At 60.5% G+C, this 55,146-nt stretch carries 56 protein-coding genes and 1 pseudogene; 26 read left to right on the forward strand and 31 right to left on the reverse strand.

All coding sequences use genetic code 11. The features are described from left to right. The first annotated feature begins 294 nt into the window (after nt 1–294). Nucleotides 295–2,154 (forward strand): ABC transporter ATP-binding protein, encoded by a 1,860-nt coding sequence (locus F475_RS06255; protein WP_111453448.1) that lies wholly within the window; start codon nt 295–297, stop codon nt 2,152–2,154. Nucleotides 2,155–2,277: 123 nt separating this feature from the next. Here F475_RS06255 and F475_RS06260 read toward each other — a convergent pair whose 3' ends face one another. From F475_RS06260 to F475_RS06270, 3 genes are all read right to left on the reverse strand, one after another. Next, nucleotides 2,278–2,796, reverse strand: a complete 519-nt coding sequence (locus tag F475_RS06260; RefSeq protein WP_111453449.1) for a cysteine hydrolase family protein — start codon at nt 2,794–2,796, stop codon at nt 2,278–2,280. Between the two features lie 308 nt (nt 2,797–3,104). Then, nucleotides 3,105–3,530, reverse strand: a complete 426-nt coding sequence (locus F475_RS06265; RefSeq protein WP_111453450.1) for an N-acetyltransferase — start codon at nt 3,528–3,530, stop codon at nt 3,105–3,107. Nucleotides 3,531–3,577: 47 nt separating this feature from the next. Then, the gene (locus tag F475_RS06270) at nt 3,578–4,432 is read right to left on the reverse strand and encodes a LysR substrate-binding domain-containing protein (RefSeq protein ID WP_111453451.1); all 855 of its coding nucleotides are present in this window, start codon (nt 4,430–4,432) and stop codon (nt 3,578–3,580) included. 104 nt (nt 4,433–4,536) lie between these two features. Here F475_RS06270 and F475_RS06275 point away from each other — a divergent pair, with 104 nt between their 5' ends. The 3 genes from F475_RS06275 to F475_RS06280 all read left to right on the forward strand — a co-directional run bounded on the left by F475_RS06275 (nt 4,537) and on the right by F475_RS06280 (nt 6,228). Then, entirely contained in the window at nt 4,537–5,178 is a 642-nt protein-coding gene (locus tag F475_RS06275) for an FMN-dependent NADH-azoreductase (RefSeq protein ID WP_111453452.1), read from the forward strand. A 404-nt stretch (nt 5,179–5,582) separates the two neighbouring features. Then, on the forward strand, nt 5,583–5,858 hold the full coding sequence (locus tag F475_RS30215; RefSeq protein ID WP_138867785.1) for a hypothetical protein: 276 nt from the start codon (nt 5,583–5,585) through the stop codon (nt 5,856–5,858). An 82-nt stretch (nt 5,859–5,940) separates the two neighbouring features. Further along, nucleotides 5,941–6,228, forward strand: a complete 288-nt coding sequence (locus tag F475_RS06280) for a hypothetical protein (RefSeq protein WP_086946202.1) — start codon at nt 5,941–5,943, stop codon at nt 6,226–6,228. 66 nt (nt 6,229–6,294) lie between these two features. Here F475_RS06280 and F475_RS30650 read toward each other — a convergent pair whose 3' ends face one another. From F475_RS30650 to F475_RS06290, 3 genes and pseudogenes are all read right to left on the reverse strand, one after another. After that, complete coding sequence (locus tag F475_RS30650) at nt 6,295–6,531, reverse strand: Lrp/AsnC ligand binding domain-containing protein (protein ID WP_370741166.1); 237 nt, start codon at nt 6,529–6,531, stop codon at nt 6,295–6,297. Then, nucleotides 6,505–6,657 (reverse strand): annotated as a pseudogene (locus F475_RS30975) (helix-turn-helix domain-containing protein); the annotation flags it as partial. The pseudogene F475_RS30975 and the gene F475_RS30650, both read right to left, overlap by 27 nt. A gap of 21 nt (nt 6,658–6,678) precedes the next feature. Then, nucleotides 6,679–7,539 carry a LysR substrate-binding domain-containing protein gene (locus tag F475_RS06290; protein WP_111453453.1) on the reverse strand — a complete coding sequence of 287 codons (861 nt, stop codon included), beginning with the start codon at nt 7,537–7,539 and terminating at the stop codon, nt 6,679–6,681. Nucleotides 7,540–7,779: 240 nt separating this feature from the next. Here F475_RS06290 and F475_RS06295 point away from each other — a divergent pair, with 240 nt between their 5' ends. The 9 genes from F475_RS06295 to metC all read left to right on the forward strand — a co-directional run bounded on the left by F475_RS06295 (nt 7,780) and on the right by metC (nt 17,870). After that, nucleotides 7,780–8,622 carry a transporter substrate-binding domain-containing protein gene (locus F475_RS06295; protein ID WP_111453454.1) on the forward strand — a complete coding sequence of 281 codons (843 nt, stop codon included), beginning with the start codon at nt 7,780–7,782 and terminating at the stop codon, nt 8,620–8,622. A 65-nt stretch (nt 8,623–8,687) separates the two neighbouring features. Continuing rightward, nucleotides 8,688–9,539, forward strand: coding sequence for a transporter substrate-binding domain-containing protein (locus tag F475_RS06300; protein ID WP_028940217.1), 852 nt, complete (start codon nt 8,688–8,690; stop codon nt 9,537–9,539). Beyond that, nucleotides 9,536–10,960 carry an FAD-binding oxidoreductase gene (locus F475_RS06305; RefSeq protein ID WP_111453455.1) on the forward strand — a complete coding sequence of 475 codons (1,425 nt, stop codon included), beginning with the start codon at nt 9,536–9,538 and terminating at the stop codon, nt 10,958–10,960. The genes F475_RS06300 and F475_RS06305 overlap by 4 nt, the downstream gene beginning before the upstream one ends. Beyond that, the gene (locus F475_RS06310) at nt 10,957–12,168 is read left to right on the forward strand and encodes an aminotransferase class I/II-fold pyridoxal phosphate-dependent enzyme (protein ID WP_018929772.1); all 1,212 of its coding nucleotides are present in this window, start codon (nt 10,957–10,959) and stop codon (nt 12,166–12,168) included. The genes F475_RS06305 and F475_RS06310 overlap by 4 nt, the downstream gene beginning before the upstream one ends. Continuing rightward, on the forward strand, nt 12,165–12,899 hold the full coding sequence (locus F475_RS06315) for an amino acid ABC transporter permease (RefSeq protein WP_111453456.1): 735 nt from the start codon (nt 12,165–12,167) through the stop codon (nt 12,897–12,899). The genes F475_RS06310 and F475_RS06315 overlap by 4 nt, the downstream gene beginning before the upstream one ends. Further along, complete coding sequence (locus tag F475_RS06320) at nt 12,889–13,677, forward strand: amino acid ABC transporter permease (protein ID WP_111453457.1); 789 nt, start codon at nt 12,889–12,891, stop codon at nt 13,675–13,677. Before F475_RS06315 ends, F475_RS06320 begins: the two co-directional genes overlap by 11 nt. Then, nucleotides 13,664–14,500 (forward strand): amino acid ABC transporter ATP-binding protein, encoded by an 837-nt coding sequence (locus tag F475_RS06325; RefSeq protein WP_111453458.1) that lies wholly within the window; start codon nt 13,664–13,666, stop codon nt 14,498–14,500. The genes F475_RS06320 and F475_RS06325 overlap by 14 nt, the downstream gene beginning before the upstream one ends. 17 nt (nt 14,501–14,517) lie before the next feature. Then, nucleotides 14,518–15,114: a cysteine dioxygenase gene (locus F475_RS06330; RefSeq protein ID WP_111453459.1), complete on the forward strand. Its 597-nt coding sequence runs from the start codon at nt 14,518–14,520 to the stop codon at nt 15,112–15,114. Continuing rightward, on the forward strand, nt 15,111–17,870 hold the full coding sequence (metC, locus tag F475_RS06335) for a cystathionine beta-lyase (RefSeq protein WP_111453460.1): 2,760 nt from the start codon (nt 15,111–15,113) through the stop codon (nt 17,868–17,870). The genes F475_RS06330 and metC overlap by 4 nt, the downstream gene beginning before the upstream one ends. Here metC and F475_RS06340 read toward each other — a convergent pair. The 4 genes from F475_RS06340 to F475_RS06355 form a co-directional block, all read right to left on the reverse strand. Further along, nucleotides 17,867–19,054 (reverse strand): MFS transporter, encoded by a 1,188-nt coding sequence (locus F475_RS06340; RefSeq protein WP_111453461.1) that lies wholly within the window; start codon nt 19,052–19,054, stop codon nt 17,867–17,869. The two genes, metC and F475_RS06340, sit on opposite strands and share 4 nt — an antisense overlap. A 53-nt stretch (nt 19,055–19,107) precedes the next feature. Further along, nucleotides 19,108–19,806 (reverse strand): dienelactone hydrolase family protein, encoded by a 699-nt coding sequence (locus F475_RS06345; protein WP_018929765.1) that lies wholly within the window; start codon nt 19,804–19,806, stop codon nt 19,108–19,110. A 47-nt stretch (nt 19,807–19,853) separates the two neighbouring features. Continuing rightward, nucleotides 19,854–20,369, reverse strand: a complete 516-nt coding sequence (locus F475_RS06350) for a DoxX family protein (protein WP_018929764.1) — start codon at nt 20,367–20,369, stop codon at nt 19,854–19,856. Nucleotides 20,370–20,583: 214 nt separating this feature from the next. Continuing rightward, entirely contained in the window at nt 20,584–21,225 is a 642-nt protein-coding gene (locus F475_RS06355) for a ferric reductase-like transmembrane domain-containing protein (RefSeq protein ID WP_111453462.1), read from the reverse strand. A 228-nt stretch (nt 21,226–21,453) separates the two neighbouring features. On the opposite strand from F475_RS06355, the gene glsB reads away from it, so the two are divergent. The 4 genes from glsB (at nt 21,454) to F475_RS06375 (ending at nt 25,655) form a co-directional block, all read left to right on the forward strand. Further along, nucleotides 21,454–22,362, forward strand: a complete 909-nt coding sequence (gene glsB, locus F475_RS06360; RefSeq protein WP_018929762.1) for a glutaminase B — start codon at nt 21,454–21,456, stop codon at nt 22,360–22,362. 89 nt (nt 22,363–22,451) lie between these two features. Beyond that, nucleotides 22,452–23,570: a DUF3616 domain-containing protein gene (locus F475_RS06365; protein WP_111453463.1), complete on the forward strand. Its 1,119-nt coding sequence runs from the start codon at nt 22,452–22,454 to the stop codon at nt 23,568–23,570. Nucleotides 23,571–23,653: 83 nt separating this feature from the next. After that, nucleotides 23,654–25,156, forward strand: a complete 1,503-nt coding sequence (locus tag F475_RS06370; protein WP_111453464.1) for an aldehyde dehydrogenase family protein — start codon at nt 23,654–23,656, stop codon at nt 25,154–25,156. Nucleotides 25,157–25,304: 148 nt separating this feature from the next. Continuing rightward, entirely contained in the window at nt 25,305–25,655 is a 351-nt protein-coding gene (locus tag F475_RS06375; protein ID WP_081625598.1) for a BON domain-containing protein, read from the forward strand. A 118-nt stretch (nt 25,656–25,773) separates the two neighbouring features. Here F475_RS06375 and F475_RS06380 read toward each other — a convergent pair whose 3' ends face one another. Further along, nucleotides 25,774–26,433, reverse strand: coding sequence for a carbonic anhydrase (locus F475_RS06380; RefSeq protein ID WP_111453465.1), 660 nt, complete (start codon nt 26,431–26,433; stop codon nt 25,774–25,776). A gap of 92 nt (nt 26,434–26,525) precedes the next feature. Beyond that, complete coding sequence (gene cynS / locus F475_RS06385; RefSeq protein ID WP_018929757.1) at nt 26,526–26,993, reverse strand: cyanase; 468 nt, start codon at nt 26,991–26,993, stop codon at nt 26,526–26,528. Nucleotides 26,994–27,111: 118 nt separating this feature from the next. On the opposite strand from cynS, the gene cynR reads away from it, so the two are divergent. Next, on the forward strand, nt 27,112–27,996 hold the full coding sequence (gene cynR / locus F475_RS06390) for a transcriptional regulator CynR (RefSeq protein WP_111453466.1): 885 nt from the start codon (nt 27,112–27,114) through the stop codon (nt 27,994–27,996). Between the two features lies 1 nt (nt 27,997). Here the strand turns inward: cynR and F475_RS06395 are convergent, their stop codons facing one another. The 4 genes from F475_RS06395 to F475_RS06415 all read right to left on the reverse strand — a co-directional run bounded on the left by F475_RS06395 (nt 27,998) and on the right by F475_RS06415 (nt 31,871). Next, a complete protein-coding gene (locus F475_RS06395) occupies nt 27,998–28,300 on the reverse strand; it encodes a hypothetical protein (RefSeq protein ID WP_018929755.1) in 303 nt (100 codons plus the stop codon). Nucleotides 28,301–28,452: 152 nt separating this feature from the next. After that, complete coding sequence (locus F475_RS06400) at nt 28,453–28,782, reverse strand: hypothetical protein (RefSeq protein ID WP_018929754.1); 330 nt, start codon at nt 28,780–28,782, stop codon at nt 28,453–28,455. A gap of 537 nt (nt 28,783–29,319) precedes the next feature. Continuing rightward, nucleotides 29,320–29,859: a GNAT family N-acetyltransferase gene (locus tag F475_RS06410; RefSeq protein WP_111453468.1), complete on the reverse strand. Its 540-nt coding sequence runs from the start codon at nt 29,857–29,859 to the stop codon at nt 29,320–29,322. A 62-nt stretch (nt 29,860–29,921) separates the two neighbouring features. After that, the gene (locus F475_RS06415) at nt 29,922–31,871 is read right to left on the reverse strand and encodes a DNA topoisomerase III (protein WP_111453469.1); all 1,950 of its coding nucleotides are present in this window, start codon (nt 31,869–31,871) and stop codon (nt 29,922–29,924) included. Between the two features lie 222 nt (nt 31,872–32,093). On the opposite strand from F475_RS06415, the gene F475_RS06420 reads away from it, so the two are divergent. Next, nucleotides 32,094–32,456, forward strand: coding sequence for a DUF427 domain-containing protein (locus F475_RS06420; RefSeq protein WP_111453470.1), 363 nt, complete (start codon nt 32,094–32,096; stop codon nt 32,454–32,456). A gap of 66 nt (nt 32,457–32,522) precedes the next feature. Here F475_RS06420 and F475_RS06425 read toward each other — a convergent pair whose 3' ends face one another. Continuing rightward, a complete protein-coding gene (locus F475_RS06425) occupies nt 32,523–34,145 on the reverse strand; it encodes an MFS transporter (RefSeq protein ID WP_018929750.1) in 1,623 nt (540 codons plus the stop codon). Nucleotides 34,146–34,225: 80 nt separating this feature from the next. After that, nucleotides 34,226–35,875, reverse strand: a complete 1,650-nt coding sequence (locus F475_RS06430) for a GMC family oxidoreductase (RefSeq protein WP_064618346.1) — start codon at nt 35,873–35,875, stop codon at nt 34,226–34,228. Nucleotides 35,876–36,008: 133 nt separating this feature from the next. Here F475_RS06430 and F475_RS06440 point away from each other — a divergent pair, with 133 nt between their 5' ends. Next, complete coding sequence (locus tag F475_RS06440) at nt 36,009–36,905, forward strand: LysR family transcriptional regulator (protein WP_018929748.1); 897 nt, start codon at nt 36,009–36,011, stop codon at nt 36,903–36,905. A 235-nt stretch (nt 36,906–37,140) separates the two neighbouring features. On the opposite strand, the gene F475_RS06450 is transcribed toward F475_RS06440, so the two are convergent. Genes F475_RS06450 through F475_RS06480 form a run of 7 tightly spaced genes read right to left on the reverse strand, consistent with a single transcriptional unit; the run spans nt 37,141 to nt 43,447 of the window. Beyond that, nucleotides 37,141–38,517 carry an ATP-binding protein gene (locus F475_RS06450; protein ID WP_111453472.1) on the reverse strand — a complete coding sequence of 459 codons (1,377 nt, stop codon included), beginning with the start codon at nt 38,515–38,517 and terminating at the stop codon, nt 37,141–37,143. Then, nucleotides 38,514–39,176: a response regulator gene (locus F475_RS06455; RefSeq protein ID WP_018929746.1), complete on the reverse strand. Its 663-nt coding sequence runs from the start codon at nt 39,174–39,176 to the stop codon at nt 38,514–38,516. The genes F475_RS06450 and F475_RS06455 overlap by 4 nt, the downstream gene beginning before the upstream one ends. A gap of 11 nt (nt 39,177–39,187) precedes the next feature. Further along, complete coding sequence (locus F475_RS06460) at nt 39,188–39,832, reverse strand: tetratricopeptide repeat protein (protein WP_111453473.1); 645 nt, start codon at nt 39,830–39,832, stop codon at nt 39,188–39,190. Next, the gene (locus tag F475_RS06465) at nt 39,829–40,638 is read right to left on the reverse strand and encodes an SDR family oxidoreductase (RefSeq protein WP_105345620.1); all 810 of its coding nucleotides are present in this window, start codon (nt 40,636–40,638) and stop codon (nt 39,829–39,831) included. Before F475_RS06465 ends, F475_RS06460 begins: the two co-directional genes overlap by 4 nt. Further along, entirely contained in the window at nt 40,625–41,299 is a 675-nt protein-coding gene (locus tag F475_RS06470) for a TenA family transcriptional regulator (RefSeq protein ID WP_111453474.1), read from the reverse strand. The genes F475_RS06465 and F475_RS06470 overlap by 14 nt, the downstream gene beginning before the upstream one ends. After that, a complete protein-coding gene (locus tag F475_RS06475) occupies nt 41,296–42,780 on the reverse strand; it encodes an AMP-binding protein (protein ID WP_111453475.1) in 1,485 nt (494 codons plus the stop codon). The genes F475_RS06470 and F475_RS06475 overlap by 4 nt, the downstream gene beginning before the upstream one ends. Further along, nucleotides 42,770–43,447 (reverse strand): thermostable hemolysin, encoded by a 678-nt coding sequence (locus F475_RS06480; RefSeq protein ID WP_111453476.1) that lies wholly within the window; start codon nt 43,445–43,447, stop codon nt 42,770–42,772. Before F475_RS06480 ends, F475_RS06475 begins: the two co-directional genes overlap by 11 nt. A 186-nt stretch (nt 43,448–43,633) precedes the next feature. Here F475_RS06480 and F475_RS06485 point away from each other — a divergent pair, with 186 nt between their 5' ends. Then, nucleotides 43,634–44,206 (forward strand): cytochrome b, encoded by a 573-nt coding sequence (locus tag F475_RS06485; RefSeq protein WP_026286689.1) that lies wholly within the window; start codon nt 43,634–43,636, stop codon nt 44,204–44,206. A gap of 83 nt (nt 44,207–44,289) precedes the next feature. Here the strand turns inward: F475_RS06485 and F475_RS06490 are convergent, their stop codons facing one another. Next, nucleotides 44,290–46,098: a monovalent cation:proton antiporter-2 (CPA2) family protein gene (locus F475_RS06490; protein WP_111453477.1), complete on the reverse strand. Its 1,809-nt coding sequence runs from the start codon at nt 46,096–46,098 to the stop codon at nt 44,290–44,292. Between the two features lie 193 nt (nt 46,099–46,291). Here F475_RS06490 and F475_RS06495 point away from each other — a divergent pair, with 193 nt between their 5' ends. After that, complete coding sequence (locus tag F475_RS06495; protein ID WP_111453478.1) at nt 46,292–47,206, forward strand: LysR family transcriptional regulator; 915 nt, start codon at nt 46,292–46,294, stop codon at nt 47,204–47,206. Here the strand turns inward: F475_RS06495 and F475_RS06500 are convergent. From F475_RS06500 to F475_RS06510, 3 genes are all read right to left on the reverse strand, one after another. After that, on the reverse strand, nt 47,196–47,972 hold the full coding sequence (locus tag F475_RS06500) for a substrate-binding domain-containing protein (RefSeq protein ID WP_019579429.1): 777 nt from the start codon (nt 47,970–47,972) through the stop codon (nt 47,196–47,198). The two genes, F475_RS06495 and F475_RS06500, sit on opposite strands and share 11 nt — an antisense overlap. Before the next feature lie 32 nt (nt 47,973–48,004). Continuing rightward, complete coding sequence (locus F475_RS06505) at nt 48,005–49,297, reverse strand: MFS transporter (RefSeq protein WP_018929736.1); 1,293 nt, start codon at nt 49,295–49,297, stop codon at nt 48,005–48,007. A 171-nt stretch (nt 49,298–49,468) separates the two neighbouring features. Then, complete coding sequence (locus F475_RS06510) at nt 49,469–50,542, reverse strand: sensor domain-containing diguanylate cyclase (RefSeq protein WP_018929735.1); 1,074 nt, start codon at nt 50,540–50,542, stop codon at nt 49,469–49,471. A 165-nt stretch (nt 50,543–50,707) separates the two neighbouring features. Here F475_RS06510 and F475_RS06515 point away from each other — a divergent pair, with 165 nt between their 5' ends. The 3 genes from F475_RS06515 (at nt 50,708) to dmeF (ending at nt 52,575) form a co-directional block, all read left to right on the forward strand. Then, nucleotides 50,708–51,046, forward strand: coding sequence for an FKBP-type peptidyl-prolyl cis-trans isomerase (locus F475_RS06515; protein WP_018929733.1), 339 nt, complete (start codon nt 50,708–50,710; stop codon nt 51,044–51,046). A gap of 315 nt (nt 51,047–51,361) precedes the next feature. Then, complete coding sequence (locus F475_RS06520) at nt 51,362–51,637, forward strand: metal/formaldehyde-sensitive transcriptional repressor (protein WP_019648873.1); 276 nt, start codon at nt 51,362–51,364, stop codon at nt 51,635–51,637. 11 nt (nt 51,638–51,648) lie between these two features. Further along, entirely contained in the window at nt 51,649–52,575 is a 927-nt protein-coding gene (dmeF, locus tag F475_RS06525; RefSeq protein ID WP_064618335.1) for a CDF family Co(II)/Ni(II) efflux transporter DmeF, read from the forward strand. An 8-nt stretch (nt 52,576–52,583) separates the two neighbouring features. Here dmeF and F475_RS06530 read toward each other — a convergent pair whose 3' ends face one another. Continuing rightward, nucleotides 52,584–53,687 (reverse strand): cytochrome P450, encoded by a 1,104-nt coding sequence (locus F475_RS06530; protein WP_111453479.1) that lies wholly within the window; start codon nt 53,685–53,687, stop codon nt 52,584–52,586. Between the two features lie 81 nt (nt 53,688–53,768). On the opposite strand from F475_RS06530, the gene F475_RS06535 reads away from it, so the two are divergent. Further along, nucleotides 53,769–54,533, forward strand: a complete 765-nt coding sequence (locus F475_RS06535; RefSeq protein ID WP_111453480.1) for a helix-turn-helix transcriptional regulator — start codon at nt 53,769–53,771, stop codon at nt 54,531–54,533. Here F475_RS06535 and F475_RS06540 read toward each other — a convergent pair. Continuing rightward, nucleotides 54,530–55,138: a LysE family translocator gene (locus tag F475_RS06540; RefSeq protein WP_111453481.1), complete on the reverse strand. Its 609-nt coding sequence runs from the start codon at nt 55,136–55,138 to the stop codon at nt 54,530–54,532. The two genes, F475_RS06535 and F475_RS06540, sit on opposite strands and share 4 nt — an antisense overlap. Between the last annotated feature and the right edge of the window lie 8 nt (nt 55,139–55,146).

Genomic DNA, 55,146 nt, shown 5'->3' on the forward strand with positions numbered 1-55,146 from the left:
TTGCGTAGGAACGCGCTTTTCGTTCTGGTTCTGACTGTCAAACCTGCTCTAAACCGTTTTTACACAGCCTCGGCCGAAAGCGGTCCTTGGATGAACGTCCGGTCTTGGCCAGCCCCCTTCGATACCGGCACATTTATCGCTGCCGACCGGGTTTCTGGCAGCGTATAAGAGGCCGCCCCCGGCAGCCCAATCCTCAGAGCGACCTGCCTAAGCGCCATACCTCTACTTCGCAACCCCCTCAAAGCAATCGTTCAATGGCAGAATCTCCTCAACTTGATCGTTTTGGAGAACACCATGCTTCGTGCGTTTGAACGAAGGCTCGACCCCTTTCCTCCTGACGAGGTGCCACCGCCACCCGACGGCCTGGCTCGCTTCCTGTGGGCCTGTACGCGGGGAGCTCGCGGTTACATTCTGGTGTTTGCGCTGCTCAGTGCCGGTGTGTCGATTTACGAAGCCTGGCTATTTTCCTTCCTCGGGCAGGTCGTGGACCTGCTCTCGACCTGGCAGGCAGGCGGTGAAGCGGCTGCGCAGGAAAGTCGCGTGTTGTGGGGCATGGGCATCATCATGGTGGCCAGTGTCGGGCTGGTGGCGTTGCGCACCATGGTGCAGCATCAGATATTGGCGATTAACTTGCCGTTGCGGCTGCGCTGGGACTTCCATCGCTTGATGCTGCGGCAAAGCCTTTCGTTTTTTTCCGATGAGTTTTCCGGCCGGGTCACGACCAAGGTGATGCAGACGGCGCTAGCGGTGCGCGACATGCTATTCACCCTTATCGAGATCGCCCCCGGGATCGGGGTGTATTTCATCGCGATCATCGCACTGGCCGGCGGCTTCGCCCTGAAACTGATGCTGCCTTTCATTGCCTGGGTCGTGTTGTTCGGGCTGGCCATGTGGTACTTCGTGCCCCACCTGGGGAAAGTCGGGCAGGAACAGGCCAATGCGCGGTCGATGATGACCGGGCGTATCTCAGACGCCTACACGAACATCACGACGGTGAAGCTGTTCTCCCACTCCAATCGTGAAGCGCATTTCGCGCGTGCAGCGATGGAGGATTTCAAACAAACCGGCTTTCGTCAGATGCGCCTGGTAAGCCAGTTCGAGATCGTCAACCAGGCATTGGTGGTGGCGTTGATCATGGCAGCAGGGGGGTATGCCCTGTGGCTATGGCACCAGGGTGAGGTCGGCGCAGGAGCCGTGGCGGCAATCACCGCCATGGCGTTGCGTATCAATGGCATGTCGCACTGGATCATGTGGCAAATGACCTCGCTGTTCGAGAGCATCGGCACCGTGCAGGATGGCATGGCAACCTTTACCCGGGGCCCAAAGGTGCAGGATGCGCCGGACGCGGGCGTGCTCGTGACCTCCGGCGGCGCGGTCACCTTCGATAAGGTGAGCTTCAACTACAATGGCGAACGTCAGGTGCTCGATGGCCTGAGCCTGCACATCCGTCCGGGCGAAAAGATCGGTCTGGTTGGCCGCTCTGGCGCCGGCAAATCCACGCTTATCAACTTGCTGCTGCGCTTTTATGACGTCGACAGCGGGGAGATTCGCATCGACGGCCAGAACATCGCAAAAGTGACGCAAGACAGCCTGCGCGGCGCCATCGGTATGGTCACGCAGGATACCTCCCTGCTGCACCGTTCCATTCGTGACAACATCGCCTACGGCCGCCCCGATGCGACCGACGCGCAAATCCGCAGCGCCGCGGCCAATGCCCAGGCCGATGAGTTCATCAGCCAACTGAGCGACCGGCAAGGCCATACCGGTTACGACACCCTTGTGGGTGAGCGCGGCATCAAGCTGTCGGGCGGCCAGCGCCAACGCGTCGCGATTGCCCGGGTGATGCTCAAGAATGCCCCGATCCTGCTTCTTGACGAGGCCACCAGCGCGCTGGACTCGGAAGTCGAAGTGGCCATACAGGAAAGCCTCGATGAAATGATGCAGGGCAAGACGGTGATCGCCATCGCCCATCGACTGTCCACCATTGCGGCCATGGACCGGCTCATCGTCATGGACAACGGACGCATCATCGAGCAGGGCACCCACACCGAATTGCTCGGGAAGAACGGGATTTATGCGCGGCTGTGGCAGCATCAAAGCGGCGGGTTTCTGGGTGAGGATCAGGGAGTGGTCGAGGCTATGGATCAGGTGTGAGCGTGAAGAGGGCGCAGCAGGCGGACGATAGGGGCGGGCCACTACCGTTGCCACTCGGCGACGACTGCTGTCGGCCCAAAGTGGGCAGATCGGTCCTGACTCGGACCGGTCTGTCGATGGCGGTTAGAAACACCAGTCCTCAGCATATACGACGCGACAGAATGGTCCCGCCAGAGTCGCATTGTGATGAGCGACAATCTCTTCAGCCTTCAGCGCAGGGGGGCTGTTGCAGGTGTGGCCATCGGCGATCAGCACTGCATCGAATCCAAAATCCCGTGCAGCGCGGCAGGTGCTATCGACACAGTATTGGGTCTTCATTCCGGTAATGACCACGCCCTGAGCGCCACAAGCTCGTAGCTGATCGGCCAGAGCAGTCTTGGTGAAGGCGTTGGGTCGGCTTTTCTCGAAGATCACTTCGTCACCCTGTAGCTCCAGTTCCTGCACCAGTTGCGTCAACGGACTTCCAGACTCGATAGGCGAACCAGGTGGACCGACGTGACGAGCAAGGAAAATTGGCGCACCTGCACGTCGGGCTTTACTCAACAGGTTATTCAATGTGTCTAGCAGCGCTTCGCCAGCCCACGGTTTATCCGGGCCATGAAACAACCCAACCTGCATATCGAGAATCAACAGTGCATACATAGTGCTTTTCCTTGCGTTTGGACCAGCGACACAAGGGCAAAAGAAAAGGCCCTATCCATCACTGGCGGGCCTTTGAAGTTCGTGTGTTATTGGCCTCACGACACCTCTCACGACCCGCCTCTGGCGGTCGTGGTAGTCGTGGTCAAGGCAATTCGTGGCTGATTCATAAAGCTGACAATAGCTGCACGGCACCGGGTTGGCAAATGAGCGCATGAAGGTGAAGACTGATTCACGATCGTTAAGGTTCGCTTTTGGCCGATAGCCGTCCGCTGTAAAGCGCAACTAACGGCCCTGGATCTAAAACGCGGTCAGCACAACAACTTCTGGTAATAGAGCCGGGTATGTCCTGGTGGATAGTCTGCCAGGCGTCCGAATTCGGAGTAACCCAGTTTTCGATAAAAACCGGGAGCCTGAAAACTGAAGGTCTCCAGCCAGATACCAATGCAGTGTTTTTTCTGCGCGACTTCTTCAGCCATGCGCATTAGCCGTTCTCCGATACCCTGACCGCGCATTGACTCGGGAACGCTGACAAGATCGATGAGCAGCCATCGATAAGAGATCTTGCCGTACAGCCCACCCATAACTTCGTTACTGTCAGCGTCTCGTAGCAACAGAGCAAAAGTTTCATAGGCGTCGTCGCCACCGTTGGCCAGGTTATGGGCCAGCAATGGGGTCAAAATGCCTAGTCGCTCTGCTTCGGTCGCATTTTCCGAAAGCTGGATTTCTACAGACATGGCGCTCTCCCTGAGCAGTGAGTAACGGGGTCAACAAGGTATGATTCTTAAGTCCTGCGCGTAGAGCAATACTCCACAATGAGTTGAGTGACCGCTGCCACAATCGCCTGATCCGCTTCAGGAGCGCTGAACAACCGATACTGCGCATCCGGCAAATCCGGCAATCCTTGTTCCGCACCAAGAACCGCCAGTCCTTGCCCCAACTGGCTGACTGGCATGGGCGCTACCGCGAAGCCAGCAAGCGCCGCGGCTCGCAATCCGGCCGTGCTGCTGCACAACATCGCCGTTCGTTGGGCGATCCCCGCCCGAGCCAGTTGTGTCAGGGCCACCTCGCGATAAGGGCACGGCTCGGGGAACAGGGCCAGCGGCAACGGCGTCGGTAACTCGGTGACGGGCTGCGCCGACCAGGCCCACACCAGCGGTTCTTGCCATAGCAGCAGCCCCGTGTCGCTGGTTTCGCACAGAGAGCCGATGACCAGTTCCAGATGCCCTTGTTTCATCGAGGCCAGCAACGTGCCCGGAATGCCCACCTGCACGTCGATCTCCATCCCCGGGTACTGCGCCGCGAAATCCTGAAAAGTCCGCATTAATCGCGATTCGACAAAATCTTCGGATACCCCGATCCGCAGTCGCCCGTGAAACGGCGTGCGTGTCAGTTCTGCCCAGGCATCACGGTTCAGCGCGAGGATCGTGCGTGCATAAGCCACCAGGCGTTCGCCATCGGGCGTCAGTTGCTGGGAACGGGTGGTACGCCTCAACAGGGGTTTACCAATCTGTTCTTCCAGTCGCCGCACGTGCCCACTGACCGCGGACTGGGTCAGGTGCAGCTTCTCGGCTGCACGGCTGAAGCCTTCTTCATCGACGACTGTGACAAAAGTCTTGAGTAGCAGAGCATCGAACATAGTTTGATACGTGATTAATAGCTTATTTATTTACGATTTATATTCCAAATAAAACTATGTTGCAATGTTTGCCGCCCCCCATCTCCCATTACCCGAGGCGTGCCATGACTACTCTTCTGCATATCGAATGTTCCCCGCGCAAACAGCGCTCGGCCTCCCTTGAAGTCGCCCGCAGCTTCATTGCGCGCTATCAGGAAAACATCCCGGACACCGAAATCATCACCCTAGACCTTTGGAACATGGCGTTGCCGGAGTTCAATGATCAGGCCATGGAGGCCAAATACGCCGGACTCAGTGGCACGCCCTTGACCCCGGTACAACAAGACGCCTGGAACACCTTGAAAGATCTGGCCGCGCACCTGCACGGCGCGGATGTGCTGGTGATGTCCGTGCCACTGTGGAATTTCAGCATCCCGTACAAACTCAAGCACTTCATCGACCTGGTGTCGCAGAAAGACATCCTGTTCAGCTTCGACCCGGAGCGCGGTCTGGAAGGCATGCTGCACAACAAGACCGCTGTGGTGATGTATGCCCGCGGCCTGGATTTTTCGGCGCAGTCGATCACCCCGGCAGAGCGCTTCGACTTCCAGAAGCCTTACGTTGAAGCCTGGCTGAAATTTATCGGCGTGACGGATGTGCACTCGGTGACTGTAGAGAAAACCATCCTGGGGGAAGACGTTGACCTCAGCGCGCGTGAGGTCGCGACTCAGCAGGCCAGGAGATTGGCGGATAGTCTTGGTCGCTGAGGTTACAGAATCTTTCGCACGAAGAGGCCTGTTGGTCCCCCCAGTCACGGGGGCCAAGAGCAGTCATTGGACAGAGTGATGGCCCTGTACTAGCATCACCCAGAATGATGCCTATTTGAATTGAGTTGCCACGAACGCCTTTAGATGGATCGTTAGAAGTAGTAGGAGTAGTCCATGGACGAAAGAACTTTCTACGATAGTGGTAAATTAAAAGTCACTGGCGTGAGATCTGTCGTCAATGATCATATCTATACTTTATCGCCTGTGAACTCAACCTGATTGACCCCAGTAGCCATTGGCGCTTATTTGCTTGTCTACTCAAAAGCGGGGGGGTGGCGGTTCCCTCCTGCTCATCTCAGTCTCAGTAGTTCACTTAATGATTGCTTTAATCAGGATGGGGTCACATGATGCTACTCATAATTACCTGCTCAATTGTTATTTCAATGATGTTTGGGGCGCTATTTTACATCGTAAGGCAACCATTAAACCCAAGAAAAACTTTGCAAAATAGTATTTATAGTGGTGTCGCATTTACTGCGCTGGTAAGGCTTGTTGCAACAACTAATAAAGTTAACTCATCTATTCTCGTGCTTGTTGCGGCGGCGATAGGGGTTGTTGTCTGTTTTTTTCTTGGTTGGTCTTTGATTGGTATAATAAAAGAGAAAAAAGAAAGCGCTTGAGAAAAGCAGGAAAGGATTTATTTGGTGAGACTGGTGAGGAGGTTTTTGCTGGACAAACGAGCGCTGTTTCTGGATCGGCTGGATGTCCGTGGTGATGAGCATGAAAATGGTTTTTTTGGTTTCTAAATTTTTAGCTGGGACTTCTGGTGTCTTACTGTTTTTTTATCGAAATAGCTTGTTTGTTCAATATGCGGGGGAGGGCACGAAAAATCCAGACGCGACACATCAAGTCCTGATCAATAATCACGGGGCTTATTCATATATAACCTCGACGCAATCTGACCATCTTCGTATGTTGATTTTGGCAGCGGCTGCTTTATTTGCAGTAGCGATCGCCATCGATCTTTTACAAAAGAAATACCGTCGTTAAATTACAGAGGAAATGGGGCGCAGCCCCCCCCCCCCAGCGCTATAGTTGCGCATCCTGCACCGTAGGCTATTCAACGCCCAACGGGATATTCAAACCCAGCTTCACGGTGCTCATCGAAACAAGGGTTTTGAAGCGTTTGACGTTATTGTTCTCAAAGAGCAACTCGCGGGTCAGGTCGGTGTACTGCTGCATGCTCCTGACCGCGAGGATCAGCACGAAGTCCCACTCGCCCGCGACGTAGTAACACTGCTGCACTTGCGGACACGCGGCAAAGCTTTTGCACAGTACTTTGATCGACGGCACGCTGCGTCCGGATTCGATCTGCGCCAGCATCGCCCGACTCACGCCGCATTGCCGGGCCAGAGCGTCGAGGGACAAATGGCGCTTGCCCCGCAGCCGTTGCAGGTTCTGCGCGACCCGCTCGCAGATCGGGTCTTCTGAATGGCCGCGTCAAAGCCCTCGACTGCTCCTGATCAACTCATAGGCCCGACGCACCAGCGGGTTCACGGTGTTGGGCCGAATCCACAAGTGGTAGGTCACGTCCGGCAGCCGTGGCAGGCCATCGTTTTCGCCGAGCACGCGCATATCGGGGCCGAGCATTTCCATGCTTCTGGGCGTGACGCCCAGCCCGGCACGCGTTGCGGCCTTGATGCCGATCAGGTTCGACGCCAGGTACGCCTGGCGCCATGGAATGTTGGCGCGCTCCAGCGCCTCCAGGGCGTAGCGACGATAGATGCTCGGCTCATCCACCAGAATCAGCGGCAAAGGCTCACCGGGCGTATGGATGTACTGCGCCGAGCAAATCCACCACACCGGCGAGGTGCGCAAGGCGAAGCCTTCGAGCGTCGGGTCTTCACGGGTGGAGATCACCATGTCGACCTTGCCCCGGTGCAGGTCATCCATCAGAAACGGGCTGCGGCCGACATCGATCTCCAGGCGCAAGCGCGGGGCCGAGCGGGCGATGTGGCTGAGGATCGGCGGCAGGATGGTGTCGGCGATGTCATGGGGTGAGCCGATCCGCAGCACACCGCTCAAGTTGCTTTCGCGCAGGGAGTTCAGCGCATCGTCGTTGAGCGAAAGCATCTGCCGCGCATGACGCAACAACTGCAAGCCGGCTTCGGTCAGTTGCTTCTGACGCCCGCGCTTCTCGAACAGACTCACCCCCACTTGTTGTTCCAGGCGTTGCATGTGCTGGGTGACCGACGATTGCGTGCGGGCCAGTTGCGCGCCGGCCTCGGCAAAACTGTGGTGATCGACCACGGCAATGAAGGTGCGCAGCAATTCGAGATCGAGGGTAGGTGAGGTCGGCATGGCCATTTCCGGGCTGTTTTTATATCAGGGCTGCAAACATAAACATTACATTTGTTTATGTATTTTTGGCGATATTTTAGTGCTAATGCGGTAACTACGGGCGCTGTGAGGATTTTCGCTTAGCAGCAATACGGCAAGTTATAACGATATTAGATATTTGAATTTCCGTTACTTCAGGACTGTACCTAGGATGCCGCCTCATCAGGTCGGGGAACGCCGATCATCCATGAGGGGAAATCCATGTTGCTTGAGCGCTCACCTGTAAAACGATGGTTGCCTGTGATGCTGGGCGCCTTGATCTCATTGGCTACCAGTGCCGGGGCTCAGGCTGATGCCACGCTGGACAAGATCCAGCAACGGCATGTGCTGACGGTGGGGGTCGTACTGTCCGGCGGCCCCTTCGGCAGTATCGATCCGGGCACTCAGAAACCTCGGGGCTTGAACGTCGACCTCGCTCAGGAACTGGGTCGGCAGTTGGGCGCCGAGGTGCAATTGGTGCCGGTATTGCCCGCCAACCGCGTGCAGTTTTTGCAGCAGGGCAAAGTGGATTTGTTGATCGCCAACATGGAATGGACCGCCGAGCGCGGTGAGATCCTCGGTTTTGTGCCAACGCCTTTCTACCGTGTCGGCGGTACCGCGGCGCTGCTCAAGTACAGCAAGATCAGCCGTTGGGAAGACCTCAAGGGCCAGCCCGTCTGCACCTCCCAGGGCAGCAGCTACATCAAGCCGCTCACTGATCTGGGCGTGGAGATCAAGGCGTTCAAGAGCTCGTCGGAATCCTTGCTCGCGCTGCGTGGCAACAACTGCGTCGCGGCAGTGCATGACGCCACGCTGATCAACCCGTTGATCGCTGACAATGCCGAATGGCAGGGCTATCGGGCGCTGAGTCCGGAGCTCAACCCGGCCCCTTCGGTGATCTGGACCCGACCTGGCGAACGCGATACCCAGGCCCGGCTCGACCCCATCGTCAAGGAACTGCACCGCAGCGGCTGGCTGATCGACGCCCAGACCCGCAACCGCATAACGCCCGCGTCACCGGCCTTGGTGGAGTTGCAGAAACAGTTCCAGGCCAACGGCGCCTGAGCGGTTCACCTCATTGTTTTCAATAGACCGCCGACGGATTCGGCGGTCGTTCAAGGTAGTCGTGCATGAACCGATATTTTTCCGCTAGAAGCCTGGCCATGCTGTGCCTGGCAGGATGCGCCGTGCTGGGCGCCAGCCTCGCTCAGGCCGATGCCACGCTGGACAAGATCGAACAACGCCACGCGATCAGCGTCGGGGTGATGCTCAGTGGTCCGCCGTTCGGCACCCTCGACCCCAAGACCGGCGAACACCTGGGGTACAACGTCGAACTGGCTAAGGGCATCGCCGAGGCGCTGGGTGTCGAGGCCCAGACTGTTTCGGTGCTGGCACCCAACCGGGTGCAGTTCCTGCAGCAGGGCAAGGTCGACATCCTGATCGCCAATATGCAGTTCACCGAAGAACGCGCCGAGATTCTCGATTACGTGCCCACGCCCTATGAAGAAGTCGGTGGCGCCGCGTTGATTCGCAAGGGTGCGGGTATCACCCAGTGGAGCGACTTTAAGGACAAACCGGTGTGCGTGTCCCAGGGCAGCAACTTCATCAAGCCATTACAGGAAACCTACGGCGCGCAGATCAAGGCGTTTCGCAGCCAGTCCGAATCGCTGTTGTCGTTGCGCGGCAATGGCTGCGTGGCGGCGGTGCATGTCAGCCCGACCATGCATACCTTATTGAGCGATGCCGAGTGGGCCGGGTATGAAATTCCGCTGCCGGGTGACTTGATCCCGTCGAACTCGGTGATCTGGATACGCAAGGGCGAGCACGATACCCAGGCGAAGCTGGATGCCATCGTGCGCGACTGGCACCGCAGCGGCTGGCTGATCGAATTGGGCGAACGCACGGGCATGGCACCGTCGCAAGCCTTGCGTGACCTGCACGAGCAATACCGCAACGCGGCACCGCTGGCAGTGCGGTCATGAGTCGACCGTTGTTCGTGGCCTTGCAGCAACTGCTCGGCGCCCGTCATGTGCAGACCAGCGAAGAGGCCGCGCCGTACCTGACCGACAAACAGGGCCGTTACGTGGGGCAGGTGATTGCCGCCGTGCACCCGGCAAGCACCGAAGAAGTTGCGGCGGTGGTGCGCGCGTGCGTGGCCTGCGATACGCCGGTGGTGGTGCAGGGCGGCAACACCGGGCTGATGGGCGGCGCGACTCCGGACGCCAGTGGCCGCGCGGTGTTGTTGCTGCTCGACCGGATGAATCGCGTTCGGGCAGTGGACACCGACAACGACACCCTGACCGTCGAGGCGGGCTGCATTCTGCACACCATTCAGGGCGTCGCCCGCGATGCCGGGCGCCTGTTCCCGCTGAGCCTGGGCGCCGAAGGCAGCTGCACCATTGGCGGCAATCTGGGCACCAATGCCGGTGGCACGGCGGTGCTGCGCTATGGCAATACCCGCGAATTGACCCTTGGTCTGGAAGTGGTCACCGCCCAGGGCGACATCTGGAATGGCCTGCGCGGTTTGCGCAAGGACAACACCGGCTACGACTTGCGCGACCTGTTCATCGGCAGCGAAGGCACCCTCGGCATCATCACCGCCGCCACCCTGAGACTGTTCCCGTTGCCCAAGGCCCAGGCCACAGCGCTGTTGGCCTTCGACTCGCTGGCCAAAACGGTGACGTTCCTGTCCCATGCCCGCGCCGGTTTCGGTGCCAGCCTGACCGCGTTCGAACTGCTCAGTGCCGGGTGCCTTGCGTTGCTGCGCGAGCAATTTCCCGAAGGCCCACAACCCTTTTCCGGTGCCCGTCAGCCTTGGTTCGCGTTGTTGGAATTGTCCGATAACCACAGCGAAAGCCATGCCCGCGAAGCGTTTGAACAGGTACTGGGCGAGGCCTACGAGCAGAGCCTGCTGGCCGATGCGCTGATCGCCGAAAGCCTCGCCCAGAGCCAGGCGTTTTGGCTGTTGCGCGAGAACATGAGCGAGGCGCAGAAGCGTGCCGGTCGCAATATGAAGCACGACATCTCGGTGCCGATTTCCCAGGTCGTGGCATTTGTCGCCCATACCGATGCGCTGTTGCAGCGCCATTTCCCTGGTGTGCGGCATTACACCTTCGGCCATCTGGGCGACGGTAACCTGCATTACAACGTCGCCCATCCGCACAACTCAACGGTCGAGGCGCACATGGCCCATTACGCAGCACTCAGCCAACTGGTGCACGACAGCGCCCACGCTCACGGCGGCTCCATTAGCGCCGAGCACGGTGTCGGCCAGCGCAAACGGGACATGCTAGGGCGCTACAAAAGCCCGGTGGAACTCGACCTGATGCGCCGGATCAAGCAAGCGCTGGACCCGAACAATCTGCTGAACCCCGGCAAGGTTTTGAAGGGGAGTCAGTCATGACGCTTCGTCTGTCCAAACGCGTACAGCGCGTCTCGCTGTCGGCCAATGCCGCCGCGAAATCTCAAGCCACGGCATTGCGCGAGGCTGGTCGCGACATCCTCGACCTGACCACCGGCGAGCCGGATTTTGACACCCCGGAGCACATCAAGCAGGCCGCTTATGCCGCCATCGCCGCCGGTGCCACCAAGTACACGCCGACACCGGGCGTGAAGGCCTTGCGCATCGCGGTGCAACGCAAACTCCAGCAGGAAAACCAGCTGGACTATCCGCTGGAATCGATCGTGATTGGCAACGGTGCCAAACAGATCATCTTCAATGCCTTTGCCGCCACCCTCGACGACGGCGATCAGGTGCTGGTGCCAACGCCGTACTGGCCGTCGTTCCCCGACAGCGTGCGCTTCAATGGCGGCGAGCCGGTGTTTATCGAATGCGGGCTGGCGCAGGGCTGCAAACTGACGGCCGAACAATTGGAGCAACGGATTGGCGAACGGACTCGCTGGCTGATCCTCAACGGCCCCGGCAACCCCAGCGGCGCGGTGTACAGCGCGGCCGAGCTGCGTGCCCTGGCCGAGGTGCTGCGGCGCCATCCCCACGTGCTGATTCTGCTGGATGAGCTCTACGAACATATCCGTTTCGACGGTTTGCCTGCCCAGAGCCTGCTCAACGTTGCGCCGGATTTGCAGGCGCGCAGCCTGCTGGTGGGCGGGGTGTCCAAGACCTACGCCATGACCGGTTGGCGCATCGGTTTCGGCGCCGGACCGCAAGCGCTGACCCAGGCCATGACCGTGGTGCAATCGCAATCCACCTCGGGCGCTTCCTCGGTCGGACAAGCCGCCGCATTGGCGGCATTCGAAGGTGGACTGGATTTCTTGCGGTCGCAAGTCGCGGCCTATCAACAACGCCGGGATTCACTGGTCAGCGCCTTACGCGAAGTGGACGGTCTTGAAGTGCTCGAACCTCAAGGTGGTTTCTTCGTGTTTGTGCGCTGCGCCGGGTTGTTGGGGCGCTATCGCCCGGACGGTCGACGTCTGCAAAGCGATGCCGACGTCGTCGCGTATTTGCTGGAAGAGGGCGTGGCCGGCGTGGCGGGCAGCGCTTATGGCTTGTCGCCGTGGTTTCGCCTGTCCATTGCCACGGCGACCGACACCGTAGTCGAAGCCGGATGCCGCATCGCTCAAGCCTGCAGGCAATTGCGGGGCGAACCATGAGTCATTTGTTGGAACTGTTCGTCCACTGGGCCGCCGGATTCGGCCTGAACTACGGCTTTCTGCTGGACGCTTATCAGCGCGGAACCCTGGAGAAGGGCGCGCTGACCACGGTGCTGCTGTGCCTGTTCACCATCGTCGGCAGCCTGCTGGCGGGGGTCGGTTTGGCGGCGATGCTGACCTCGGGTAAACCCTGGCTGGCAAAACCAGCACGGGTGTTTGTCGAAGTCACCCGCAACACGCCGACGCTGGTGCAGCTGTATTGCGCATTTCTGGTGCTGAATATGCTGCTGACCCAGGCCGTCGGCGCGGCCAACCCGCTGACGCCGTTCGCTTGGGTGGTGATCGTGATTTCGCTGCACAAAGGTGCGTTTCATGCCGAAGCCTTGCGTGCCGGGATCGAAGCGGTGCCGGCAGTGACAATCGAGGCGGCCAGTTCGCTGGCGTTCAGCAGTCGCCAGTTGTTGTGGAATGTGCAACTGCCGCTGGCCCTGCGTTTTGCCTTGCCATCGCTGATCAACAATCTGATCGACCTGGTGAAAATGACCGCCGTCGCCTCGGCCATCGCCGTCGGCGATATCACCTACGCGGCGATCATGATCTGGACCCAGAGCGATAACGTGTTGGAGCTGATGATTCTGATCCTGACGTTCTTCGGCCTGCTGAGTTTTACCGTCAATTGTGTGGGGCGCCTGCTCGAAGCGCGCCTGAGGATGCCCGGTTATGGCCATTGAATCGTCCGTCACCGCGCCGCTGGCCTGGCCGCGTCGGCATGTCGGCAAGTTGCTGCTGTTGGTGGGGGCCGTGCTCTGGCTGGTGTATTTCGCGCCGCACAGCCCGGTACTCAAGGCTTTGCTGCAATGGTCGCCAGCCTTGGTCGTCGGGTTTGGCCAGAACATTCTGATCAGTCTGGTGGCGATCGGGCTGGGCTCGTTGCTGGGGTTGTTGGTCGGTGCCCTGACGTTGTCGCCGTTGTGGCTGCTGCGCTTGCCGGCGCGGATCTGGGTGCAGATTTTTCGCAACGCGCCGTGGCTGGTGCTGATCTATTTCACCACCTATGTGTTCCCGTTCGAGATCCACATCGGCAGCGCTTATGTCGCGTTCCCGGACTGGGTCAAGGTCACGATTGGCCTGGCGTTGCCGGCGAGCGCCAATGTTGCGGAGATCTTCCGTGGTGCCGTCGCCTCGATCCCCAGTACCCAGTGGGAAGCGGCGCGATCCCTGGCCTTCACTCGCGGGCAGATTTTCCGCTCGATCATCCTGCCGCAGTGCTTCAAACGCATGTTGCCGCCGTGGATGAACCTCTACGCGGTGATCACCATGGGCACCGCACTGGCGTCTTTGGTGGGCGTGCATGACGTGATCGACACCGCGCAAATCGCCAGCAACACGGTGAACCTCACCGGCTTCACCGTGGTGATTTACCTGAGCCTGCTGGTGCTGTTCTTTGCTTACTGCTACCCGATTTCCCGACTCACCCAACGCCTGGAGCGACGTTATGCCTTCTACTGAAACCGTCGCCGAACCCTTGGTCAGCCTGCGCGACCTGCACCTGTCATTTGGCAGCAACCCGGTGCTCAAGGGCATAGACCTCGACGTGCATCGCGGCCAGGCCGTGTCGATCATTGGCCCGTCCGGCTCCGGCAAGTCGACGATCCTGCGCTGCATCACCGGCCTGTTGCAGCCCCAGCGCGGGAGCATCCGCGTCGGCGCCACCGAGGTTCACACCCTGGCCCAGGAAAGCCAGCGTATCGAGCTGCGCAAGCGTGTGGGGTTTGTGTTCCAGCAGTACAACCTGTTTCCGCATTTGTCGGTGCTGGAGAACCTGGTGATCGCCCCGCGCAAAGTGCTGGGGCGCAACCGCTCCGAGGCCGAAAAAGACGCCCGCGCCTTGCTGGCCAAGGTGCGCATGGAGCACAAGGCCGATGCTTATCCGGGGCAACTCTCCGGCGGTCAGCAACAGCGGGTGGCGATTGCCCGGGCGTTGGCCATGCGCCCGGAACTGATTCTGTTCGATGAGGTGACTTCTGCCCTCGACCCGGAAACCGTTGGTGAGGTGCTGACGGTGATTCGCGCACTCACGGAAGAGGGCATGACCTGCGTGCTGGTGACCCACGAAATGCGTTTTGCCGAAGAGATCAGCGACATCGTCTACTTCACCGAAAACGGTGTGATCGTCGAACGCGGCAGTGCCAAGCAGATCTTCCAGCACCCCACCAGCGAACGGACCCAGGAGTTTCTGCGTCACGCCCTGGGCGATCCGGGACGCCGTCCCCGTGTCGCCAACGATCCATATCTGTTGAGTAACCTGAGCCGCTACAGCCTGTCCGTCTAATACCGAGGAGTCTGTTCATGAGTACCGATAACCGTGCCGCCGTCATCGAGGATTTCCTCAAGAAAATCCGCGTCATCCATCAGCGTGGCGTCGACCGCGCCGCGTTGACGGAGATCGTCGCCTTGCTCGAAACCCTGGCCGAGCGCCGTGATCTGTTCAATTTCGACGCGTTCCCGGCGCCCGTGCCGGGACAGGGCAGCACCGCGTTCCGCTACCGCCTCAACGACGATGGCGACACACCGACGCTGTACCTCAACTCATTGCTGCCGGGTAAAAGTACGATCCCGCACAACCACGAAACCTGGGCGATCATCAGCGCCATCGAAGGCCAGGAAATCAACTACGTCTACGCCCGTGATGACGAGGGCCGCGAGCCTGGGTTCACCACGTTGCACCTGGAAAAGGAAGTGATCGTGCAACCCGGCACGTCGATCTCGTTTCTCGGTGAAGACCTGCATGGCATCCGTGTCGAAGGCGAGCAGCCGACCCTGCATTTCCACCTGTACGGTTTGCCGCTGGAATCGCTCAACGGCCGTTACGGGGTCGAGGCCGACGGGCGCATTCTCAATTACAACGCCTCGCAAATGGCGCCGTCGATCAAGGCCTACACATGAGCCAGACCGTAACCCCAGGGCAACTGCAGCAATGGCTGTTCGACGGGCAGGAAATTGCCCTGTTTGATGTGCGTGAGCATGGCCAATATGGCGAAGCCCACCTGTTTCACGGGGTGAACCTGCCCTATAGTCGCCTGGAGCTGGAGGTCCGACGCCTGGCGCCGAACCCTCAAGTGCGGCTGGTGATCTATGACCAGAACGGCGGGGACATCGCGGCGCGTTCTGCTCGGCGTTTGCAGGCGCTGGGGTACAGCCGCGTGCATATTCTCGACGGCGGTGCCGATGCCTGGAAGGCGGCAGGCCTGCAACTGTTCGCGGGTGTGCATGTGCCGTCCAAAGCCTTTGGCGAGTTGGTGGAAGAAGCCAGTGATACGCCGCATGTCACCGCCAGGCAGCTGGCTGAATGGCAAGCCCGGGGCGAGCCTCTGGTGGTGCTGGACGGTCGGCCGTTCGACGAATACCGCAAGATGACCATCCCCGGTTCTGTCTGCTGCCCGAACGGCGAGCTGGGCTATCGCGTACAGGATCTGGTGCCGGACGACAGCACGCCGATCGTGGTCAATTGTGCCGGTCGAACCCGCAGCATTATTGGCGCCCAGACCCTGATCAATCTGGGATTGAAGAATCCGGTCTACGCCTTGGAAAACGGTACGCAGGGCTGGTACCTGGAAGATTTCCGGCTGGAACATGGCAGCACCCGCCGCTATGCCGATGAGGTGTCATCGAAGACCTTGCCGCAACAACGCCTCGCCGCGGCACAACTGGCCGCACGGGCCGGGGTAGAAACCGTTACGGCGGCGCAAGTCGAGCAGTGGGCCGGGGAGGCCGCACGCAGTTTGTTTCTGTGCGATGTGCGCACCGCCGAGGAGTTTGTCACCGGCAGTTTGCCCGGTGCGCAACACACGCCGGGCGGGCAGTTGATTCAGTCTACCGACCTGTACATCGGCGTGCGTCAGGCGCGGTTGGTGCTGATCGACAGCGATGGCATACGGGCGCCGATCGTTGCCAGTTGGCTTCGGCAGTTGGGGCATGAAGCTTATGTGCTGGAAGGTGGGGTGAGTAGCGGTCTGGCATTGCCCGCGCTTGAGGTATCCGTTCACGAAACATTGCCCGTGACCACCGCGCAGGCCCTGGCCGATGCGTTGAAGGATGGCGCGCTGGCATTGATTGACCTGCGCCCGAGCATGACCTTCCGCAAAGGTCATATCGCCGGCTCACGCTGGTCGATTCGTTCGTTGCTGGCAAGTGAAGTGGCCGGTGAACAGCGACCCCTGGTGTTGCTGGCCGATGACCCGCAGCTGGCAGCGTTCGCGGCGCTGGAATTGCCCGATGTTCAACGTGCGCAAACCCGGCTGTTGAGCGGCGGCGTTGACGCCTGGCGCGAGGCGGGTTTTGCGTTGCAAGAAGATGCCAATACGCCGCCCGATCAGCAGTGCATCGATTTTCTGTTCTTTACCCATGATCGCCACGCCGGCAACAAGGACGCGGCGCGTCAGTACCTGGCCTGGGAAATCGGCCTGTTGGCGCAAATGAGCGCAGACGAAATCGCCAGCCTGAAACCGCTGCGCGCGCCGTCTCAAGCGACTCGTGATGCGCGGGTGCGTACCCGTCTAGTGCAGGCGGCGCGTACCGAAAAGGGCAGTGGCAGTCGAGGTGTCAACGTGCCCGTCACTCGTTTGAGCACGGTGCTGTTCGACAACCTGGCGCAGATGCGCGATGCCCGTGCTCGCCGTGACCGGGAGCGGGTGCTGAGCTATGGCGCTCGGGGCAATCCGACCGCTTTTGCCTTGGAAGACCTGGTGACGGAGCTGGAAGGCGGTTATCGCACCCGCTTGTTTGGCACCGGGCTGGCGGCAGTGGCGCAGACGTTCCTGGCCTACCTGCGGCCCGGCGATCATGTGCTGATCACCGACGCGGTGTATGCGCCCGTGCGGCGTCTGGCTCGGGAGCTGCTTGGGCCGTTCGGCATCCAGGTCGGCTACTTCGCGCCTGACGGCAGCGGCCTGCAAGGGCAACTGCAAGCCAATACAAAAATGGTCTACACCGAAGTGCCCGGCTCGCTGCTGTATGAACTCAGCGACCTGCCGGCCATCGCCGCACTGTGCAAACCACGGGGCATCCTGCTGGCCGTCGATAACACGTGGGGTTCGGGCTACCTGTACCGGCCGCTGACGCTGGGCGCGGACATCTCGATCATGGCGTTGACCAAGTACCTGTGCGGCCACAGCGATGTGGTCATGGGCAGCGTCTGTACCCGGCAAGAAGTCTGGCAGCCGCTGGCGTCCATGAGCGACACCTTTGGCAGCGCCGTCAGCCCTGACGACGCCTGGCTGGTGCTGCGCGGCGCCCGAACCCTGGCGCCACGCCTGGAGGTGCACGAACGCCAGGCCCTGGAAATCGCTCATTGGCTACAAGCGCAACCGCAGGTGAAACGGGTGTTCCATCCGGCGCTGGCCGATCATCCCCATCATGCCCTGTGGCGGCGGGACTTCACGGGCAGTAACGGCTTACTGTCCTTCGAACTGCGTGATGCCGACGCTACGTATGTAGAGCGCTTCATCGATGCGTTGCAGGTGTTTGGTCTGGGCGCGTCCTGGGGCGGCTATGAAAGCCTGGTCACCGTCGCCGACACCCAGGATCGCAACAGTGCGGCAGATCGCGCATTGAATCCGGTGCTGCGGTTGCACATTGGCCTGGAAGATGTCGACGCGTTGATCGAGGATTTGCAACGCGGGTTCACCGCGATCGAGGACTAGGACTTGCGCAACAGGAGCAACGCCAGCGCCGCAGCCGCCAGCACCGCCCCTGCGATGAAAGTGCTGGCGGAGCCCGAGGTTTCCCATAGCGCGCCAGCCAGTACGCTGGCGATCAACAGGCACATGCCGCTGATCAGATTGAACAGGCCGAAGGCCGTGCCCCTGAGATGTTCGGGTGCGGTGTCGGCGATCAGCGTCGCGAGAATGCCCTGGCTGAACCCCATATGCAGACCCCACAAGGCTACGCCCGCCAGCATTGTCATGATTGAATCCGCTTGCGCCAGCAGCAGGTCCGCCAGGATCAGCAGCCCCATGCCGACACACAGCAACTTGGTGCGGCTGATCCGGTCGGACAACCAGCCGGCAGGGTAGGCCGACACCGCATACAGCAGCGACATGACCACCATCACCATTGGCACCCAAGTGGCCGTCAGGCCTGTCTGCTGCGCTTTCAAGACCAGAAAGGCCTCGCTGAAACGGGCCAGCGTGAAGAGCCCGCCGACGATCACTACCCACCAGTAACCCCGGGAAAACTCCCGCAGAACCTTCCAGTGGATAGGCGAGCGAAAGGTGTGTTTCCCGGCGACATCGGTTGGTTCTTTGACTCCACCGACAATCAGCGCCACCGATATCACCGCCGGGATCACCGCAAACCACAACACCAGATGGATCTGCCCGAGCCAGAGCATCAGCACGATCGCCAGAACCGGACCCAGAATCGCCCCCACGGTGTCCATCGACTGGCGTAAGCCGAAGCAGGCACCACGGATTTCGGCGGGGGCGACATCGGCGACCAGCGCATCGCGCGGCGCGCCACGAATGCCTTTGCCGATGCGGTCCAGAAAGCGCGCGGTAAATACCACATCAACCGAGTGCGCGAGGGGAAACAGCGGCTTCGACAACGCCGCCAGACCGTAGCCCATCAACAGCAGGCCTTTACGCCGGCCGATAAAGTCGCTGATGGCGCCGGAGAATATCTTGACCACCATCGCCGTCGCCTCGGCAATGCCTTCGATCACCCCGACGGTCAGTGCGCTAGCGCCTAAAGTAGTGACCAGAAATACCGGCAACAGGCTGTGCACCAGCTCTGACGAAAGGTCCATGAACAGGCTGACAAAACCCAGGGCCCAGACCGTGGAGGGGATACGCAGTGAGGCTGGTCTGGGTTTTGCTAGGTTGTCCATGCTGGTTTCCGGGCTGAATACTCATCGAGTATTGATAGCGCCAACCTCGGCTATCAAAGGTTCTGACTTAAAAAGATCAACGTATTGCCATGCGCCTCGGCCGCCGCCCGTTGGTTGTAGCTGTCACGGTGCGAGCAGTTGAAACCATGTTCGGCCCCCGGATACACCTCGATATCGACATCGTCGTTGAACTCGAAACGCTCGGCGATTTGCTTCACGGCGTCGATGGGGATGTGGCTGTCCTGTTCGCCGAAGTGCATCAGCAGCGGCACCTTGATTTCACCGGCCCGATCCAGTTGGTTCTGAATGCCGCCGCCGTAATAGGCGATCGCCACGTCGACGAAACCGTTGGCTGCGGTGTTGTACGACAGCATGCCGCCGAAGCAGTAACCGATGGAGGCGATCCTGCCGTCGAGCCCGGTATGCGTCTTCAGGGTATCGATGGCCAGTTTGATGTCAGCCTGGGCTTTATAGCGGTCGGTGGCGTTCATCAATTCGACGGCGCGTTTCCAGCCGGCTTCGTCGTAGCCCAGTTCGATACGGTGGCCGTGGCGCCAGAACAGATCCGGCGCTATGACCAGATAGCCATCGGCGGCGTATTGCTCGGCGACCGAGCGGATGTGCTCGTTGACCCCGAAGATTTCCTGAATCAGCACGATCCCCGGCCCTTTACGGGTGTGAGGGATGGCCAGGTAAGCGCCGAAGGTGCCTTCGGGGCTGCTGATTTCGATCCATTGGCTGGTTACGCTCATGATGGCTCCTTTGCATAAGTTGGATGGGGTATCGAGACGCTGGCGCCTCAGCGGTGACTGCGCCGCCAGAAGAGTCGAGCCAACAACGCGTCCATGCTGAGTTTGCCGGCCCCCGAGAACAACAACGGCATGAGGGCTACGAGGTAGATCAACGGCAGCTTGAAGTTGCCGTGGCCCTTGTTGCTGATGGCATAACCCTGGGCAAGTTCACTCAATGTAGACCAATCAGCCGGCCAGTGGACGGCAGCGGTCGCGACGACCGTGACCACCACGAGAATAATCGCCGAGAGCCGTGTCCCGAGGCCTGCCAGCAGGGTGAGGGCGCAGATCAGCTCGGCCCACATCGCCAGTTCCCAGTTCAGCGTGGCGGGAACGTGGTTGAAGGGAAACGGGAAGCGGTCCTGGATGTCCGCGAACCAGTTCTGGCCGTTCCATTTTTCCAGGCCAGACTCGAAAAACTCCCAGGCCAGAAACAGCCGCAGGGTAAGGGGCGCGATCCAGTTGCCGACGCGGTCGAGGTTCAGGTGCAGGCCTTTGACGGCTGATGAAAGGGAAGTGTTCATGGGTTTGATCTCCGTGAGTTTGATCGTTGGCAGGCAATCACCCGTAGCCGCTGTAGCAGCTGCCGAGCAGCGCGAGGCTGCGTTCGGCTGCGAAGCAGTCGTACAGCCTGACGTTGCGGTGCGTCAGGCTGACCGCGTTAGTCGAATTCACGACTGCTGCGCAGCCGAACGCAGCCTCGCAGGCTCGACAGCTGCTACAGCGAGCGCAGAGCTGCTACGGGGTGTTGTTGGTCAGGGGATAGGCGCGGGGCAGGCTACGTTTGTACTTCTGCGCAATCGTGCCCAGCAGCCGAATGACAATCGCTGAAAACATCAGGCCGAACGGCAGAACGTACCAGGCGCTCAGTGGGATGCGTTTGAAGTTGGAATAGGTGAACACCGCCGCGATCACCCACATGCCGCAGGTGTGCAGGGTTTTCCAGGCTTTGGGGCCGATCAGGCGCGCCGTGGTTTTGAATGAGGTCAATGTCATCAACAGAATGAACAGGTAACCGACCGAACCCGGAATATTGCCGACCGTGGTGCGGCCGGGCCAGAACTCGGGGTTCAGTTGGCCGTAGCTGTAGATCAGGATGGCGTGGACCAGATGGGAAAACGCGAAGGCCAGGCCGATGAAGCGTCGTTCACGCACCAGCGAGTGGCTGAAAGGCGAGGGCACCAGCACCGCCAGGGCCGATGCAGTGAACGCGGCGAGAAACAGCGCAAACGAAGTGCGTGCGGTGGCGCGAATGGCGCTGCGGGTGGCTTCTACCAGATCGGGGTTGAGCAGCAGAATCAGGCCGGTCATCAGCAGCACCAGCATGGCCAGCAGGCCAAACAGCGACCAACCATGGTAACGGGGGACTTGGGTCATCATGACAACACTCCTGAGCAAGGGCCGACCCGGTTTACCGGTGGTCAGCGGACGACAGAAGTGTTGCAATCAGCTGTATTGGCGATATGTCTGAAAGACCGCCCGGTGCAAGTTGGTGTATCCCGGGCCGCGACAGATACATTCGCGTACAAAACTGTGATTCAGCGCCGTCCAGCGGCGTCTAGCGACAGTGTCCCCGCAATCCCATGGGGCGAGACTTCGGAACCCGGCATGCAAGCGCTGTTGAACGAGATCCTTGACGCAGTCCGACCGTTGATCGGTCAGGGCAAAGTGGCTGACTACATTCCCGCCCTCGGCGAGGTACCGGGCAATCAATTGGGCATTGCCGTGTATGGCAATGACGGCGAGTTGTTTTGCGCGGGGGACGCCGACACGCCGTTCTCGGTGCAGAGTATTTCCAAGGTGTTCAGCCTGGTGCAGGCCATCGAACACTCCGGCGAAGCGATATGGGAACGCCTGGGCCACGAGCCGTCGGGCCAGCCGTTCAACTCGCTGGTGCAGCTGGAATTCGAGCGCGGGCGCCCGCGCAATCCCTTCATCAATGCCGGTGCGCTGGTGATCTGCGACATCAATCAATCGCGCTTTGCCGCTCCAGCGCTGTCGATGCGCGATTTCGTCCGGCGCTTGTCCGGCAACCCGAACATCATGGTGGACGGCAAGGTCGCCGAATCCGAATACCAGCACCGCGCGCGTAACGCGGCCATGGCGTATCTGATGCAGTCGTTCGGCAACTTCCATAACGATGTCGAGGCGGTGCTGCGCAGCTACTTCAGCCATTGCGCGCTGCGCATGAGTTGCGTGGACCTGGCCCGGGCGTTCTGCTTCCTGGCCAACGACGGCTTCTGCAAACACAGCGGCGCACAGATCCTCAGCGCCCGCCAGACCCAACAAGTCAACTCGATCATGGCCACCAGCGGGCTGTACGACGAAGCGGGCAACTTTGCCTATCGCGTCGGTCTGCCGGGCAAGAGCGGCGTGGGCGGGGGCATCGTCGCGGTGGTGCCGGGGCAATTCACGGTGTGCGTCTGGTCCCCGGAATTGAACGCCGCCGGTAACTCGCTCGCGGGCATGGCGGCGCTGGAGTTGTTGAGTCAGCGGATTGGCTGGTCGGTGTTCTGATGGCGCTCCTTGACTTGCACCGGGTGGTCGCTAACGTGAAGTAGATCTTTTGACTGCTCACCCGATCGGGTGGAGGCGCGGGTGAATCCATGATGAAGTTCGGTTCCGCGCTTCTCGTCTTCAATGAGACGGACGCTCATTTGCGCGACGGGTTGTCTGCCGTGGTGCAGGTCGGTAATACCCTGTGGGTCGCCAATGATGAATCATTGAGCCTTGAACGTTTCACCCGGCGCGAGCGCGCCAGCCCGGGCCAATTTCTGTTTGATCAGCAGAAGCGGTTCCCGTTGGCATCCCTGTTGACGCTGCCGGTCATGCCGGACGTTGGCAAAGAAGACGTTGAAGCAGACCTGGAGGGCATGAGCTACGACCGCGACACAGGGTATCTCTGGATCGTGGGCTCTCACAGCCTGAAACGGAAAAAGCCCGATAGCACCAAGTCCCTGAAGAAAAACGCCGAACGTCTGGCCATTGTCAGCCGTGATGGCAATCGTTTTCTCCTGGCCCGGATTCCGCTGGTCGAAGAAAACGGGACGTTCACTTTGGTGAAGAGCACCACCAGCGATGATCGAGTCGCCGCTCAATTGGCCGGCAATCAACTGGGTAACGAATTGCTCGATGAACTCAAGGACGACGAACATGTCGGGGCATTCCTGCACATTCCCAGCAAGGACAACGGGTTCGATACCGAAGGCCTCGAGGTCAATGGCAAGCGTGTTTTTATCGGGTTGCGAGGGCCTGTGCTGCGGGGATGGGCAATCATTCTGGAGGTCGAACCCGAAGACCATCCCAAGCTTGCTCACACACTGAGGCTGAAGAAAATCGGGCCGGGTGGGCGAAAGTATCGAAAGCATTTTTTCCAGCTGAATGGACTCGGCGTCAGGGACTTATGCCTCGATGGTGACGATATGTTGATCCTGGCTGGACCGACGATGGACCTCGACGGGCCCGTCACTGTATTTCGATGGCGCGACGGCGCCAGGCCAGCAGATGAAGGTTTCGTTTTCAGCGAACAATTGACGTCGGTCCTGGAGGTTCCTTACGGGCAAGGAGAAGATAAAGGCTGCGATCATGCCGAAGGGATGACCTTTATCGGCACCGAAGGCGTAGAAGAGCCATTGTTGCTGGTGGTTTATGACGTGAATTCGGACAAGCGTAAACAGGGCAGCAATGGACTGGAGCAGGACGTATTTCGACTTGCTAAAAAGTAACCGCCACCGCGTCCCGGTGAATGACGCTCCACGGATTTTCCTATACATTTTCCGACCGCCCCCCTGCATGGTGAAACCGCTTCATGTCTCTTGCGCTCGAACGTCTAGTCGCTGGCACGCCGATCCCATTTGCCGGTAATCGTGTCACGGTCGTCAGCCCCGAACTGGCGGCGCGCTTTCAGCCCGGCGACCATCTGCTGGTGGAGCAGGTCAGCGGCGAGTTGTTGCTGATCCCGGTGGCGGATCAGCAGGCGGCGACGGTCGCCATCGAGCGCGCCGAGGCGGCGTTTGCCGCAATGTCCAGCGTTTCGGATCACGCCATCAGCGAGTTCTTTGATCGCTTCGCGCAACGCCTGGAAACCCCGGAATGCTGGGCTTTGATTGCAGCCGCCAACCTGGCCGACATCGAGCGGGCCAAGGCACGCGGGCGTTCCACCACGCGATTGCTGGCTGATGAGCGCATGCGCCGCGACATGATCGCCGGCCTGCGGGCCTGGCGCGATGCGCCGGCCACCCGCGGTCAAGTCGTGAGCTGCGTCGAGCACGACGGCTGGAAAGTCGAGCAGGTGGTTTCGCCGCTGGGCATCGTCGCTTTTGTGTTCGAAGGCCGGCCCAATGTCTTCGCCGACGCTGCCGGTGTGCTACGCACTGGTAACACCGCGGTGCTGCGCATTGGCAGCGACGCGTTGGGCACCGCCCAGGCCATCGTCACCCATGCATTGAATCCGGCACTGGCCGATGCCGGGTTGCCGAGCGGTGCAGTGTCGCTGGTCGAAAGTGTCAATCACGCCGCCGGCTGGGCAATGTTCGCCGACCGGCGCCTGTCGCTGGCCGTGGCTCGTGGTTCGGGGCGTGCGGTCAGCCAGTTGGGCAGCATCGCGCAACAGGCCGGCACCGCCGTCAGCCTGCACGGCACCGGTGGCGCCTGGATGATCGCGAATAAAGATGCCGATGCCCAGCGCTTCGCCGCCGTGGTGCGCAATTCGCTGGACCGCAAAGTCTGCAACACCTTGAACGTTTGCCTGATCCACCGCGACCGAGCAGCCGAACTGGTGCCGCTGTTTCTCGATGCACTGCAACAAGCCGGCACCGCGCGAGGCCAAGGCTGCAAACTGCACATCGTCGAGGGCAGCGAGCAGCATTTGCCGAGCGATTGGCGCACCGCGAGCGTCGAGGTGTACCGCGCCGAAGGCTATCAGACCGAAGCACAGGCCGAACCGCTGCCCGAGGACCAATTGGGCCGCGAGTGGGAATGGGAAGAAACCCCGGAAGTCAGCCTGAAGATCGTCGACGATCTGGATCAGGCCATAGCCTTGTTCAACCGCTACAGCCCGCAATTCACCGTGTCGCTGATCAGTGAGGATGCCCAGGCGCAGGCGCGTTTCTACAACGCGGTCAACGCGCCTTTTGTCGGCAACGGGATCACCCGCTGGGTCGACGGACAGTACGCGCTGAACAAGCCGGAACTGGGGCTTTCGAACTGGGAGAGCGGTCGCCTGTTTGCGCGCAGCGCGATTCTCTCGGGTGATGGCGTGTTCACGATCCGCAGCCGCATGACCCAGGTGGATCTGTCGGTCAAACGCTGACAGCGATAAGTTAAGCCACGCTCCCACGGATTTTCGTCGCTCATCAGGAGCCGCCGGCTGCAGGCAACGGCACACACTATACTTATTGTGTGTCCGTGCCTGCGCGGGGACGGACAGCGCATCTGATTACGTGTGAGAGGATTGCGCCATGAAACTTCATGACTTCCAACATTACTCCCATGGTCTGGAAACGGTCGTTCACGACACGTGGATTACCACCCGGGTAAAGTCGGCCCTGGCATTGGCCGATACCACTCTTGGCCTGAATGTCCATGTCAAAACCCATGCGGGTGCGGTGGCATTGAGCGGTCGCGTCAATACCCATAGACAGTGTGAGCACGCTGTTGCTCTGGCCCGTTCGGTTCCTGGTGTCGTCAACATCGATGCCAGCGAATTGCTCACTCATGTGTTCACCCCAGGCAGTTTTCCAGAAGCGCCCAACGCTGAAGACACACCTGAACGTCGGCCACAATCGTCAGCCAAGACGGACGACAAATAACCAGGGCGACCGTGTGAGTGTCACATTCCCGGCCGGGAAACGAGGACGGGCGCAGTAGCGCGCCTGTCCACTTTGTAACGCTGCGCCAAGCCTGGTGCAGCTTGTGCGGTCGACACCTTCAGGCGGCTTCGACCGTTTTGCCGTGCACGGCGCAAGTGCCGGGGTGTTCGGCCAGCGACACGAAGCTGTGACTGCCGGCATCCAGGGCATCGACCGAGCCGGTTTCGATGTCATAGACCCAGCCATGCAGGTTCAACAGGCCTTTTTCCAGGGCCAGGCGCACGCTCGGGTGGGTCTGGATATTCGCCAGTTGGGCGATGACGTTTTCCCGCACCATCGAACTGACCTTGGCCGCGTCGCTGGCATGAGGGCGGGCTTCGTTGATCACCTTGGCCGACTCGGCGTGCTGCAACCAGCCGCTGACGGCGGGCAGGTGATCCATGCATTTGCACTGGGCAATGGCGGTCATGGCGCCACAGTCCGAATGCCCGCAGATCACGATGTCCGTCACGCCCAATACCGCGACCGCATATTCCACCGTGGCCGACACGCCGCCCGGATGCGGGCTGTAAGAGGGCACGATATTGCCGGCGTTGCGCACCACGAACAGTTCGCCGGGCTCTTGCTGGGTCAGCAGTTCCGGTATCACGCGGCTGTCGGAACAGGTGATGAACAAGGTGCCGGGATGCTGGGTGGTGGCCAGGTGTTTAAACAGGTCGGTACGTTGCGCAAACGCTTCTTTCTGAAACTTCAATAAACCTTCGATGAGCGCTTTCATGGCGGACTTCCTTGCAATGAATGAGGGGGCGTAGCAGCCTCGCAGGCTCGGCAGCTGCTACGGGGTATCGCTTGCTAAAGGTGGCCAGTTACTTAGAACGGACGCAGCGGCAGGAACTTGCCGTCCAGGGTAATCACGGCGCGGGAGCCGCCTTCCGGGTCTTCGACCTTTTTCAGGTCCAGCTTGAAGTTGATCGCGCTGATGATGCCGTCGCCGAACTGCTCGTGAACCAGGGCTTTGAGCGTGGTGCCGTAGATCTGGATCATTTCGTAGAAACGGTAGATGGTCGGGTCGGTCGGAACACCCGACAGGCTGCCGCGCAGCGGGATGATTTGCAGGCGGGCCACGGAGTCGGCGTCCAGCTCGAGTTTTTCGCCGATTACTCTGGCGGCGGCTTCCGGCAGTGGATGCTGACCGAGCAGGGCGGCGGTGACGTAGGCCAGACCCAGGCCGGTGCCGTCAGTCAGATCCTGCCAGGACAGATTCTTGCGCGCCTTGGCATCGAGGATCGAAGTGGTCAGGGCCAGACTAGTGTCCTGGTAAGCGTGGGACTGTTGCATGGTGTGACTCCTATCGGTTGTGGCTGGAAAGTGGAGCCATCTTCGGTTGATTGATCCATAGCGTCCAAGATCGATATATAATGCTTTGCATAAGTCCTGCCTATAGATGATGAGCCCCATGCTGCTCCGACATTTGCGCTACCTGCTGGCGGTCGCCGACCACGGCGGCTTCACCCGCGCCGCGGAGGCATTGCACGTCTCCCAACCGACACTGTCCCAGCAGATCCGGCAACTGGAGGAAACCCTGGGTGTCAGCCTGTTCGACCGCACCTCGCGCACGGTCAGAGCGACCGACGCGGGGCAGGCCTATATCGAATGCGCCCGGCGGGTGCTGGTGGAACTGGAAGCGGGCAAACGCGCGCTGCATGATGTGAAGGACTTGTCTCGCGGCACCTTGCGACTGGCCATGACGCCAACGTTCATGGCGTATCTGGTGGGGCCGCTGGTGCGCGATTACGCGGCGAAGTTTCCGAACATCCATCTGCAGATTTTCGAGTTGTCGATGGATGACATCGAGACGGGGTTGCTTGATGACTCGCTAGACATTGCCATTGCCTTCACCCCGGTGAGGAGCCCGGATATCGAGTGCGTGCCGGCGTTTGTCGAGACTCTGGGTGTGGTGGTCGGGCACCGTCATCCGTTGTACGAACGGCAGATCCCGCTATCGCCCAAGGAGATGGCGCAATTGGAATTCGCGTTGCTGACGCCGGACTTCATCACCCGATCCTCAGTCGACGAGTATTTTCGGCAGCAGAACATCACGGCCAAGGTGGCGATCGAGGTGAATTCGGTGAGTACGTTGCTGGAGGTCATTCGCTACACGCCGATGGCCACCATCCTCCCGGAGCCCATCGCCACGGCGGAACGGGCATTGCGCCGAATTGAATTACAGGGCGAGGCACCCCGGCGCGACGCGGCATTGCTGCGCAGGAAGAACAACTATCACAGTGCCGCGTCTGTGGCGTTCGCGAACCTGGTGATGGCCGGCAGCACCAGCGTGTGAATCAATCATCCACCGACTGGCAGATGCCATTGCCGCCTTTCTTGCTGGTATAGGTCACGGCTACCGTGTCGTCATCCGCGATGCTGATCGAGATCGTCACATCCGGCCCCTTGGCCTCGAAAAGGCGATCATTGATCATTTTGGTCTGGGCTTCTTTGCTGTTGATCATCACCGGACCATCCTGGTCGGCGTGGACCATGATTTTCCCGGGACAGTCCACATCGAAGGCGGGAATGCCGGGGAGACTGTTCGCATGGGCTGCACTCGCCAATGCCAGTAGCATGAATGTCAGGGTTGTTTTCATCGCAGACCTCCAGCGGATAAACCGATGTCCAGCGCACTGTTAACCATAGCCCTGTTCTTTTGACCCGGTGCAAAGTCAGAGGTGCAGACGGTGACGAATAAAAAAGGCCCCGCTCGATAAAACGAGCGGGGCCTTCTTGTGTTTGGGAGAGATCAGTACAACCGATCAATCACCCGAACTTCATTCTGGTTCTGCAGCGAGGCCCACGCCTGTGTCAGCGTTTGCAGCACATTACCGATGAAGTCCTTGTCGGCCGCGGCTTTCTTGCCGACATAGCCCTGGCCGCGACGGTACATCTTCATGCGGGCCAGCAGGTTCTGGTTGTTCTTGTCGAACTCTTCTTCGTGGGCATGGGGCGACAGGCAGTCGATATGGACCTGGCCCGATTTGCTGATCCACAGAATATGGCTGTCATGGCTGTCTTTTTGCGCAGCGAACAAACGAGCCAGTTCATCGATAGTAGGTTGATTGTTCAGATTCATTGTAAGCCCCTTGACCATTTGGTGATCTTTCAAAGTTGATTCGCTAATACAGGTAGCCCATCGGTTAGTTGATCCCTGGCACCGAAACCAGGACGTCAGCGGTCGACCGTCAATACGACGGGGTCGCGCATCTGTTGCATGTAGTCGTGTTGAATAACTGCTACGCAATAGCGTCACAACGAAGAGAAGCAGCGAAAACCTGGAGGCCACTGCCGACGTTTTCAGGGTCGGCCACAAGCTTCATGAGGATTGATCGCCAGCGCTTCTCGCCCTTGTACTGGACGTTCAGGCCAGGTCAGCTTCTTCAATCTGCCTTGTGGGCAGCGTGTATCCGGGAAAAACAGCTCGGCGGTCAGACGAACTTGCTCAAACGTGTTGCCTGCACTCCCGATCGGGGAGACGTCTGCATCATGCAAGGGCAAATCGGAGGCGTCAACGGTTTTGTAGTGATTATTTTTGTTCACTACATATTGTCGGACAAAGTGGTTTTGGAATTAGAAAGTCAGCGTGGCCACCGTTTGGAGTCTTCGGCAGCGCTTACCCCGGCCCCGTAGGCGTTGCCGAAGGCTGCGATCTTTCAAAGCGGTAAACGGTGCATGGATAACCGTCGATCGGCAGCTGATGCACGGTGAATGCTCCGCCCGTGAGATCGGGCATCACCCTGGCCCAGAACAGCCGCGCAGGCTGGTTGGCATCGATGTGGAAAATCTGCCATTGACCGGGGAAGCGGCTCAAGAGGGCAGAGACGACAAACTTCGCGACACCTTGGCCACGAAAGCGTCGACTGACAAAAAAGTAGCCGATGTTGTACTCGGCGTCGACGATATGGGTTTCGTTATCCACGGTCACGAACCCCGCCAGCTCGCCGTCGACCTTGATCAGAAACGGCCGGGTTGCCGGGTTGCGCCAGTAGTCCAGTCTGGGCTGGATGTTGAAGTAACCATGTTCCCCGAGCTTCAGCGGCAGCCATTCGCTGAAATCGTACATGTAGAACTGCATCAGGTTTTCGATGGTTTCCAGTTCGTCGCGCTGGGCGGCGTGCAGTTCTATCGAGGGCTGGCTCCTGATTGTCGCCATGGTCGTACCTTCGGTGTCTTAACTGACATTGAAGAACACTAGACCATTTCGATTCGCTGCCCTCAAACCTTGCCCGCCGGTTTCGCCGCGCGCTTGGCGCCAGTCGAAGGCTTGCGTTTGGCGGGTTTGCGTTTGTTTTTCCACGGTGTGGCGCCACGCCCGGCCGGGCTTGCCGGCCCGCTGATGGTCAGGTTCAGGCCGGCGCAACGCGCCACTTGCTTGCTCATCCACGCGGCCTGTTTGGTGACGAATTCTTCCAGGCTCATTTCACCGCTCTGCACCATGTCCAGCGCCTGTTCCCAGATCGCCGTGGTGCCGGGGTCGGCAATCGCGCGCGGCACCGCATCGATCAGGCTGAAAGCCGCCGGCGTCGCGGCCAGGGCCTTGCCGTTCTTGATCAGATAACCTCGGTCGAGCAGGCCCTGGATGATCGAGGCGCGTGTGGCTTCGGTGCCGATGCCGGTGGTGTCCTTGAGCTTTTGCTTGAGCAGCGGATCTTCCACCAGTTTGGCAACATTCTTCATTGCCTTGATCAGATCGCCTTCGGTGAATGGCTTGGGCGGCTGGGTCCAGAGGTCCTTGAGTTTCACGTCAGCCACCGCGCAGTCACGCCCTTCGGCCAGTGTCGGCAGTGTTTGCGGTGCCGGTGCTTCGCGGCCCTTGGCGGGCGCGAGGGCTTCGGGCAGGGCGCGTTTCCAGCCGGGCTCGACAATCTGCTTGCCCACGGCGCGCAAGGCTTCACCGGCGCAGTCGAAGTCGGCCTGGGTGCGGTCGTATTCATGGTTGGGCAGGAACTGCGCCAGGTAACGCGCACGAATCAGGGTGTAGACCGCCCGTTGCTTGCCCACCAGTCGATCGAGATTCTTCGCCGCGGCGGTCGGAATGATGCCGTGGTGCGCGCTGACCTTGGCATCGTTCCAGGCCCGCGATCGGCGTTGCGGCTCCAGATAATCGTGCAAGGCGTTCAGGGCCGGATCGGCTTGCCGGAGCGCCGCCAGAATACCCGGCGCTTCGCTGTGCTGACTCAGGGGCAGGTAGCCGCAGTCGCTGCGCGGGTAGGTGATGACTTTATGGGTTTCATACAGGGCCTGGGCGATATCGAGGGTTTCCTGGGCGCCGAGCCCGAGTTTTTTCGAGCAGACTTCCTGCAAAGTACCCAGGTCGAACGGCAGCGGCGCGACTTCGCGCATGCGCACGGTACGTAGCTTGATCACCCGAGCGCTCGCCGCATTGCCAATGGCTGCAGCCGCCTGCTGGGCCAGCGCCTGGTTCAGGCAGCGATCCTGATCGTCACAAGCATCGGACGCCGCACGCCACTGGGCAGTGAACGCAGTGCCATCGTGCAGCAGTTGCACGTCGATGGCCCAGTAGGCCACCGGGACGAAATCGGCAATGCTACGGTCGCGATCCACCACCAGGCGCAAAGTCGGTGTCTGCACCCGACCGACCGGCAACACGCCCTGATAGCCGGACTGACGCCCCAGCAGGGTGAACAGCCGACTCATGTTCATCCCGATCAACCAGTCGGCCCGGGAGCGCCCCAACGCCGAATGATAGAGGCTGAACGTCTCGGCCCCCGGCTTGAGCGCCGCCAGCGCCTTGCGGATCGATGCATCGTCCAGGGCCGACAACCACAGCCGCTGGATCGGCCCGCGATAACGGCAATGTTCCACCAGTTCCCGGGCGATCATCTCGCCCTCACGGTCGGCGTCGGTGGCAATCACCAGTTCACTGGCCTCGCCGAGCAGGCGTTTGACTGCCTTGTACTGGCTGGCCGAGCGCGGCTTGACGGTCATTTTCCATTTTTCGGGAATGATCGGCAGATCCGCCAGCACCCAGCGCTTGTAACGCGCGTCGTAGGCATCCGGCGGCGCGGTTTCCAGCAGGTGGCCGATGCACCAGGTCACCGTGACGTCCGTTCCCAGCCAGCAGCCGTCGCCTCGACGCCTGGCGCCGAGCACGGCCGCGATATCTTTGGCCTGGGAAGGTTTTTCACAGAGGTACAGCCGCATAACCACCATCATCGATCAGTGTTCGAGAGGTGCACAGAATGGCGGTTGATGAGCGATGGAGCAATCTTTATCTGTATGGATGTACAGCTTGAGCTGTTGCGTTTGATGACAGCGGTCAATCCAGCGACTCCCGTTCGGCTGCGAAGTACTCGCGATAGCGGAACATGGGGTATACCTGTTGGGGCGCGGAAACCGCACAACAGCAACAGAGGAACCTACTTCATGAAAGTCCCAGGTGCCGGTAGTCCCATCTCCATCGTCCCCCAATCCGGCTGCGTGGTGGTGAAGTTCCATGGCATTCAAGTGGCGTCGTCCACTCGGGCGCTGGTCATGCATGAGACCAATTATCCTCCGGTGTACTACATCCCGCGGGAGGACATCGCCGAACAGTATTTCGCCCGCACCGACCACACCAGCTATTGCCCGTACAAGGGCGATGCCAGCTATTACAGCCTGCAGATCCCCGGGCATGAAGGTGCCAATGCGGTATGGAGTTATGAGCACCCCAAGGTGTCGGTTGCGCAGATTGGCGGGTATGTGGCGTTCTATCCTGACGAAGTGACGTTTGAGGTGCTCAAGACCTGATGTGCAGAAAGCATTTTGTGGCGAGGGGGCTAGCCCCCTCGCCACAAACTAACCTCCCGTTAGCGCTCAGTTTTTATCGAGGTCCACGTTTTTCGTCTCGCGCAAACACATCATCCCCACCACCAGGCTCACCCCGGTAATCACCACCGGGTACCACAGCCCGTAGAAAATATCCCCGGTGTACACCACCAGGGCAAACGACACCGTCGGCAGGAAACCACCAAACCAGCCGTTGCCGATGTGATAGGGCAGGGACATCGAGGTGTAGCGAATGCGGGTCGGGAACAGTTCGACCATCAGCGCCGCCAGCGGGCCGTAGCACATGGCGGAGATGATGATCAGCGCGACGATCAACACCACGATCATCGGTTTATTGATCAGCTGGATGTCGGCTTTTGACGGATACCCGGCCAGGGTCACTGCGCCACGCAGGGCCGCTTCGTCAAAGCCGTCGAGCTTCACGTCACCGACGCTCACCTGCACACCGCTGCCGGTCGGGGCCGCTTCGCTGCTGTAGGGCAGGCCCTGTTTGACCAGGAAGGTTTTGACCTTGTCGCACGGGCTATCAAATTTCGCCTTGCCCACCGGGTCGAACTGGAAGGTGCAGGTGGCCGGGTCGGCCAGCACGGTGATCGGTGCCTGACGGCTGGCCTGGTCGATGGCCGGGTTGGCGTAGTGGGCGATGGACTTGAAGATCGGAAAGTACAGTGCAGTCGCCAGCAGCAGGCCGATCATCAGCACGGGTTTGCGTCCGACCTTGTCCGACAGCCAGCCAAAAAAGATGAAGAACGGCGCGCCAATGATCACGCTGACAATCAGCAGACTGTTGGCCAGGGCCGGGTCCATTTTCAGGAACTGCGTGAGGAAGAACAGCACGTAGAACTGCGCGGCATAGAAGGTCACCGCTTGCCCGGCGTTGATGCTGAACAGGGCGATCAGCACCACTTTAAGGTTTTCCCATTTGCCGAAGGAGTCGCGCAGCGGCGACTTGCAGAGTTTGCCTTCCTCTTTCATTTTCACGAACGCAGGCGACTCGTGCAGGCTCAGGCGAATCCAGGTGGAAATGCCCAGCAGCACGATCGAAAACAGAAACGGAATACGCCAGCCCCAGACTTCGAACTGGTCGCCGGTGAAGTAACGGCAGCCGAGCACCACCAGCAGCGACAGCAGCAAGCCGAGGGTGGCGGTGGATTGAATCCAGCTGGTGTGGAAGCCGCGCTTGCCGATCGGTGCGTGTTCGGCGACGTAAGTGGCAGCGCCGCCGTACTCACCACCCAGCGCCAGGCCCTGGAGCATGCGCAGCACCACGAGGATGATCGGCGCAGCGATGCCGATACTCGCGTAGGTCGGCAGCAAACCGACGCAAAAGGTTGCCAGGCCCATGAGGACGATGGTCGCGAGGAACGTGTATTTACGCCCGATCATGTCCCCCAACCGTCCGAACACCAACGCACCGAACGGGCGCACGATGAAGCCGGCGGCGAAGGCCATCAGCGCGAAAATGAACGCCGTGGTGTCGTTGACCCCTGCGAAGAACTGTTTGCTGATGACCGCCGCGAGGGCGCCGTAGAGGAAAAAGTCGTACCACTCGAACACCGTCCCCAGGGACGAGGCGAAGATGACTTTCTGGGTTTCCTGACTGGTGCCCGCGCTGCGGACGGCTTCCAGGGGCTGAACATGTTCTGACATATCGGTATCCCTCACAGTGATTGTTTTTGTTGTTCCACTGTCGACGCCAGCCTTGTGGGCGGGTGCCGCTATTCCTTTGCTCAAGAGACTGCGGTCAGTGCTTTTTCGTCAGGGGCAAAACTCCTTGCGGTTGTTTCGAGGATCAGTTGCGCGGCTTTCTCGGCGATCATCAGCGTCGGCGAGCAGGTGTTGCCCGAGGTGATGCGCGGCATGATCGAGGCGTCGGCGATGCGCAAGCCGGGGATGCCATGCACCCGCAGCTCAGCGTCGACTACCGCGTCCGCGTCGTTGCCCATCCGGCAGGTGCCCACCGGGTGGAAAATGGTGGTGCCGATGCGGGCGGCGGCTTCGTGCAATTGCTCTTCGCTCTGCAAACTGTCGCCGGGCAGGTATTCCACCGGTTTGAACGCTTGCAGGGCGGGGGCGCGAACGATGCGGCGGGTCAGGCGGATCGCGTCGGCTGCCACGCGCAAGTCTTCGGGATGGCTCAGGTAATTGGGCTGAATCAGCGGCGCTTCTCGCGGGTCGGCAGAGCGAATGTCTATCCGGCCACGGCTTTGCGGGCGCAGATCGCAGACCGACGCGGTGAAGGCGGGGAAGGCGTGCAGCGGTTCGCCAAAACGCTCCAGCGACAGGGGTTGCACGTGGTATTCGAGGTTCGCCGAGGTCTGTTCCGGCCCCGAACGGGCGAAGGCGCCGAGTTGGCTTGGGGCCATGGACAATGGGCCGCTGCGGTCATACAGATAACGCAGGCCCATGCCCATCTTGCCCCACAGCGTGCCGGCGATCTGGTTCAGGGTGCGGGCGTTTTCCAGTTTGTAGATCAGCCGCAGTTGCAGGTGGTCCTGCAGGTTGCCGCCCACGCCGGGCAGTTCATGGGCAACGCCGATGCCGAGTTGTTGCAACAGCGGGCGAGGGCCGATGCCGGAACGCTGGAGGATGCCCGGTGAACCGACGGAGCCGGCACACAGGATGATTTCCTTGCGCGCCTTGAAGGTTTTCGCCTTATCTTGCCAGCGGGCGCTGATCGCCGAGGCACGGCCGTTTTCCAGCAGCACGCGGTCGACTTCAACATCAGTCAGCACCGTGAGGTTGGTGCGGTGACGGACCGGTTTGAGAAACGCCTTGGCCGCGTTCCAGCGCACCCCGGCTTTCTGGTTGACCTGGAAATAGCCGCAGCCTTCGTTGTCGCCCTGGTTGAAGTCATCGATGCTGGCAATGCCGCTTTGTTCGGCAGCAGTGCGGAAGGCATCGAGAATCGGCCACGACAGACGTTGCCGCTCGATCCGCCATTCGCCAGCGGCGCCGTGAAACTCCGAATCGCCGGCAAAATGGTTTTCGCTCTGTTTGAACAGCGGCAGCACGTCTTGCCAGCCCCAGCCGGGATTGCCCTCGGCCGCCCAGCCATCGTAGTCGCCGGCCTGGCCGCGCATGTAGATCATGCCGTTGATCGAGGAACAGCCGCCGAGCACCTTGCCGCGCGGGTAGCTCAGGGCGCGGCCTTGCAGGCCCGGTTGCGACTCGGTCTTGAAACACCAGTCGGTGCGCGGGTTGCCGATGCAGAACAGGTAACCCACGGGGATATGAATCCACGGATAGTTGTCGCGGCCGCCGGCTTCGAGCAGCAACACGCGGTGTTGCGGGTTGGCCGACAGTCGATTGGCCAGCAAACACCCGGCAGGGCCGGCGCCGACCACAATGTAGTCGTATTCATCAAGGGAAGTCTGCATCCCTGACCTCGTATTGTTGTTCTTGTTGTCGGTCATCCTAGTTGTTAGCTTTCGTTAAAAGAATGTTAGTTTTTGCGCAGCTGCTGTGCGTTTTTAAACAGCGTTATTAACGGCATAACGTCAAGGATGGTTCATGTTCGACTGGAATGACCTGCGGTTTTTTCTCGAATTGCAGCGCAGCGGCCGCTTGCTGACCGCCGCCCGCCGCTTGAACACCACCCACGCCACCGTGGCCCGGCACATCGAGGCCATCGAAAAAAGCCTCGGCACCGCGCTGTTCGTCCAGCATGCCCAAGGCTACGAATTGACCCCGGCCGGCGAAGCGCTGCTCAAGCATGCCGAGGCCATGGAAAACGTCGCGTTGCTGGCCCAGGAAGAAATCACCCAATCCACCGCGCCGCTGGGCAAGATCCGCGTCGGGGTGACGGAGGGGCTGGGCATCATGTTCCTCGCCAGCCGCATGAACGGCTTGTTCGAACGCTACCCGGGGCTGGAAGTGGAGCTGGTGGCGGTGCCGCGCTTCGTCAGCATCCTCAACCGTGAAGCGGAGATCAGCATTCACCTGGAACGCCCGGCCGCCGACATGCTGGTCACCCGCAAACTCACCGACTATCGACTGGCGCTCTACGCCAGCCAGGCCTATCTGGACCGCTCGCCACCACTGCGCAGCCGCGAAGACCTCGGCCGCCATGCGTGGATCGGCTACGTCGACGACTTGTTGTTCAGCCAGGAACTGATGTTCCTCAACAGCTTCTGCCGTAACCCCCAGGTGGTGTTTCACAGCACCAGCGTCATCGCCCAACAACAGGCCGCGCGCTCGGGCCTGGGGATCGCCGTGCTGCCGTGCTACATGGCCAGCGCCGATCCTGAACTGGTGCCGTTGCTGCCGGACGAAAGCATCCAGCGCAGTTATTGGATCAGTACGCGGCGCGAGCTGCACAAATCGGTGCGGCTGCGGGTGTTGTGGGATTACGTGGTGGAGTTGTGTGAGCGTGAGCAGGCTCTGCTGCGAGGCTCCATTCCTTTGTAGGAACGAGCGGTGCGGCGATCCGACTTGCCTGCGAAGGCGTCAGGTCTGGCACACCGCGTTATCGTTCTTCGCGGGCTAGCCTCGCTCGGGTAATGGAATCTTGAGTCAGTGAGAAACCTGTGGCGAGGGAGCTTGCTCCCGCTTGAGTGCGTAGCACTCACAAAAATCGGTGATTGTTCAGATTTTGGGGCCGCTACGTAGACCAGCGGGAGCAAGCTCCCTCGCCACAGAGTGTTCAATGGTGCTGGTCAACAGGAATGGACAGCGTCGCCCGCAACCCGCCTTCTGGCGGATTGACCAGGGTAATCCGCCCACCCAGCTGCGTCGCGATGGTGTTGACGATGGCCAGTCCCAAGCCTGCGCCACCGGTGTTTCCACGGCTGTAAAAGCGTTCGAACAATCGTGCGCGATCCGCTTCGTCGATGCCCGGTCCCTGGTCCTGGACGCTCAAGTTGTAGAACCCGTCATCCTGGCTCAATTGCACGGTGATGACGCCATGCTCCGGCGAAAAATTCGCCGCGTTGGTGACGAGGTTGTTCAGGGCGATGTCGATGGTGCCGGCGTCGGCGAGGACTTTGAAAGGTCGGTCCTCCGCGTCGAAAGCCAGTTCCAGGTTCCTGCTCAGTAACCAGGGTGTGAGCTGGGCCAGGCTGGCGCGCACGGTTTCACTCAGGTCGATGCTGTGCAACACCGGCACCACGGCCTTGGGTTCGAGACGGGCCATGGTCAGCAATTGATTGACCAGACGGCTGGCGCGGTCGACCCCGGCAATCAGAAACGCCAGGGACTCACGACGCTCCTGTTCCGTGCCGGCTTCCAGCAGGTTTTGCGCATGCACCCGCAACACGGCCAGTGGCGTGCGTAATTCGTGGGCGGCGTCGGCGATGAAGCGCCGCTCACGGCCAAGCACCTCTTGAATTTGCGCGAGCATGCGATTGAGCGCCGCTTGCATCGGTTCCAGTTCGCTGGGCAACGGCGTCAGTTGCAACGGCTCCAGAGAACCGCTGTGCCGTGCCCGCAACGTTGCCGCCATATCGGCCAGGGGTTTGAGCCCCCAGCCAATGGCCAGCCAGACCATGGCCGCCAGCATCAGGCTGCCCAGCACATTGGGCCACAGGGTGTGACGCACGATCCGGTCGACCAGGTCTGCACGCACGTCGTCCCGTTCACCGACCCAGATGCGCAGGTCATTCTCTTTGTCTTCGAGCACGAACACCCGCCAATGACGGTTGCTCAAATCCACCACATCGCTGAAACCATGTGTCGTCGGCGGCACGGTGAAGGAGGGGGCGCTGGCGGTGTGCACCAGCACTTCGCCTTTGCTATTCCACACCTGAAAGGCAATTTTGCCTTCATAGGGGTGACCATCGACGCCCGGCACCGCTTCACTCAAGGCCTTGTTGAACGCTTGATACAGTTCGGCGTGTTCATGACTGGCCAGTGGCATGCGCATCACACCCTGCAGCAGCCGGGCGTTCTGCGCCAGTTGGGCGTCGTAGACTTCGGCGATTTCGTGATTGCTGTCGTGCAGGTTGAACACGCTGAGGATTGCCAACCCCGTCAGCATCAGGCCGATGATCAGCGTCAGGGTACGACGCCGGATCGAAGTCATCGACGCTCCTCCACCAGATAACCCACCCCACGAATGGTGCGGATCAGGTCGGTGGAGAACTTCTTGCGCAGGTGATGGATATGCACTTCCAGGGTGTTGCTTTCGGCTTCTTCGTTCCAGCCGTAAAGCAGTTGCATCAGGTGGTCGCGGGTCATGACCCGGCCCGGAGGCGAGAGCAATTCATGGAGCAGTTGATATTCCTTGGGCGTCAGCGCCACCGGTTCGCCCTGATAGCTGACTTGCTGGGTGCCGGGGTTCAGGCAGATGCCAGCGTGTTCGATCAGCACTTGCGCGCGACCGGCACTGCGGCGCAACAAAGCTCGCAGGCGAGCCTTGAGTTCGGCCAGATCGAAGGGTTTAACCAGGTAATCGTCGGCGCCGGCATCCAGCCCGGCGATGCGGTCTTCAGTGGCATCCCGGGAGGTGAGGATCAGCACCGGCAGGTTCGAGCCGCTGTCACGCAAGCGGCGCAACACTTCCAGACCGTCCATGCGCGGCAGGCCGAGGTCGAGCACGGCCACATCGAAGGTTTCGCTGAGCAGTGAATGCAAGGCGTTGCTGCCGTCCTGCAGCCAGTCGACGGTGTAACCCTCACGGCCCAGGGCCTGATGAATGCCCTCGCCAAGGGCCACGTCATCCTCGATCAGTAATAAACGCACGCGGACTCCTGTCAGTTGAGTTTTTTGTTCACGTCCACCAGTAACGCTTCGATCTCTTTGCGCCGCCCGGCGTCGGCGCTTTCCCGGCCAGGGCGGGGCGCTGCTTGCAGGGCTTTTTGCAGTGCTTGCTTGGCTTCACCATAGCGCTTTTGACGGTAAAGGTGATCGCCCCAGAAGTACAGACTGTCGATGCCGGTCGGGTTAAGGTCCAGGGCCTGCTTCAACAGTTTTTCGGCCTTGTCGGCGTCGCCGAAACCGATAGGCCAGCCGGGCACCCGATCATACAGCGCCGCGAGGCTGGTGTAGGCCGAGCCTTGCAGGGCCTTGGGATCGATGGCCAGGGCTTTTTCCAGATCGACTTTGGCCGCCTTGGCCTTGCTCAGGGCACCGAGGCCACCCTGGGCGCCGGCCCAACTGCTGGTGACGATACCGGACCAGATCCACGCTTCGGCCAGGGATTGGCGTTCCCGGGTGAACGTCGAGGCCTGGGCTGCGAGTTTTTCGAAGGCGGCGCTGCGCTGTTCGGCGGGCAATTCGTACTGGATGTGCGCCCAGCTTTGTTGAATGGCATTGAGGCGCTGCTGATCGGCGGCGTCCAGCGCCCAGACGCTTTGGCTCAGTACCCCGAACAGCAAGCAGGCGAGAATTTTCTTCATGGTTTGAGGCTCTCTTTATCGGTCTTCTGACTCAGGCGACGGATCAGCGGCAATTGCTTGCGCAAGCCACGGTCCACCAGATGCGGCAACAGACTGTTCAGGCGCACGAAAAAGCGTTCCGGCCAGCCCAGGTACAAGTCGCGACGGTCACCGGCAATGGCGTGGATGACCGCCGAGGCAACGGTTTGCGGGTCGTCGACATTGGCTTTGAGCGCATCGTTCAGCGCTTGGGCCGCCGCACTGTTCATGCTGGTGCGGGTCGCCCGGGGGGCGACGTAGAGCACGTTGATCCGGGTATCGGCCAGTTCCCGGCGCAGGGCTTCGGAGAAACCGCGCAGGGCAAACTTGGTGGCGCAATAGCTGGCGTAACCGGGGTAGCCGATGGAGCCGTAGGTCGAACCGACGTTCACCACCATGGCACTCTCGGCCTGCTTGAGCAGCGGCAGCAACAACTTGGTCAGGCAGATCGGTGCGCCGACATTCACCGCGAGCATGGCGTTGACCTCGCTGTCATCGAGCTGTTCGAGCATGGCGAAGTGATTGACGCCCGCGGCATTGATCAGCAGGTTGATGCCGCCGATGGCTTCGGCCGCGGCCAGCACGTTGCGCCGGTCGTCGGGCGAGGTCAGGTCCGCACCGACCCAGCGCAACTGCTCCGGGTAGCGTTCGAGCAAGGGCTCCAGCGACTCCCGATGCCGGGCCACGGCCAATACATGGGCGCCACTGGCACACAGGGTGCCGGCGATGGCCAGGCCGATGCCGCCGCTGGCTCCGGTCAATACCACGCGAGCCTCAGACGGGCGCATGCAGATTCTCCCCATCACGCGGCAGGCCGCGGAACATGTCGGTGTAGAGCTTGTACACGACCTTCGAGGCATGAATCACCGCGGCCTGATCGGCCGGGTCTTCGAGCAGGTTCATCAAGCGGCGGTAGGTCTGCATGTGTTCGATATCCAGTGAGCCGTGGGAGCTCAGGTAGCTGAAGGCGGTCTCCGGCAGCGCCAGGCGTTCGCGGATGCTGCCGGCCGCGTGGGTGGCCAGGGCGATGCTGGTGCCTTCCAGCACGTTGACCATGCCGAACAGGCCCACCGGGTTGTCCCGGGCAATCAGGTCGTAAAGAAAGCTGACCATCAACTCGATCGGCAGCGATGGACGACCATCACGCACGGCGTCTTTGTCGCCGCCACAGGCTGCGATGTCGTCGAGCACCCACTGTTCGTGGCCGTATTCGTCCTCGATGTACTCGCACACCGCTTTGCGCAGCCATTCCAGACGCTGCGGCAGACGTGCGCCGCACGCCATCATCAACGGCACGGTATGGCGCACATGGTAGTAGGCCTGGGTGAGGAAGGCGCGGTAGCTGTCCAGGCTCACGTTGCCCTCAAGGGCATCGCGGATGATCGGCAGATTGAACAGCTCGTGGCGTTCTAGATAGGTGGCTTCTTGCAGCGTGTCGAAAAAACTCATGGTGCAGATACCTCGGGGAAAACGGATTCAGTGAGCAGCGCCCGGTAACGCTCGACAATGGCATCGCGGCGCGGTCGGCCATTGGCGGTCAGCAGGCCGTTGGCGGGGGTGAAGGGTTGATCGAGACGGGTCCAGTGATGAACCTGAGCGTAATCGGGCAAGGCCTCATTGGCCTGGGCCACGGCGGTGGCCAGTTCTTCATCGGTGCAGTCCGGCCGATGGGGCCAGAGCAGGGCGTGGTTGCTCGGCATCGCTTCGCCGTAGACGAACGCCTGGGCGATGTGGCGACGCTGGGTGAGTTCGGCCTCGACCCATTCCGGGTTGACGTTGCGGCCGAAACTGGTGATGAACTGATGCTTCTTGCGCCCGTTGAGGTAGAGAAAACCTTCCGGGTCGAACTCGCCGAGATCGCCGGTCGGCCACCATTCATCGTGGTAGGGCGCTTGCCCCAGATAGCCGAGCAGGGTCGAGCCCTTGACCAGCACTTCGCCGTCGTCGGCCAGGCGAATTTCGACATGGGGCAGGGGCCGGCCGACGCTGCCGGGGCGGTGTGCTCCGGGGCGATTGAGGCACACCACCGACGCACATTCTGACAATCCGTAACCTTCATACACTGGCATGCCGATGCGTTGGGCACGATGCAGCAGTTCTTCGGAAACCCGCGCACCGCCCACGGCGGCAAAACGCAACGATTGGGGGTTGAACGCTTTTTGCTCGGCGGCGCTGACCAGCATCAGCAGCAACTGTGGCACCAGGATCAAGCTCTCGGGCGCGCGGGAGGCCAGACACCCCAACAAGCGCGGCACATCGACACCGCTGGCCCCCTGAATGCCCAGGGTTTTCTGGCTCGGCACGCTGAGGGTCGCGCCGGCATACAGCGCGGCATAACAGCCGAGGTTTTCCAGCAGAATCGCCAGGGGCAGCAGTGCCAAGTGATGTCGCGGATGGGTGGGCTTGCTCGCCTGATCCAGTTCACGGGCCACTCGCAAAAGGCTTTCGGCGCTCAGGCATACACCTTTGGGTGTGCCGGTGGTGCCGGAAGTGAAGGTGAGTTTGGCGGTGCCTTCGGGGATGAGGTTCGGGCCGCTGAAGGAACGACGCCAGAATTCGCCTGTGTGTTCATAGCCGGCCCCTTGCAGTTCGGCGTCCAGTTCCGGCTCGGCAATCACCCGTTCGGCCTGGCTCTGTTGCAGGCAATGAATGCGTTGTGCCGGGCTGAAGAAGGGCGGCAACGTCAGGCAGGTCAGGCCTTCGAACAGGATGGCCAGGTCCCAGAGCATCGCCTCGGTACCGTTGTCCAGGGCCAGCGCGACCACTTTGACGTGCTCATCACGAAGACGCTGTTGGCGATCCGTGACCTCGGCGTACAGCGTGGCGTAGTCGAGTTTCAACTGATCGCCCCACCATAGGGCGACGGCGTTGCCTTTGTGTTCGGCGTGATGGCGCAGGGTTTGTTTGAAACGCTCCATTTCAGGCGACATGGCTGGACTCCTCAAGGGAGGTTGGCAGCCCCAGGCGATTGAACAGGCCGATGTTGCGCAAATGAATGAAGCCGGCGCGGATGTTGCCGACATGCACCCATGGCTGGCTCTCGTAATAACTGCCCCAGTGGTGACGGTCCTCTCCCAGCCGCTCGGGGTCGGCGGCACACAGCGTCACCGGCTTCAAGCCCAGGCGATGGAAACTGTTCACCAGCCCGATATTGCCGGTGAACGCCACCCATTCCAGCCCGCCCATGGCCAACAGGTAGGTGATGGCGATGATGCTCAGTCGCGCGCTGCCGGTATCGCTGGCGGCCAGGTTACCGACCTCGACAATGCCGGCCCGGTCCACGGGTTGGCCAGCAGCGGCGCTGATCAGCGTATCGATCGCCTCGTCCAGGTAACGCTCCAGAAATAAGGGTTCGGTACTGGCCAGTCGTAAGCCGGCTACCGCACACAGCGTGCCGGACTCATCGCTCATGCCGAACAGTTGCGGCATGAAATGGCGGATATCGGCGCCATGGGCCTTGCGAAAACGTTGCTGGATAAAAGCTTCGAAGACGGGTCGCCGGGCATCGTCCGGCAAGGCCCTGGCCAGACTCATCTGCGGGGTTTCGGCTTGACCGAAGTGCAGGGGCAGAGGGATGTTCCAGTCGAAATCGTGCATGGGCAAGAACGCCTCCCCGAGTCAGTTTGGGGGGAGTATCAAAGGCGATTCTTAACGAAGTCTGAAGGTTATCTTCAGATTGTCTTAAGACTGGACAGGCAGGGTGGCGCCGGTCGGTTCGACGAAACCGGATCCAGGCTGCACGAAATGAGTCGGCAGCCGCCACCGATCTTCAAGAGGCTCTGTATGACCCGAGATTCAGCAGTACACCGGTATGGAAAACTCTCGATCACCTTGCACTGGCTGATGTTGGCGCTGTTCGTCGGCGTTTATGGCTGCATCGAGATCAAAGGGCTACTGCCCCGTGGAAGTGATTCGAGGGGCCTTTTCCTGGGGCTTCACGGCTTATTCGGATTGAGCATTTTTGCGTTGGTCTGGGTCCGCCTGCTCGGGCGTCTCACGCCCCGGCCACCGATTACCCCGGCCCTGTCAACCTGGCAGACCGGCGTCTCGCACCTCATGCACCTGGCGCTGTATGTGCTGATGATTGCAACACCGCTATTGGCCTGGTTGATGCTGGCCGCCGGTGGCAAGCCAATGCCGTATTTCGATTTCTTCCTGCCGGCGCCGGTGGCGGTTGATCCCGTGCTGGCCAAGCAATTCAAACATTGGCATGAGTGGCTCGGCAGTGCCGGCTACTGGCTGATCGGTTTGCACGCGGCGGCGGGGTTGGTCCATCACTACTGGGTTCGCGACAACACGCTCACGCGCATGCTGCCCAAGGGCTTTGGTGCGGGTGTCAACGAGCGTCAGCGATAAGTTTCCCTGGACGTTCGGGCTGCCTCGAACACTGCGTTATCGTTCATCGCGAGCTTGCTCGCGATGAAGTCATCACTGTCACCTCAAACCTTGCCCGCTTGCTCTTCCAGCTGATCCGATTCAAACAACTTCGCCAGTTCCGCCCGCGCTTCCTGCGCCGTCTGCATCACCTTGGCCGCATCGTCATACACCGCGTGCTGAGCCTCCAGCACCTGTTCGTCGTGATGGGTAAAGCGCTTGATCCGCGCATCCGCCTGGGCTTGGGTCAGCCCCAGTCCAACGAGGGTGCGCCGGGTCATTTCCAGGCTGGAGTAATAGGTCTCCCGCACCGCCTGCGCCCCGACATCCACCAACCGGTGCACATGCTGACGGTTACGGGCACGGGCGATGATCTTGATGTGCGGATACAGCTTGTGCACCACCTCGGCCGTCTTGATGTTGGTGTCCGGATCATCGGTGGCGATCACAAAGAACTCCGCTTGCTCGACCTTGGCCGCGCTGAGGATTTCCGGGCGCATCGGGTCGCCGTAGAACACCGGCACGCCGCCGAAGCTGCGGGACAGTTCGATGGTTTCCACCGAGGTGTCGAGGGCGATGAACTTGATGTTCTGCGCCCGCAGAATCCGCGCCACGATCTGACCCATACGGCCCATGCCCGCGATGACCACGCGGGGCGTGTCGGCGTCGATTTCGCGGAACTTCTGCGGCACCTCCACCGGTTGCACCTTGGGTTTGACCAGGCGTGCGCAGGCGAGCAGCAACAGCGGCGTCAGCGCCATCGACAGGGTGATGGTCAGCACCAGCAAGTCGTACAGGCGCGGCTCGAACAAGCCCTGGTCCCGACCGATCTTGAACACCACGAAGGCAAACTCACCACCGGCCGCCAGCACGATCCCCAGACGAATCGCATTAACCTTGCCCAACCCTCCGGCCAGTCGACCGACCACAAACAGCAGCGGCAGCTTGATGGCGATCAGCAGCAGGGTCAGCCCCAGCACCACGACCGGCGCACTGAGCAGCAGACTCAAGTTGGCGCCCATGCCGACGCTGATGAAAAACAGCCCCAGCAGCAGGCCTTTGAACGGCTCGATCTGCGCCTCCAGCTCGTGACGGTATTCGGAATCCGCCAGCAGCAGGCCGGCGAGGAACGCACCGAGTGCCATGGACACGCCCACCAGGTCCATCAGCCACGCCGTACCGATCACCACCAGCAACGCGGTGGCGGTGGACACCTCCGGCAGACCGGTCTTGGCCACCACGCGAAACACCGGACGCAACAGATAACGCCCGCCGATCACCACCACCGCGATGCTGCCCAGCACCCGCAAGCCATGGTTCAAATCTTCGGCCGCGCTGCTGGTGTGATCGCCGCCGGCCAGCAACGGCACCATCGCGATCAACGGGATCGCGGCGATGTCCTGGAACAGCAAAATCGCGAACGCCAACCGCCCATGGGGGCTGGTCAGTTCCTTGCGCTCGGCCAGGCTTTGCAAGCCAAACGCGGTGGACGACAACGCCAGGCCCAAGCCCAACACGATGGCACTGTTCAGGGACTGGCCAAACGCGAACAACGCCAGCACGCCAATCACCGAACCGGTCAGCAGCACCTGTGCCAGGCCCACGCCGAACACCGATTTGCGCATCACCCACAAACGTCGCGGCGACAGCTCGAGGCCGATGATGAACAGCAACAACACCACCCCGAGTTCGGAGATGTGGCTGACGCTTTGTGGATTACCGATCAAACCCAGCACCGACGGCCCGATGATCACCCCGGCAAACAGATAGCCGAGCACCGCCCCCAGTTGCAGGCGCTTGGCCAAGGGAACGGCGAGCACCGCCGCGAACAAAAAGACGACAGCGGCTTGTAACAGGTTGCCTTCATGGGGCATGTGAAACTCCAAAAACTCGATACGGCGGGGGCGATAAGGATAAAGGCTGGAGCCGGATGCGTCAGCCATGAACGAAAATGTTTGGGCCTCGCGATGGCAATTTTGCAGGCATCCAAGATGTCGTAACATTTAGCATCAATTAGTGACATTCATAGGATAAGCTGATCAATCTGTTCGTTCCCGAGTGCGCACCATGGCCATCAACTTCGACCTTAACGATCTGCAAGCCTTTCGCGCCGTGGTGGAGCAGGGCAGCTTTCGCAAGGCTGCGGACACCGTACGCATCTCCCAACCAGCCCTCAGCCGGCGGATCGAAAAGCTCGAAGACGCTCTGGGCGTGAAATTGTTCGAACGCACGACTCGCCGGGTCAGCCTGACTCAGGCCGGGCGTGGTTTCATGCCCAGCGTCGAACGCCTGCTGGATGACCTGGACGTGGCGCTACTGGGTATCAGCGAAGTCGCCTCGACCCGGCTCGGGCATGTCACCGTCGCCTGTGTGCCGTCGGCGGCGTACTACTTCATGCCGCGTGTGATCGCCCACTACCATCGGCAATTTCCGCGGATCAAGGTCAAGGTGCTCGACTCCAGTGCTCACGAGGTATTGAGTGCCGTGGTCAACGGTGAAGCGGACTTCGGCTTGAGCTTCATGGGCACCCTGGAGGCCGAAGTCGAATTCGAGCCGCTGGTGCAGGAAGGTTATGTGGTGGCGTGCAGACGAGATCACCCCCTTGCAGGACGCAGCAGCGTGACATGGGATGAGTTTTATCAGCAGGATTACATCTCGCTGGACAAGACTTCGGGCAATCGCTTTTTGCTGGATCAAGCGCTGGCTGGCGTGGTGCCGCAGCGGCCGAGCATCTGCGAAACCCGTCATGTGACGACCATGATCGGTCTGGTGGAGGCCGGGTTGGGCGTGGCTGCCGTGCCGTTGATGGCGATGCCGGCGGCGGACCACCCGATTCTGACGCGGGTACCGTTGACCGATCCGCAGGTGATGCGCAATGTTGGGTTGATCAAGCGCCGGGGTCGTACGTTAACCCCGGCGGCATTGGCGTTGGAGCGTCTTGTAGTGGAAATGAAAGTCCAGCAACCTTCGGTCAGTGGCTGACTGAGTCCAGCCCCGTCGCTTTTACGTCCGGCTGGGCTGCGCTGGAGGCCAGGTACGCAAGCAGCGCCTTGGCCTCGGCCGGGTGTTGCGCATTGACCGGAATACCGGCGGCGAAACGGGTGACCGATTGCACCGATTCCGGAATTTTCGCCACAAAACTTACCCCAGGCACCGGTAGCAATTCGCTGACCTGCTGGAAGCCCAGTTGATAATCGCCGGTGGCAACCACCGAGCCCACCGGGATTTTCGGGATCATCTTCGATTTGGGTTTGAGCTGGTTTTCGATGCCCAGACGCTTGAACAGTTGATCCTCGATATACACGCCGCTGGCACTGTCGGAGTAGGCGACTGACTTGGCGTCGAGCAAGGTTTTTTTCAGGCCTTCCACCGAGCTGATGTCCGGCTTCGGCGCACCTTCACGCACCACCATGCCGATCCGCGAATCCGCCAGTTCGACCCGTGAAGCGGGATCGACTTTGCCTTGCTTGATCAGGTCGTCGAGGGCATAGCCGACCATGATGACCACGTCGGCTTTCTCACCGCGGGCCAGACGATTGGGAATCGCTTCCGGGGCTTTTCCCATGGATGGACCGAGGGCGGTGTCCAGGGTGTTGCCGCTAGACTCGGCGAATTTCGGACCGAGGATTTTGTAGGCTGCCGTGAAACCACCGGACGTCATTACACGGATTTCTTCAGCCTGGGCGATCGAACTCAGACCGAGACTGGCCACCAGAGCCAGGGCGGTAAAGTTGAAAAACCTTTTCATCAAATAGCTCTCGCAGTTAGAGGTTGGGTGGTTCACGACACGGCCGGTTGCAGGCGGCCAGAGGCACGGCGATAGAGAAACAGCGTCGCGCACAGGGCACAGAACGCGGCGAAACTCATCCAGTAACCGGGTGCGGCCTTATCGCCGGTGTACTGGATCAGGAAGGTCGATATGGCCGGTGTGAAACCGCCGAACACCGCCGTCGCCAGGCTATAAGCCAAAGAGAAACCTGCGACCCGAACCTCGACCGGCATGATTTCCGTCAGTGCGGCGATCATTGCGCCGTTGTACAAGCCATAAATGAACGACAGCCACAGCAGCACCAACAGCATGTTGATGAAGCTCGGTGCTTGCACCAGATAGGTCAGCGCTGGGTAGGCCGTGGCCAACGTCAGTAACGCCATGGCGATCAGTACCGGGCGACGACCGATGCGATCTGAAAGCGCGCCGCCAATCGGCAACCAGAAAAAATTCGAAACGCCCACCAGCAAGGTCACCAACAGCGCATCGGAGGTATTGAGGTGCAGCACGGTTTTGCCGAAGGTCGGCGCGTACACGGTGATCAGATAGAACGCGGTAGTGGTCAGGGCGACCATCATCATCCCGGCGAACACGATGACCCAGTTCTGTCCCAGGGTGCGGAACACGTCGCCCATGCTTGGCCGGTGTTTACGGGCGGTGAACTCTTCGGTTTCTTCCAGGTTACGGCGCAGGAAGAAGATGAAAGGCACGATCATGCAGCCGACGAAAAACGGAATCCGCCATCCCCAATCGGCAATCATCGTCGGCGCCATCCATTGGTTCAGACCATAGCCCAAAGCCGCCGCGACGATGATCGCCACTTGCTGGCTCGCTGATTGCCAACTGGTGAAGAAACCTTTGTTGCCGGGAGTGGCGATCTCCGCGAGGTACACCGATACACCGCCCAGTTCCGCACCGGCCGAGAAGCCTTGCAGCAATCGGCCGATCAGCACGATGGCCGGGGCGAACAGCCCGATGGTTTCGTATCCGGGCACCAGCACAATCAGAATCGTACCGCTGGCCATGATCGACAGGGTGACGATCAGCCCTTTGCGGCGCCCCACATCATCGATGTATGCGCCCAGTATCACGGCGCCCAACGGACGCATCAGGAAGCCCGCGCCGAACACCGCGAACGTCATCATCAGGGACGCAAACTCGCTGCTGGCAGGGAAAAATACGGCAGCGATCTGCGTGGCATAGAAGCCGAAAAGGAAGAAATCGAATTGCTCGAGGAAGTTGCCCGAGGTCACTCGGAAAATCGCACTGGTCCGGGAGCGACCGGAATGGATTGATGCTGTCATTGACGTGTACTCCACCGCTTTTATGACGTGCACTGCCTGGACGCGGTGCACGGTTCTTATTGGGGTGGATAGTGGAGCAGGGACATCGATATGTTAATTGCATAGTTGGTATGTATTGATGCATGAAGCGGATCAATGCTGCCGACCCAGAGACGCGGCGTTTACCCAAGGCTATTCGCTGTGTACGCGTATCGGGCTGATGTTCCCCAACCGATACTGATTATTCCCGCTGCGCTTGGCCTCATACATCGCCAGGTCGGCAATGTGAATCAACCGGTCCATGCTCGGCGCATGGTCCGGGAACACCGCGACCCCAAGGCTGCTGCCGATGTGGCGCTGGTCGTTGCCGATGGTCACCGGCGGTGCGAGTTCGATGAAGATTTTCTGGCAGATGCTGCGGGCTTCGTCTTGCAGGCTGTTGCCTTGGGGAAGTCCTTGGAGGATGACCACGAACTCGTCGCCGCCGATCCGGGCAACGGTGTCGGTTGAACGCAGGATCTTCTTCAGGCGTGTCGCGGTGGTGATCAGCACGCGGTCGCCGGCCGCATGGCCGTAGTGGTCGTTGATCGCCTTGAAACCATTGAGGTCGACAAACACCAGTGCCACCCGCGTGGCGCTGAGGCGGGCGTGTTCCAGGGCAGCGGACAGGCGCTCTTCGAGCACCAGGCGATTGGGCAGGCCGGTCAGCGGGTCGTAATGGGCCAGGTGTTGCAGGTAGCTGGCGGAGGCTTTTTCCTCGGTGATGTCGCGGACCACGCCCATCATCTTGATCGTTGCGTCATGCTCATTCTTGACCACATTGCCGGTCTCCCGCAGCCAGCGGATGCTGCCGTCCGGCCAGACCACGCGGTATTCCTCGTCGTGGTTTTCGCCGGTTTCCAGGCAACGCAATTCACCGGCGCGGACCTTGACCCGGTCGTCCGGGTGCACACAGGAACAGAACAGGGCGTAGGAGGGCGTCACCTCGCCGATCTTGAACCCGAACATCCCGTAGATTGCATCCGACCAATAGAGCTTGTCGGTATCAACCTCCCAGTCCCAGGTGCCGATGCGGGCGAAGTATTGGCTGCGTTTGAAGCGCTCGGCGTCGCCTTCCTGGTGGATACTTTGTCCCTCGGTGAGGCTGTCGATCAGCGCGCGGCACTCGGCCAACTGCTTTTGCAGCGAACGATCGCGCCAAATCAGCGCGACGATCAGGGCAAGGGTCAGCGAGCCGATGGTGACGTCGGTCCAGAGCTGACTCATTGAGAAATTGCGCTCATGGCGTATCGAACCGTGGGGGAGGTGGCGGGTATATTAGTTCACGACCACTGCCGGATACAGAGCGAAACGGTTGCCAATGGCCCGCATTTCTGGGAAAACGGCGCCCATCAAGCCCGTTCGGGCAAGCGCACAGATAGAGTGAATGTAATGAATGATGAGTTGCAGGTAATCGACCTTGAAGTGGGCGACGGCAAAGCCGCCGTCAAAGGCGCGCTGATCACCACCCAATATCGTGGGTGGCTGGAAGACGGCACTGAGTTCGACTCCTCCTACAGCCGGGGCAAGCCTTTCCAATGCGTGATTGGCACCGGGCGGGTAATCAAGGGCTGGGACCAGGGAATCATGGGCATGCAGGTCGGCGGTAAGCGCAAGCTGCTGGTGCCGGCGCACCTGGCCTACGGCGAGCGCTCGATGGGGGCGATTACGCCGAATTCGAATCTGATTTTCGAGATTGAATTGCTAGAAGTGCTGACGCGGGATGATTGATGGGCGAGTGAATTGAAATGATTAACCCCGCTGTCTCTGAGAGGAGAGAGCGGGGTTTTTGCTATCTGTGGCGAGGGGGCTTGCCCCCGTTGGGTTGCGCAGCGACCCTGAAACCTGTGCATGCGGCGTGTCAGGGAATCTCCACTCGCCAGTTTTGCGGCTGCTGCGCACCCGAGCGGGAGCAAGCTCCCTCGCCACAATTCAGCCGCTATTACCGCGATACAAGCCGATGAGCCATGACGCAGTCAACCCGACTTGCCAGCCCTGGCAATATCGGTAACTATGCCCGCCTAAATAGGGGTAGGGGGTATAGGTATGTCGCACATCCACGAACACAAAGACGATTTGCTCAATCGCGTCCGGCGCATTGCCGGTCAGGTCCAGGCGGTGGAGCGGGCGTTGGAGTCCGATGCCGAGTGCGCCAAAACCCTGCACTTGGTTGCGGCAATTCGCGGTGCGGTCAATGGTCTGATGGACCAGTTCATCGACGCCCACGCCCGTGAACATGTGGCACGTCCCGGCCTCAGCGACGAAGCACGCGCCGAAGGCGTGGAAGACTTGTTGCAAGCCATCCGCCGTTACTCGAAATAGAGGCCTGCCCCATGACACTGACACCTCAGGCTTCGCGCTTTACTCACGACCATCTGTTTCTGGGGGCCGCCCACGATGAAAATGCTCGCCGCACGTTGTGGGTGGTGGCGCTGACGTTCGTGATGATGATTGGCGAGATTGCCGCTGGTTATATCACCGGCTCCATGGCGTTACTGGCGGACGGCTTTCATATGGCGACCCACGCCGTGGCCTTGGGCATTGCCGCGGCGGCCTACAGTTTTGCCAGGCGACACGCCAACAATTCGCGCTTCAGCTTCGGTACCGGCAAGGTCGGGGATCTGGCGGCTTTTGCTTCTGCCATGGTGCTGGGCCTGGTGTCGATCGGCATCGCCGGCGAATCGATCCTGCGGCTGTTTCAACCTATCACCGTGGCTTTCACCGAAGCGACGGTGATTGCGGTGGTGGGGCTGGCGGTGAATGTCGTCAGCGCATTGCTGCTGGCAGGCAACCATGGGGATCACGGCCATGATCATCACAACCATAACCACGGTCACCATCATCACGATAACAACCTGCGCTCGGCGTATGTCCATGTGCTGGCCGATGCATTGACGTCGGTACTGGCTATCGCGGCATTGTTGGCCGGGCGCTATTTGGGTTGGGTCTGGCTGGACCCGGTGATAGGCGTCGTCGGAGCCCTTGTTATCGCGAAATGGGCCTATGGCTTGATGCGCGATAGCGCCGCGGTATTGCTCGACGCCACCGACGAGCACGTCGCCGCCGAAATTCGTGAGCTGCTTGAATCGACGGACGATGTCCGCATCAGTGACCTTCATGTCTGGCAAGTCGGGCCCCAGGCGCGAGCCGCAATTGTCAGTGTCGTGGCTACGGCGAGCGTCAGTGCCGACGCCATCCGCGAACGTCTGGCGCCGGTTCATGAGTTGTCTCACTTGACGGTCGAATATCGCAACGCTTGAGGTGTTTTTCAGGCAAAGAGCGGAATGCGCCCGTTAAGGGAAGGGCGGTAGTGCCAGGTCAACCGATCCAAAGCCGGTTTCATTATCAGGATCTGAGTCAACGTCGCGCGGGCAATGCTCAAGGCCAGCACCTGCCCTGGGCATTGATGACGGCCGGCGCCGAAGGTGAAGCTGCGGCGGTTTGGGCGTTCGAGCAGGAATGTATCGGGATCGTCATTGAGCAGCGGATCACGATTGGCCGAGGCCAGCAGCACCAGAATGACGTCGCCGGAGTTCAGGTTCACGCCGTCGATTTCGCAGGGCGCTGCGACGAAGCGGCGGGTGTTCTGTACCGAAGGATCGAAGCGCTGCACTTCGGCGATCAGGTCGTTGGCTTGAGTTGGGTCGATCTGCGGGTTTCGGCTCAACGCCAGTAGCGCATTGCCGATCAGCCCGGCGGTGGCTTCGTAGGTCTGGGAGAACAGGCCGATCAGGTTGGCGATCAAGGTTTCCGGGTCGGTCGAGGTGGCGAAGCGCTGCCGGATACCGGCGAGCAGGGCGCTTCGATTGTTCGGGTCAGCCAGAAGCTCGATGCAATATCCCTTCAGCTGTTCTGCCGCAACATGGGCGGTGTCCAGTTGTGCCTGATTGCTGAGGGGCGACAGGCAGGCGACGAAGTCTGCGGTCAGCTCGCTGATGGTCCGGCCCTGAGCCGGAGAAAAGCCCAGCAACGTCGCCACTACACAGACCGGCCCGCGAAACATCGCCGCGTACAACCCATCGGCTCCAGGGGTAATCAACCGAGCGCTGACCAGTGAGTTGACGTCATTCCCATCAATCAGCGTCAGCCCCGGCTCAATCGCTGCCCTCGGGCAACGCTGCCGCTCACCCTCGTTCATCCGCATTAGCTGACCGAACACTTTGCCCGCCATGTCCTGAGCAATTGCCTTGGGCACCGGCTCATGCGCCGGCCGCACATGACAATCCGGATGCGCCAGCACGGCGGCGACCGCTCGGGCGCTGCTGGCCACCCACAGTTTCAGTCCCTGATGAAAAACCAATCCACCCTCGGCACGCAGTTGCGCGTAATAGGGGTAAGGGTCGGCGTGAGTCGCAGCGATGATCGGGTCCATGGGTCGCAGCCTTATCGATGGTTGAAAAGTGTTGCTACTATCTCCAGTCCTAAGGGGCCTTGATTCGTCCGGGAGCGAAATATGAACGCAGAGCAACACGACGTTGGCATCTCTCAAGTGGCCGCAGCGATTGCAGAGCCTGCGCGGACGAAAATCCTCTGCTCGCTGATGGACGGCCATGCCCGCACCAGCACCGAGCTGGCGGCGGTTGCCGAAGTCAGCGCCTCGACCGCCAGCGCACACCTGGCCAAGCTCAAGGAACTGGCGCTGGTGCGTTTGCACGTTCAGGGCCGCCATCGCTATTACAGCCTCGCGGACAAACGCGTGGCCCAGGCACTCGAAGCACTGATGGTGATCGGCCAGAACGCCGTGCCGACATTCAACCCGCGCACCCCGGACCGCCTGCAATTCGCCCGCACCTGCTACGACCACATGGCCGGCACGTTGGCAGTGGTGCTGCATGACCGGATGATCGACGCGGGGTGGTTGCTGCAAACCGATGAGCAGGCTTATCGATTGAGCGACAGTGGTGAAGCGTTGTTCGAAGGATTGGGCATCGACGTCAAAGACCTCGGCACTTTGCGCCGCCGCTTTGCCTGCCCGTGCCTGGACTGGAGCATGCGTCGGCCGCACCTGGGCGGTGCCTTGGGCGCGGCGTTGCTGCAAACGGCGATCAAACGCCAATGGGTGACGCAGGATCTGGACAGTCGGGCGTTGGCGTTGACGGCGGTGGGGCGAAAGGAACTCGGTCACCGGTTCGCCGTTGAACTGCCGATTCAGGGAATGACAGCGCCACTCACGTCCACCGGGAACAGGCGCCGCGCGATCGCCAGTCCTGCGACTTAGCGACTGGCCGAGGCCATGAGCACGCCAAAACCGGCGAAGGTCACGCCCGAAACTTTTGCGGTCAGCCAGGAACCTTTCGGGCTCGACAACCAGCCTTTGGCGGCATTGGCGAGCAAGGCATAGCTGCCGTGCACCAGGATCACCAGTACGCCGTAGGAGGCGACCAGCTTGATGAACTGGCTGTAGAAGTGCGCCGAAGTGTCGATGAATTGCGGGAACACCGCCAAAAAGAAAAACACCGCCTTGGGGTTCAGAAGCTGCATCGAAGCCGCTTCAAGGAAGCGATAACCCGGGCTTGAAGGGCGTGTTTCAAGCAGCGTGCTGAAACGATCCGAGCGCCAGCTTTTGTAGCCCAGGTACAACAAATAGGCGGCTCCTGCGTATTTCAATGCGATAAAGGCGTTCGCCGAGGTGCTGAGTATCAGGCCAACACTGGTGGCGCTGATGGCAGCGACCACAAACGCCCCCGACGCGATTCCCAGAATGCCCGGCACGGCCCCCCTCCAACCGTGGCGCACCGCGTTGGACAGGGTCAGGACCACACCAGGTCCCGGGCTCAAAATGGTCAGGGTGGCGAAGAGTACAAAGAGTCCGTAACTGTTCATGGCTTGCT

The sequence above is a fragment of the Pseudomonas sp. URMO17WK12:I6 genome (genome assembly GCF_003253625.1).
Lineage (GTDB): Bacteria > Pseudomonadota > Gammaproteobacteria > Pseudomonadales > Pseudomonadaceae > Aquipseudomonas.

What these genes read in the sequence shown, in the direction of transcription:
- F475_RS06255 (WP_111453448.1), top strand. Translation starts at nt 295, where the DNA reads ATGCTTCGTGCGTTTGAACGAAGGCTCGACCCCTTTCCTCCTGACGAG.
- F475_RS06260 (WP_111453449.1), bottom strand. Translation starts at nt 2,796, where the DNA reads ATGTATGCACTGTTGATTCTCGATATGCAGGTTGGGTTGTTTCATGGC.
- F475_RS06265 (WP_111453450.1), bottom strand. Translation starts at nt 3,530, where the DNA reads ATGTCTGTAGAAATCCAGCTTTCGGAAAATGCGACCGAAGCAGAGCGA.
- F475_RS06270 (WP_111453451.1), bottom strand. Translation starts at nt 4,432, where the DNA reads ATGTTCGATGCTCTGCTACTCAAGACTTTTGTCACAGTCGTCGATGAA.
- F475_RS06275 (WP_111453452.1), top strand. Translation starts at nt 4,537, where the DNA reads ATGACTACTCTTCTGCATATCGAATGTTCCCCGCGCAAACAGCGCTCG.
- F475_RS30215 (WP_138867785.1), top strand. Translation starts at nt 5,583, where the DNA reads ATGATGCTACTCATAATTACCTGCTCAATTGTTATTTCAATGATGTTT.
- F475_RS06280 (WP_086946202.1), top strand. Translation starts at nt 5,941, where the DNA reads ATGTCCGTGGTGATGAGCATGAAAATGGTTTTTTTGGTTTCTAAATTT.
- F475_RS06290 (WP_111453453.1), bottom strand. Translation starts at nt 7,539, where the DNA reads ATGCCGACCTCACCTACCCTCGATCTCGAATTGCTGCGCACCTTCATT.
- F475_RS06295 (WP_111453454.1), top strand. Translation starts at nt 7,780, where the DNA reads ATGTTGCTTGAGCGCTCACCTGTAAAACGATGGTTGCCTGTGATGCTG.
- F475_RS06300 (WP_028940217.1), top strand. Translation starts at nt 8,688, where the DNA reads ATGAACCGATATTTTTCCGCTAGAAGCCTGGCCATGCTGTGCCTGGCA.
- F475_RS06305 (WP_111453455.1), top strand. Translation starts at nt 9,536, where the DNA reads ATGAGTCGACCGTTGTTCGTGGCCTTGCAGCAACTGCTCGGCGCCCGT.
- F475_RS06310 (WP_018929772.1), top strand. Translation starts at nt 10,957, where the DNA reads ATGACGCTTCGTCTGTCCAAACGCGTACAGCGCGTCTCGCTGTCGGCC.
- F475_RS06315 (WP_111453456.1), top strand. Translation starts at nt 12,165, where the DNA reads ATGAGTCATTTGTTGGAACTGTTCGTCCACTGGGCCGCCGGATTCGGC.
- F475_RS06320 (WP_111453457.1), top strand. Translation starts at nt 12,889, where the DNA reads ATGGCCATTGAATCGTCCGTCACCGCGCCGCTGGCCTGGCCGCGTCGG.
- F475_RS06325 (WP_111453458.1), top strand. Translation starts at nt 13,664, where the DNA reads ATGCCTTCTACTGAAACCGTCGCCGAACCCTTGGTCAGCCTGCGCGAC.
- F475_RS06330 (WP_111453459.1), top strand. Translation starts at nt 14,518, where the DNA reads ATGAGTACCGATAACCGTGCCGCCGTCATCGAGGATTTCCTCAAGAAA.
- metC (WP_111453460.1), top strand. Translation starts at nt 15,111, where the DNA reads ATGAGCCAGACCGTAACCCCAGGGCAACTGCAGCAATGGCTGTTCGAC.
- F475_RS06340 (WP_111453461.1), bottom strand. Translation starts at nt 19,054, where the DNA reads ATGGACAACCTAGCAAAACCCAGACCAGCCTCACTGCGTATCCCCTCC.
- F475_RS06345 (WP_018929765.1), bottom strand. Translation starts at nt 19,806, where the DNA reads ATGAGCGTAACCAGCCAATGGATCGAAATCAGCAGCCCCGAAGGCACC.
- F475_RS06350 (WP_018929764.1), bottom strand. Translation starts at nt 20,369, where the DNA reads ATGAACACTTCCCTTTCATCAGCCGTCAAAGGCCTGCACCTGAACCTC.
- F475_RS06355 (WP_111453462.1), bottom strand. Translation starts at nt 21,225, where the DNA reads ATGATGACCCAAGTCCCCCGTTACCATGGTTGGTCGCTGTTTGGCCTG.
- glsB (WP_018929762.1), top strand. Translation starts at nt 21,454, where the DNA reads ATGCAAGCGCTGTTGAACGAGATCCTTGACGCAGTCCGACCGTTGATC.
- F475_RS06365 (WP_111453463.1), top strand. Translation starts at nt 22,452, where the DNA reads ATGATGAAGTTCGGTTCCGCGCTTCTCGTCTTCAATGAGACGGACGCT.
- F475_RS06370 (WP_111453464.1), top strand. Translation starts at nt 23,654, where the DNA reads ATGTCTCTTGCGCTCGAACGTCTAGTCGCTGGCACGCCGATCCCATTT.
- F475_RS06375 (WP_081625598.1), top strand. Translation starts at nt 25,305, where the DNA reads ATGAAACTTCATGACTTCCAACATTACTCCCATGGTCTGGAAACGGTC.
- F475_RS06380 (WP_111453465.1), bottom strand. Translation starts at nt 26,433, where the DNA reads ATGAAAGCGCTCATCGAAGGTTTATTGAAGTTTCAGAAAGAAGCGTTT.
- cynS (WP_018929757.1), bottom strand. Translation starts at nt 26,993, where the DNA reads ATGCAACAGTCCCACGCTTACCAGGACACTAGTCTGGCCCTGACCACT.
- cynR (WP_111453466.1), top strand. Translation starts at nt 27,112, where the DNA reads ATGCTGCTCCGACATTTGCGCTACCTGCTGGCGGTCGCCGACCACGGC.
- F475_RS06395 (WP_018929755.1), bottom strand. Translation starts at nt 28,300, where the DNA reads ATGAAAACAACCCTGACATTCATGCTACTGGCATTGGCGAGTGCAGCC.
- F475_RS06400 (WP_018929754.1), bottom strand. Translation starts at nt 28,782, where the DNA reads ATGAATCTGAACAATCAACCTACTATCGATGAACTGGCTCGTTTGTTC.
- F475_RS06410 (WP_111453468.1), bottom strand. Translation starts at nt 29,859, where the DNA reads ATGGCGACAATCAGGAGCCAGCCCTCGATAGAACTGCACGCCGCCCAG.
- F475_RS06415 (WP_111453469.1), bottom strand. Translation starts at nt 31,871, where the DNA reads ATGCGGCTGTACCTCTGTGAAAAACCTTCCCAGGCCAAAGATATCGCG.
- F475_RS06420 (WP_111453470.1), top strand. Translation starts at nt 32,094, where the DNA reads ATGAAAGTCCCAGGTGCCGGTAGTCCCATCTCCATCGTCCCCCAATCC.
- F475_RS06425 (WP_018929750.1), bottom strand. Translation starts at nt 34,145, where the DNA reads ATGTCAGAACATGTTCAGCCCCTGGAAGCCGTCCGCAGCGCGGGCACC.
- F475_RS06430 (WP_064618346.1), bottom strand. Translation starts at nt 35,875, where the DNA reads ATGCAGACTTCCCTTGATGAATACGACTACATTGTGGTCGGCGCCGGC.
- F475_RS06440 (WP_018929748.1), top strand. Translation starts at nt 36,009, where the DNA reads ATGTTCGACTGGAATGACCTGCGGTTTTTTCTCGAATTGCAGCGCAGC.
- F475_RS06450 (WP_111453472.1), bottom strand. Translation starts at nt 38,517, where the DNA reads ATGACTTCGATCCGGCGTCGTACCCTGACGCTGATCATCGGCCTGATG.
- F475_RS06460 (WP_111453473.1), bottom strand. Translation starts at nt 39,832, where the DNA reads ATGAAGAAAATTCTCGCCTGCTTGCTGTTCGGGGTACTGAGCCAAAGC.
- F475_RS06465 (WP_105345620.1), bottom strand. Translation starts at nt 40,638, where the DNA reads ATGCGCCCGTCTGAGGCTCGCGTGGTATTGACCGGAGCCAGCGGCGGC.
- F475_RS06470 (WP_111453474.1), bottom strand. Translation starts at nt 41,299, where the DNA reads ATGAGTTTTTTCGACACGCTGCAAGAAGCCACCTATCTAGAACGCCAC.
- F475_RS06475 (WP_111453475.1), bottom strand. Translation starts at nt 42,780, where the DNA reads ATGTCGCCTGAAATGGAGCGTTTCAAACAAACCCTGCGCCATCACGCC.
- F475_RS06480 (WP_111453476.1), bottom strand. Translation starts at nt 43,447, where the DNA reads ATGCACGATTTCGACTGGAACATCCCTCTGCCCCTGCACTTCGGTCAA.
- F475_RS06485 (WP_026286689.1), top strand. Translation starts at nt 43,634, where the DNA reads ATGACCCGAGATTCAGCAGTACACCGGTATGGAAAACTCTCGATCACC.
- F475_RS06490 (WP_111453477.1), bottom strand. Translation starts at nt 46,098, where the DNA reads ATGCCCCATGAAGGCAACCTGTTACAAGCCGCTGTCGTCTTTTTGTTC.
- F475_RS06495 (WP_111453478.1), top strand. Translation starts at nt 46,292, where the DNA reads ATGGCCATCAACTTCGACCTTAACGATCTGCAAGCCTTTCGCGCCGTG.
- F475_RS06500 (WP_019579429.1), bottom strand. Translation starts at nt 47,972, where the DNA reads ATGAAAAGGTTTTTCAACTTTACCGCCCTGGCTCTGGTGGCCAGTCTC.
- F475_RS06505 (WP_018929736.1), bottom strand. Translation starts at nt 49,297, where the DNA reads ATGACAGCATCAATCCATTCCGGTCGCTCCCGGACCAGTGCGATTTTC.
- F475_RS06510 (WP_018929735.1), bottom strand. Translation starts at nt 50,542, where the DNA reads ATGAGTCAGCTCTGGACCGACGTCACCATCGGCTCGCTGACCCTTGCC.
- F475_RS06515 (WP_018929733.1), top strand. Translation starts at nt 50,708, where the DNA reads ATGAATGATGAGTTGCAGGTAATCGACCTTGAAGTGGGCGACGGCAAA.
- F475_RS06520 (WP_019648873.1), top strand. Translation starts at nt 51,362, where the DNA reads ATGTCGCACATCCACGAACACAAAGACGATTTGCTCAATCGCGTCCGG.
- dmeF (WP_064618335.1), top strand. Translation starts at nt 51,649, where the DNA reads ATGACACTGACACCTCAGGCTTCGCGCTTTACTCACGACCATCTGTTT.
- F475_RS06530 (WP_111453479.1), bottom strand. Translation starts at nt 53,687, where the DNA reads ATGGACCCGATCATCGCTGCGACTCACGCCGACCCTTACCCCTATTAC.
- F475_RS06535 (WP_111453480.1), top strand. Translation starts at nt 53,769, where the DNA reads ATGAACGCAGAGCAACACGACGTTGGCATCTCTCAAGTGGCCGCAGCG.
- F475_RS06540 (WP_111453481.1), bottom strand. Translation starts at nt 55,138, where the DNA reads ATGAACAGTTACGGACTCTTTGTACTCTTCGCCACCCTGACCATTTTG.